44 protein-coding genes and 1 tRNA gene (1 of these 45 running past the window's edge) are annotated in these 57,671 nt (G+C 38.4%); 37 read left to right on the top strand and 8 right to left on the bottom strand.

All coding sequences use genetic code 11. The features are described from left to right. Positions 1-635: the beginning of a glycosyltransferase family 117 protein gene (locus tag EZL74_RS00225; protein WP_131474573.1), read on the bottom strand. 2,644 nt of this gene lie to the left of the window's left edge; the window shows 635 of its 3,279 coding nt (coding positions 1-635); its start codon is at positions 633-635; its stop codon lies beyond the left edge, outside the window. A 224-nt stretch (positions 636-859) separates the two neighbouring features. Here EZL74_RS00225 and EZL74_RS00220 point away from each other — a divergent pair. Continuing rightward, a tRNA-Gln gene (locus EZL74_RS00220) sits at positions 860-930 on the top strand. Between the two features lie 113 nt (positions 931-1,043). On the opposite strand, the gene EZL74_RS00215 is transcribed toward EZL74_RS00220, so the two are convergent. After that, positions 1,044-1,868 carry a universal stress protein gene (locus EZL74_RS00215; protein WP_131474572.1) on the bottom strand — a complete coding sequence of 275 codons (825 nt, stop codon included), beginning with the start codon at positions 1,866-1,868 and terminating at the stop codon, positions 1,044-1,046. 169 nt (positions 1,869-2,037) lie between these two features. Here EZL74_RS00215 and rimP point away from each other — a divergent pair, with 169 nt between their 5' ends. The 3 genes from rimP to infB are packed head-to-tail and all read left to right on the top strand — an operon-like array spanning position 2,038 to position 6,551. Next, the gene (gene rimP / locus EZL74_RS00210) at positions 2,038-2,505 is read left to right on the top strand and encodes a ribosome assembly cofactor RimP (protein WP_131474571.1); all 468 of its coding nucleotides are present in this window, start codon (positions 2,038-2,040) and stop codon (positions 2,503-2,505) included. An 8-nt stretch (positions 2,506-2,513) separates the two neighbouring features. Next, positions 2,514-3,755, top strand: a complete 1,242-nt coding sequence (gene nusA / locus EZL74_RS00205; RefSeq protein WP_131474570.1) for a transcription termination factor NusA — start codon at positions 2,514-2,516, stop codon at positions 3,753-3,755. A gap of 36 nt (positions 3,756-3,791) precedes the next feature. Then, positions 3,792-6,551, top strand: a complete 2,760-nt coding sequence (gene infB / locus EZL74_RS00200; protein WP_131474569.1) for a translation initiation factor IF-2 — start codon at positions 3,792-3,794, stop codon at positions 6,549-6,551. 37 nt (positions 6,552-6,588) lie between these two features. Here infB and EZL74_RS00195 read toward each other — a convergent pair whose 3' ends face one another. Beyond that, complete coding sequence (locus EZL74_RS00195) at positions 6,589-6,978, bottom strand: SPOR domain-containing protein (protein ID WP_131474568.1); 390 nt, start codon at positions 6,976-6,978, stop codon at positions 6,589-6,591. A 219-nt stretch (positions 6,979-7,197) separates the two neighbouring features. On the opposite strand from EZL74_RS00195, the gene EZL74_RS00190 reads away from it, so the two are divergent. The 25 genes from EZL74_RS00190 (at position 7,198) to EZL74_RS00070 (ending at position 40,274) form a co-directional block, all read left to right on the top strand. Further along, positions 7,198-8,538 carry a c-type cytochrome gene (locus tag EZL74_RS00190; protein WP_131474567.1) on the top strand — a complete coding sequence of 447 codons (1,341 nt, stop codon included), beginning with the start codon at positions 7,198-7,200 and terminating at the stop codon, positions 8,536-8,538. Positions 8,539-8,570: 32 nt separating this feature from the next. Continuing rightward, positions 8,571-11,627 (top strand): TAT-variant-translocated molybdopterin oxidoreductase, encoded by a 3,057-nt coding sequence (locus EZL74_RS00185; RefSeq protein ID WP_131474566.1) that lies wholly within the window; start codon positions 8,571-8,573, stop codon positions 11,625-11,627. Positions 11,628-11,668: 41 nt separating this feature from the next. Further along, positions 11,669-13,078, top strand: a complete 1,410-nt coding sequence (gene nrfD, locus EZL74_RS00180) for an NrfD/PsrC family molybdoenzyme membrane anchor subunit (protein ID WP_131474565.1) — start codon at positions 11,669-11,671, stop codon at positions 13,076-13,078. Between the two features lie 8 nt (positions 13,079-13,086). Further along, positions 13,087-13,614 (top strand): DUF3341 domain-containing protein, encoded by a 528-nt coding sequence (locus EZL74_RS00175; RefSeq protein ID WP_131474564.1) that lies wholly within the window; start codon positions 13,087-13,089, stop codon positions 13,612-13,614. 8 nt (positions 13,615-13,622) lie between these two features. Next, a complete protein-coding gene (locus EZL74_RS00170; RefSeq protein ID WP_131474563.1) occupies positions 13,623-14,186 on the top strand; it encodes a c-type cytochrome in 564 nt (187 codons plus the stop codon). Between the two features lie 27 nt (positions 14,187-14,213). Then, positions 14,214-15,539 carry a quinol:cytochrome C oxidoreductase gene (locus EZL74_RS00165; RefSeq protein ID WP_131474562.1) on the top strand — a complete coding sequence of 442 codons (1,326 nt, stop codon included), beginning with the start codon at positions 14,214-14,216 and terminating at the stop codon, positions 15,537-15,539. A 19-nt stretch (positions 15,540-15,558) separates the two neighbouring features. After that, positions 15,559-16,740 carry a cytochrome c oxidase subunit II gene (locus tag EZL74_RS00160; protein WP_131474561.1) on the top strand — a complete coding sequence of 394 codons (1,182 nt, stop codon included), beginning with the start codon at positions 15,559-15,561 and terminating at the stop codon, positions 16,738-16,740. A gap of 27 nt (positions 16,741-16,767) precedes the next feature. Beyond that, complete coding sequence (locus EZL74_RS00155) at positions 16,768-18,567, top strand: cytochrome c oxidase subunit I (RefSeq protein ID WP_131474560.1); 1,800 nt, start codon at positions 16,768-16,770, stop codon at positions 18,565-18,567. 129 nt (positions 18,568-18,696) lie between these two features. Beyond that, a complete protein-coding gene (gene ruvB, locus EZL74_RS00150; RefSeq protein ID WP_131474559.1) occupies positions 18,697-19,719 on the top strand; it encodes a Holliday junction branch migration DNA helicase RuvB in 1,023 nt (340 codons plus the stop codon). Positions 19,720-19,781: 62 nt separating this feature from the next. Then, positions 19,782-20,711 carry a tRNA epoxyqueuosine(34) reductase QueG gene (gene queG, locus EZL74_RS00145; protein ID WP_131474558.1) on the top strand — a complete coding sequence of 310 codons (930 nt, stop codon included), beginning with the start codon at positions 19,782-19,784 and terminating at the stop codon, positions 20,709-20,711. A gap of 78 nt (positions 20,712-20,789) precedes the next feature. Continuing rightward, positions 20,790-23,081, top strand: coding sequence for an NADP-dependent malic enzyme (locus EZL74_RS00140; protein WP_131474557.1), 2,292 nt, complete (start codon positions 20,790-20,792; stop codon positions 23,079-23,081). Positions 23,082-23,164: 83 nt separating this feature from the next. Next, a complete protein-coding gene (gene ruvA / locus EZL74_RS00135; protein ID WP_131474556.1) occupies positions 23,165-23,746 on the top strand; it encodes a Holliday junction branch migration protein RuvA in 582 nt (193 codons plus the stop codon). Between the two features lie 3 nt (positions 23,747-23,749). Beyond that, complete coding sequence (gene sov / locus EZL74_RS00130; protein ID WP_131474555.1) at positions 23,750-31,054, top strand: T9SS outer membrane translocon Sov/SprA; 7,305 nt, start codon at positions 23,750-23,752, stop codon at positions 31,052-31,054. A 76-nt stretch (positions 31,055-31,130) separates the two neighbouring features. Continuing rightward, positions 31,131-31,511: a glycine cleavage system protein GcvH gene (gene gcvH / locus EZL74_RS00125; RefSeq protein ID WP_131474554.1), complete on the top strand. Its 381-nt coding sequence runs from the start codon at positions 31,131-31,133 to the stop codon at positions 31,509-31,511. Beyond that, entirely contained in the window at positions 31,504-31,878 is a 375-nt protein-coding gene (locus EZL74_RS00120; RefSeq protein ID WP_161971672.1) for a VanZ family protein, read from the top strand. Before gcvH ends, EZL74_RS00120 begins: the two co-directional genes overlap by 8 nt. Before the next feature lie 55 nt (positions 31,879-31,933). Further along, positions 31,934-32,677: a deoxyribose-phosphate aldolase gene (deoC, locus tag EZL74_RS00115; RefSeq protein ID WP_131474553.1), complete on the top strand. Its 744-nt coding sequence runs from the start codon at positions 31,934-31,936 to the stop codon at positions 32,675-32,677. A gap of 20 nt (positions 32,678-32,697) precedes the next feature. Next, entirely contained in the window at positions 32,698-34,815 is a 2,118-nt protein-coding gene (locus EZL74_RS00110; RefSeq protein ID WP_131474552.1) for a gliding motility protein RemB, read from the top strand. 240 nt (positions 34,816-35,055) lie between these two features. Further along, on the top strand, positions 35,056-35,958 hold the full coding sequence (gene cyoE / locus EZL74_RS00105) for a heme o synthase (RefSeq protein WP_131474551.1): 903 nt from the start codon (positions 35,056-35,058) through the stop codon (positions 35,956-35,958). Between the two features lies 1 nt (position 35,959). After that, complete coding sequence (locus EZL74_RS00100; RefSeq protein WP_131474550.1) at positions 35,960-36,550, top strand: cytochrome c oxidase subunit 3; 591 nt, start codon at positions 35,960-35,962, stop codon at positions 36,548-36,550. Between the two features lie 43 nt (positions 36,551-36,593). After that, on the top strand, positions 36,594-37,622 hold the full coding sequence (locus tag EZL74_RS00095; protein WP_131474549.1) for a cytochrome c oxidase subunit 3: 1,029 nt from the start codon (positions 36,594-36,596) through the stop codon (positions 37,620-37,622). A gap of 20 nt (positions 37,623-37,642) precedes the next feature. Then, positions 37,643-37,999 (top strand): cytochrome C oxidase subunit IV family protein, encoded by a 357-nt coding sequence (locus EZL74_RS00090; protein WP_131474548.1) that lies wholly within the window; start codon positions 37,643-37,645, stop codon positions 37,997-37,999. Positions 38,000-38,076: 77 nt separating this feature from the next. Continuing rightward, on the top strand, positions 38,077-38,733 hold the full coding sequence (locus tag EZL74_RS00085) for a TlpA family protein disulfide reductase (RefSeq protein WP_131474547.1): 657 nt from the start codon (positions 38,077-38,079) through the stop codon (positions 38,731-38,733). Between the two features lie 12 nt (positions 38,734-38,745). Then, positions 38,746-39,432 (top strand): SCO family protein, encoded by a 687-nt coding sequence (locus tag EZL74_RS00080; RefSeq protein ID WP_131474546.1) that lies wholly within the window; start codon positions 38,746-38,748, stop codon positions 39,430-39,432. Further along, complete coding sequence (locus EZL74_RS00075; RefSeq protein ID WP_131474545.1) at positions 39,425-40,027, top strand: DUF420 domain-containing protein; 603 nt, start codon at positions 39,425-39,427, stop codon at positions 40,025-40,027. The genes EZL74_RS00080 and EZL74_RS00075 overlap by 8 nt, the downstream gene beginning before the upstream one ends. Positions 40,028-40,043: 16 nt before the next feature. Further along, entirely contained in the window at positions 40,044-40,274 is a 231-nt protein-coding gene (locus tag EZL74_RS00070) for a hypothetical protein (RefSeq protein ID WP_131474544.1), read from the top strand. Between the two features lie 32 nt (positions 40,275-40,306). On the opposite strand, the gene EZL74_RS00065 is transcribed toward EZL74_RS00070, so the two are convergent. Next, positions 40,307-41,698 carry a DUF4403 family protein gene (locus tag EZL74_RS00065; protein ID WP_131474543.1) on the bottom strand — a complete coding sequence of 464 codons (1,392 nt, stop codon included), beginning with the start codon at positions 41,696-41,698 and terminating at the stop codon, positions 40,307-40,309. Positions 41,699-41,863: 165 nt separating this feature from the next. On the opposite strand from EZL74_RS00065, the gene EZL74_RS00060 reads away from it, so the two are divergent. The 7 genes from EZL74_RS00060 to EZL74_RS00030 all read left to right on the top strand — a co-directional run bounded on the left by EZL74_RS00060 (position 41,864) and on the right by EZL74_RS00030 (position 50,365). Beyond that, a complete protein-coding gene (locus EZL74_RS00060) occupies positions 41,864-43,309 on the top strand; it encodes a TolC family protein (protein ID WP_131474542.1) in 1,446 nt (481 codons plus the stop codon). A 3-nt stretch (positions 43,310-43,312) separates the two neighbouring features. Next, the gene (locus tag EZL74_RS00055) at positions 43,313-44,638 is read left to right on the top strand and encodes an efflux RND transporter periplasmic adaptor subunit (protein ID WP_131474541.1); all 1,326 of its coding nucleotides are present in this window, start codon (positions 43,313-43,315) and stop codon (positions 44,636-44,638) included. A 12-nt stretch (positions 44,639-44,650) separates the two neighbouring features. After that, positions 44,651-45,316: a tRNA (adenosine(37)-N6)-threonylcarbamoyltransferase complex dimerization subunit type 1 TsaB gene (gene tsaB, locus EZL74_RS00050; protein ID WP_131474540.1), complete on the top strand. Its 666-nt coding sequence runs from the start codon at positions 44,651-44,653 to the stop codon at positions 45,314-45,316. Between the two features lie 463 nt (positions 45,317-45,779). Next, positions 45,780-46,916, top strand: coding sequence for a hypothetical protein (locus tag EZL74_RS00045; RefSeq protein WP_131474539.1), 1,137 nt, complete (start codon positions 45,780-45,782; stop codon positions 46,914-46,916). A gap of 12 nt (positions 46,917-46,928) precedes the next feature. Then, positions 46,929-49,307, top strand: coding sequence for a DUF5686 and carboxypeptidase-like regulatory domain-containing protein (locus tag EZL74_RS00040; protein WP_131474538.1), 2,379 nt, complete (start codon positions 46,929-46,931; stop codon positions 49,305-49,307). Positions 49,308-49,313: 6 nt separating this feature from the next. Beyond that, positions 49,314-49,976: a YiiX/YebB-like N1pC/P60 family cysteine hydrolase gene (locus EZL74_RS00035; protein WP_131474537.1), complete on the top strand. Its 663-nt coding sequence runs from the start codon at positions 49,314-49,316 to the stop codon at positions 49,974-49,976. After that, entirely contained in the window at positions 49,973-50,365 is a 393-nt protein-coding gene (locus EZL74_RS00030; protein WP_131474536.1) for a hypothetical protein, read from the top strand. The genes EZL74_RS00035 and EZL74_RS00030 overlap by 4 nt, the downstream gene beginning before the upstream one ends. Before the next feature lie 36 nt (positions 50,366-50,401). Here EZL74_RS00030 and EZL74_RS00025 read toward each other — a convergent pair whose 3' ends face one another. The 4 genes from EZL74_RS00025 to EZL74_RS00010 form a co-directional block, all read right to left on the bottom strand. Continuing rightward, positions 50,402-51,235 (bottom strand): mechanosensitive ion channel family protein, encoded by an 834-nt coding sequence (locus tag EZL74_RS00025; protein WP_131474535.1) that lies wholly within the window; start codon positions 51,233-51,235, stop codon positions 50,402-50,404. 65 nt (positions 51,236-51,300) lie between these two features. Then, positions 51,301-51,660: a hypothetical protein gene (locus tag EZL74_RS00020; RefSeq protein ID WP_131474534.1), complete on the bottom strand. Its 360-nt coding sequence runs from the start codon at positions 51,658-51,660 to the stop codon at positions 51,301-51,303. 46 nt (positions 51,661-51,706) lie between these two features. Next, complete coding sequence (locus EZL74_RS00015; RefSeq protein ID WP_131474533.1) at positions 51,707-53,728, bottom strand: thioredoxin domain-containing protein; 2,022 nt, start codon at positions 53,726-53,728, stop codon at positions 51,707-51,709. 172 nt (positions 53,729-53,900) lie between these two features. Next, positions 53,901-54,797 carry a NifU family protein gene (locus EZL74_RS00010; RefSeq protein ID WP_131474532.1) on the bottom strand — a complete coding sequence of 299 codons (897 nt, stop codon included), beginning with the start codon at positions 54,795-54,797 and terminating at the stop codon, positions 53,901-53,903. Between the two features lie 130 nt (positions 54,798-54,927). On the opposite strand from EZL74_RS00010, the gene EZL74_RS00005 reads away from it, so the two are divergent. Continuing rightward, on the top strand, positions 54,928-57,671 hold a 2,744-nt coding region (locus tag EZL74_RS00005), incomplete at its 3' end, for a choice-of-anchor L domain-containing protein (protein ID WP_193553743.1).

The following is a 57,671-nucleotide window of genomic DNA, read 5'->3' as shown; positions in this document are numbered from 1 at the left end:
TTGTAGTTTTTAAAGAAATACAAAAAGCCAATGGCTGGTATAGTCAATAATGCCATAAAGTGAACTCCGAAGGAAAGGCCGACCAATAGCGAAATCAATAACAGCCATCGATTTCCTCTGGGGCTATGCATGTCTTGTTCCCAACGTAAACCCAACCAAAATAACAATGCAATAAATAAAGAAGCCATGGCATAAACTTCGGCCTCAACCGCGTTGAACCAAAAACTGTCCGAGAAAGTAAAAGTTAAAGCTCCTACAAAAGAACTTCCCAAGATTACTATGGCTTTGTTCTCGTCAACTTCAGTGTATGAGGCGACTATCTTTTTTAATATGATAGATGAAGACCAAAACATAAACAAAATGGTGAAGGCACTTGAGAATACCGACATCATGTTTACCATCAAAGCTATCGTTTCTTTGCTGGTAGCAAACATAGCGAAGAAAGCGCCTAGAATTTGAAACAACGGAGCTCCTGGTGGGTGTCCAACTTCCAGTTTGGCAGCGGTAGCAATGTATTCGCCACAATCCCAAAAACTCATGGTAGGCTCAACCGTTAAAGAATATGTGATTAAAGCAATGGTAAATGCAACCCATCCCATGATGGTGTTCCATTTATTGAAGTTGAAATTCATCATATACGTATGAAATGAAAGGGTTTTGTTTTGATGCTACAAAGAAACTATTTTTTTTGACGCAAGTAAACGCGCATTAACAAATTTTTCTCAAATTGATAACGGATTAACTACAAGTTTCTTATGTGTCTTGGCGAAGAAAAATTGAGGAGAGTTTTTAATTTTTTTCTTTATTTGTTTGTGTAAATTAAATTTTGTTCTAAATTTGCACTCGCATTCAGCAAAATTGGTCTATGGTGTAATGGTAACACTACGGTTTTTGGTGCCGTCTTTCTAGGTTCGAGTCCTAGTAGACCAACAACGAGTCCCGCTTAAAGCGGGATTTTTTGTTTTTAGGTGTTTCCTGATAAAAAAAACAATGCACAAAAAAGCCTCTCCATTGGAGAGGCTTTTTTATTAATATGGCTGTATTTAAATTTTGAAAGTCACAACCGGTCTTACTGCGTGGTTTACCAAATCTTCGCTCACACTTCCGTTGAAGAAATGAGAAAGTCCTTTTCTGCCATGTGTGCACATTCCTATTAAGTCAGCATCTATGGTGTTGGTAAAGTTCAACACTCCGCTTTCTACATTAACATCATTGTAAATGTGAGTAGAATACTTGTTTATGGCAAATCCAGAAATAAAATTCTTCATGATTTCTTGTGCAATGTGAGTGGGTTTGAAGCTGCTGGGAGTATTAATCATTACTAAATGCAATTCGGCTTCAAATTTATTGGCAAACTCTACTACTTTAGCAAACGGTTTTTTTATTTCATCTGCAAAATCAGAGGCGAATACAAATTTGTTTACTTCAAAATCACCGGCTTCTTTTTTGATAATCAGCACCGGTATGTCGGAATTGCGAACCACTTTTTCTGCGTTAGAACCAATAAACATTTCTTTGAAACCACTAGCGCCGTGAGATCCCATTACAATCAGGTCAACATCATTTTTTTTGCTGATATTCATGATTCCGTCAAAGGCTAATTCGAATTGTATGATTTCGGAAACTTTTAAGTCGGCCAAACTTTCATCATCCATTAAATCTTCCAGCTTGTTGATGGCAGCGTTTTTGAAAAGCATGATTTCCGGCAAATCGTGACCAGTACCTACGGCGTCACTCGCTTGATGAGGTAATTCTAACATATGAAGAAGGAAAATTTCTCCGCCGTTTTTTCTGGCGATTTGTGCGGCAACTTTTAAAGCGTACCCTGCATGTTCTGAAAAGTCTGTTGGGACTAAGATTTTTTTCATAATATAAAAAGTGAATTTTGGGTTGTAATTTTAACACAATAAAGGTATTATTTTTTTTTGATACCGCAATGAATTTTTGATTTATAAAAAAATCACTATATTTGCCCCGTTATTTACCATTCAAATTAAATAATGAGGGAAGCTGTGCTTCCCTCTTTTTATACAAACTATGATATTTAAAGAAAAAGTCGCTCATTTATTAGAAGAAGGATTAAAAAATAACCCTTCATTGTTTTTGGTAGATTTAAGTATTTCAGATAGTTACAAAATTACCGTAACTTTGGACGGTGATGCAGGTGTGAATTTGCAGGATTGTATCGATATCAGTCGTTTTATCGAAAACAATTTGGATCGTGAAGAACAGGATTATTCTTTAGAAGTGGCTTCAGCCGGCGTGTCGACTCCGCTTAAATTAATCCGACAATACAAAAAAAATATTGGCAGAACCCTTAGGGTAAAAACAGCTGTTGAAACTATAGAAGCGACATTGGAATCGGCTTCAGACGATGGTATAGTGCTTTTCTGGACAACCAGAGAGCCTAAAAAAATAGGAAAAGGGAAAGAAACCGTAGAACACCGACGAGAGATTCCTTATTCGGAAATAAAAGAAGCAATTGTTATTATAATATTTAATTAAAATTTGGCATGGAAAATATTGCATTAATCGAATCATTTTCAGAGTTTAAAGACGATAAACTTATTGATCGAGTAACGCTTATGGCGATTTTGGAGGATGTTTTTAGAAACGCATTAAAAAAGAAATACGGTTCTGATGATAATTTTGACATCATTATCAATCCTGATAAAGGTGATATGGAGATTTGGAGAAGAAGAATCGTTGTTGCCGATGATGATTTAGATTTAGAAAACGAAGAGATTACCCTTACTGAAGCCCGAAAAATTGAGCCCGATTTCGAAATCGGTGAAGAAGTTTCAGAAGAAGTAAAACTTATAGATTTAGGTAGAAGAGCTATTTTGGCCTTGCGTCAAAATCTGATTTCTAAAATTCACGAACATGATAACACCAATCTTTACAAACAATTTAAAGATTTAATCGGTGAAATTTATACAGCCGAGGTACATCATGTTCGCCCAAGAGTTGTAATTTTGGTGGATGATGAAGGAAACGAAATCGTGTTGCCGAAAGAAAAACAAATTCCGTCTGACTTTTTTCGTAAAGGAGACAATGTTCGCGGAATCATCGAGAGCGTAGAATTGAAAGGAAATAAGCCGCAAATCATCATGTCGAGAACGGCAGATAAATTCCTGGAAAAATTGTTCGAACAAGAGATTCCGGAAGTGTTTGACGGTTTGATTATGATTAAAAAAGTAGTACGTATTCCGGGTGAAAAAGCAAAAGTAGCCGTAGATTCGTATGATGACAGAATTGATCCGGTTGGAGCTTGTGTTGGTATGAAAGGTTCCCGTATTCACGGAATCGTTCGCGAGTTAGGGAATGAAAATATTGATGTAATCAATTATACCAATAACATCCAACTGTACATCACCAGAGCCTTAAGCCCTGCCAAAGTATCTTCGGTAAAAATTGACGAGGAGAAAAAAAGAGCCGAAGTGTTCCTGAAATTAGAAGAAGTTTCCAAGGCCATCGGTCGAGGCGGACACAATATTAAATTGGCCGGTTTGTTGACAGGGTATGAATTGGACGTAATCAGAGAAGGAAGTGCTGTTGAGGAAGATGATGTTGAATTAACAGAGTTCTCAGATGAAATCGACGGATGGGTAATTGATGAATTTGCCAAAATCGGTTTAGATACCGCCAGAAGCGTCCTGAATCAAGATGTGGCCGATTTAGTGAGAAGAACAGACTTGGAAGAGGAAACAATTTTAGAAGTAATAAAAATATTGAAAGAAGAGTTTGAAGACTAAGCTTTCGCCAAAATTAGATAACATTAAAAAGATTTTATGTCTGAAGGAAATATTAGAATTAATAAAGTTTTAAGGGAATTAAATATTTCTTTGGAAAGAGCTGTGGATTATCTTAAAGATAGAGGGATTGCTATTGAGGCAAGTCCTAACACAAAAATTTCCGATGATGTGTATACTATTCTTTGTGGTCAATTTGCCGGTGACAAAGGCAACAAAGAAGCTTCTAAAGGCGTAAGTGAAGAAATCAGAAAAGAAAAAGAAGCGCTTCGATTAGAAAGAGAAAAAGAAATTGAAGACAAGCGTAAAGCAGAGGAAGAGCGTCAGCGATTAGAGGTGGTCAAAGCCAAAGCTGTGGTTGTTGGTCCTAAACAGGTTGGTAAAATCGACTTAGAACCGAAAACCACTCCTGCAGCTATACCTCCGGCAGAAACACCTAAAGTTGTTGAGAAACAAGAAGAAGCTCCTGCGGTAGCAAGCGTTCCTAAAGAAAAAACTCCGACAGTTAAAGAAACTCCGGCTGTTGAAACCTCTCAGGATGAAACCATCACAACACAATACCAAAAATTATCAGGTGCTACTTTGACCGGTCAAGTTATAGATTTGTCTCAGTTCAACAAGCCTAAAAAGAAAAAAGAAGAGTTTAAGAAAGACGCCAATAAATCGGCTACTCCGGGTGCCGGAGCAAATGCCGGAGCAAATGCCGGACAAGGAGCCAATAACGCGAACAAAAACAAACGAAAAAGAATTCCGGGTAAACCAGGTGAAGGCGGAAAACCGGCCATCAGCGGTGGTGGTGGAGGGGCTAATGCTTTCGGACCTACCAAATCTGGAGGAAACAAGGGAGGGTTCCAAAAAGGAGCACGTCCTGCTATAGTTCAAAAAGTTGAGCCTACAGAAGAAGAGGTTAAAAATCAAATCAAAGAAACTTTAGAAAGACTTCAAGGAAAAGGAAACAAATCTAAAGCAGCCAAATACAGAAGAGATAAGCGTGATTCGCACCGTCAAAGAACGGAAGAAGAAATGCAGGCTTTGGAAGAAGGAAGCAAAGTATTGAAAGTAACCGAATTTGTTACCGTAGGTGAAATTGCTACCATGATGGATGTGCCTATTACCAAAGTAATCGGAACTTGTATGTCTCTTGGTATCATGGTTACCATGAATCAAAGGTTAGATGCAGAAACCCTTTCTATTGTTGCTGATGAATTTGGTTATGAAGTAGAATTTATTACTACCGATATAGAAGAGAATCTGGAGGTGGTTGAAGACCGTCCGGAAGATATGGTAACCCGAGCGCCAATTGTAACTGTAATGGGTCACGTTGATCACGGTAAGACATCCTTGTTAGATTACATTCGTAAGGAAAACGTAATAGCCGGTGAATCGGGAGGAATTACACAGCACATTGGAGCTTACGCAGTAACCTTGGACAATGGTCAAAAAATAACCTTCCTTGATACACCAGGTCACGAAGCGTTTACCGCTATGCGTGCTCGTGGGGCTCAGGTTACCGATATTGCCATTATTGTGGTTGCGGCCGACGATGATATCATGCCTCAAACCAAAGAGGCCATCAGTCACGCTCAAGCTGCTGGTGTTCCTATGATTTTTGCTATCAATAAAATTGACAAGCAAGGTGCTAATCCGGAAAAAATCAAGGAAAAATTAGCCGGTATGAATTTATTGGTAGAAGACTGGGGTGGTAAATACCAATCACACGATATCTCTGCCAAAAAAGGAACCGGAGTTAAAGAATTATTAGAAAAAGTATTGCTTGAAGCTGAAATATTAGACTTAAAAGCCAATCCAAATAAACCTGCTGTCGGAACGGTTGTAGAAGCACAATTAGACAAAGGTAGAGGATATGTGTCAACAATTTTGGTCCAATCAGGAACGTTGCGCGTTGGAGATTACGTATTAGCGGGTAAAAACCACGGTAAGGTAAAAGCAATGCACGATGAAAGAGGACATAATGTGAAAGAGGCTGGACCATCAACTCCAATTTCAATATTAGGTTTAGATGGTGCGCCAACAGCTGGTGATAAATTCAATGTATTTGAAGACGAAAGAGAGGCGAAACAAATTGCTGCTAAACGTACACAGTTGTTGCGTGAACAATCGGTGAGAACACAACGCCACATTACTTTGGCCGAGATTGGACGCCGTATTGCTTTAGGTCAGTTTAAAGAATTGAACATTATCCTTAAAGGTGACGTAGATGGTTCGGTTGAAGCATTATCAAGTGAGTTTTCTAAATTGTCAACTGAAGAAATTCAAATCAATATTATTCACAAAGGAGTAGGTGCAATTACCGAAACGGATGTTATGCTAGCATCAGCTTCTGATGCCATCATCATTGGATTTAATGTTCGTCCTGCCGGTAATGCCCGTCAATTGGCCATGAAAGAAGAAATTGATATCAGAAGTTACTCGATTATTTACGATGCTATCAATGATTTGAAAGATGCGATGGAAGGTATGTTGTCTCCGGAAATGAAAGAGGAAATTACCGGAACTGCAGAGATTCGCGAAATTTTCAAAGTGTCTAAAGTGGGGACGATTGCCGGATGTATGGTTACTGACGGTAAAATTTTCAGAAACTCTAAAATCCGCTTAATTCGTGAAGGAGTGGTGATTTACACGGGTGAATTGGCTACGCTGAAACGATTCAAAGATGATGTTAAAGAAGTTTCCAAAGGTTACGATTGTGGTATGCAGATTAAGAACTACAATGACATTGAACAATTAGATATCATAGAAGCTTTCCAAGAAGTAGAAGTGAAGAAAAAATTAAAATAATACCAACAAAAAAGTCCCGAATCATTCGGGACTTTTTTTATTTATTGGGTTTAATTAAAAAGGCATTGGGATATTTCTTTTTCAAGTCGCTTAAGTTCTTCTCGGCTTCGATTCTCGTTTTAAAATTCCCTACCCAAACCTTATACATCGGAGTGCTGAAAACGATGGTGGCATCCATGTCTTTGTTGGCTTTTTTAAAATCCATCAGTGTTTTTTTGGAATTTTCACTATCTCCATTGAAAATCTGAATTTTATACCGGTCATTAATGGTAATTGAACTGTTGATTTTTCTTTTTTCGTTGAGCAACTGTTCAAACTTAGGGTCTTGAGAAATGTTAATTTTTCCGTCTTGTGCAACCAATTTTTGCGATAAAAAAAGGAGTAAAAATAGGGTTGTAAAGAGCCTGATTTGGGATAAATGGTTCATAAGAGTTTGATTTTTATACAAATGTAAAACTTAATAAATTAAACAAAAGCCTAAACGCTATTTAGAATTAATATAAATTGGTCTTTAAGATATATTTAAGGTTTTGAGAATAGTTCATAAGTCGTATTTTTGTGCAAGTTTTTAACAAAGAGCGGGTTTTTAATTGATTTTTAACTCATGAAAAACCGTGCCAACATTAGTCGATAATCATTTTATTATATGAAAAAGGTGGGTAACCATAATTCGATTTCAAGGAAAATATTCTTCAGCTTAGCTCTAGCGCTAACATTCTCCTTAACTTCATTATCTCAAAATGCTACTCCAGCTGCTCCGGCAGCTGATTCTGCATCAGCTCCTGCTGCCCCGGCTGCAACTGGTGGAGGCGATGCAGTAGCGGGAAAAGCTTTGTTTAATGCAAACTGTGCGGCTTGTCACGCTTTGGATAAAAAAATGACCGGTCCGGCCTTGAGAGGTGTGTCTGCGCGTCATACCAAGGAATGGCTTTATAGTTGGGTTGCGAACAGTTCAGCTATGATCAAAGCTGGTGATGCGACAGCTGTTAAGTTGTTTAATGAAAACAACAAAGCAGTGATGACGGCGTTTCCTCAATTGTCTAAGCAAGATATTGATAACATCATAGCTTACACCGATGAGAAAAAACCTGAGCCGGTGGCGGCAGTAGGTGTTACTCCTGATGGGAAAGGTGGGCAGGTAAAAGAGGATGGAATTTCTAATAATGTGATTTTAGGAGCTTTATCATTAGTGATGTTGATGTTGGTTATCATGTTGTTCTTTGTGAATAATGTGTTGACTAAAGTCGCTAAAGCTAATGGGATTGAAGTGGCTGATAAGGAGCCTGGATTGCCAATTTGGAAAGCGTTTGCCAAGAATCAATTTTTGGTATTGGTAACTTCAATTTTCTTGTTGTTGGCAAGTGGTTACTTTGTATACGGATGGATGATGCAGGTAGGGGTGGATCAGGATTATGAGCCAATTCAGCCAATTCATTATTCGCACAGAATTCACGCCGGAAGTAACGGTATCGATTGTAAATACTGTCACTCTGCAGCAAGAGTAAGTAAAAATGCAGGTATTCCTTCGTTGAATGTTTGTATGAACTGTCACAAAAACATTTCAGAGGTATCAGATACTACTGCTACTCCTGAGCATTCAAAAGCATTTTATGATGGAGAAATCAAAAAATTATATGATGCTGTAGGCTGGGATGGTACTAAATATACCGGAAAAACTAAACCGGTAAAATGGGTTCGTATCCACAACTTGCCTGACTTTGCTTATTTCAACCACTCGCAACACGTAACGGTTGCCGGTATAGAGTGTCAAAAATGTCACGGTCCGGTTCAGACTTACGAAATTCAAAAACAATTTGCTCCTTTAACTATGGGTTGGTGTATTAAATGTCACCGTGAGACCGATGTTAAAATGGAAGGCAATGCATACTATACTAAAATTCACGAAGAACTTTCTAAAAAATACGGTGTAGACAAGTTGACTGCTGCGCAAATGGGAGGTTTAGAATGTGGTAAGTGTCACTACTAATAAAATTATTAAGAAGCTAATATTTATATACGATGTCATCGAACAAAAAATACTGGAAAAGTGTTGAGGAGCTAAACGAAAATAGCTCTATTGTTGAGACGCTTAGAAATAATGAATTCGTGGAACCTATTCCGACTGAGGATTTCTTATCCGATAAAGAATCATTATCTTCTTCTTCAACAACTCGTCGTGATTTCTTGAAATACGTTGGATTCAGTACAGCTGCTGCTACTTTAGCTGCCTGTGAAGGTCCGGTACATAAATCAATTCCTTACGTTTTACAACCGGAACAAATCATTCCGGGCGTTGCTGATTATTATGCAACTACTATGTTTGACGGTTTTGATTTTGCCAACCTGTTGGTAAAAACACGTGAAGGACGTCCGATTAAAATTGAAAACAATACTATAGCCGGTGCTAAGTTTGCGGCCAATGCCAGAGTTCACGCTTCGGTATTGTCGTTGTATGACAGCATGCGTTTGAAAGTAACTAAGATTGCTCAGAAAGACGCCAATTGGCAGGAAGCTGATTTGAAAATCAAAGCCAGTTTAGCCGATGCAAAAGCTAAAGGAGGTCAGGTTGTTTTGCTTACCGGAACTTTGGCCAGTCCTTCAACTGAAAAATTGATTGCTGAGTTCATCGCGAAAAATCCAACCGCTAAGCATATAGTGTATGATTCGGTTTCTGAGTCAGCGGCTTTAGATGCGTTCGAAGCAGTTTATGGTGAAAGAGCTTTAGTTGATTATGATTTTTCAAAAGCGAATACTATAGTTTCATTGGATGCTGATTTCTTAGGAGATTGGCAAGGTGGTGGTTTCGACTCGGGTTATGCTCAGGGAAGAATTCCACAAGCCGGAAAAATGTCAAAACACTATCAGTTTGAGGCGAATATGACATTGTCTGGTGCAGCAGCTGATAAGCGTGTGCCAATGACAGTTGCCAATCAAAAACAAGCTTTGATTAAAATATACAGTATCATTACAGGTGCTTCGGTAGCTTCGGGTAAAGTAGCTAACGAAGATGTAGTGGTAAAGGCAGCACAACAATTGAAAGCAGCCGGTTCAAAAGGTCTTTTGGTTTCCGGTATCCAGGATAAAAATGCGCAGCTATTGGTTTTGGCCATCAATCAGGCTCTAGGTAGTGAGGCATTTTCTACTATCGGTACCCGTCAAATCAGAAAAGGGTCTAATGAAAAAGTGGCTCAGTTGATTGCTGATATGAACGCAGGAAGTGTTCACACGTTAATCATGAGCGGTGTAAATCCGGTTTACACTTTGGCAGACAGTGCTAAGTTTGTGAGCGGATTGAAGAAAGTAAAATTATCGGTGGCGTTCTCTTTGAGAGAAGATGAAACGGCTTCGATTACTAATATAGCCGTTCCGGCTCCTCATTATTTAGAGTCATGGAACGATTTAATGTTGACTAAAGGGACTTATTCTGTAGTACAACCAACCATCCGTCCGTTGTTTAGTTCAAAACAGTTCCAAGAGGCCTTACTGTCTTGGAATGGAAACGGAGTTTCTTTCTATGATTATATCAAAGCTAATGCTGCTGCATATACTGCCGGAACAACTTGGAATAAAGCGGTTCACGATGGTGTTGTAGTAGGTACTCCTTCGGGAGCTTCTGCCGGTTCAGTTGATTATTCGGCTGCCGCTAATGCTTTGGCTTCATCTAAAGGAGCAAACGGTTTTGAATTAGTGTTGTATACCAAAACTGGTTTAGGTGATGGTCAGCAAGCTAATAACCCTTGGTTGCAAGAGTTTCCGGATCCGATTACCAGAGTCTCTTGGGATAACTATGTAACCGTTGCCCCTGCTGATGCTAAAAAATTAGGATTAGAAAATAAAATAGTTGCTAATGGTGGTCTTAACGGAAGTATAGCTACTCTTACTGTAAACGGAACCAAAATGGATGTGCCTGTTATTGTTCAACCAGGACAAGCAGTTGGGACACTTGGTTTGGCTTTAGGTTATGGTAAAAAAGCAGCCTTAAAAGAAGAAATGCAAGTAGGTGTTAACGCCTACGCCTTCTATACAAACTTTAATAATGTTCAATCAGCATCTATCGCTAAAGCCAACGGTGAATATGAGTTTGCTTGTGTGCAATCACAAAAAACCTTAATGGGTAGAGGTGATATTATTAAAGAAACTACTTTAACAATATTCAATACAAAAGACAGCAAAGAGTGGAATGAAGTGCCAATGGTATCTTTAGACCATAAAGAAGTTGAAGCAACTAAAGTTGATTTATGGGAATCGTTCGATCGTTCGGTTGGTCACCACTTCAACTTGTCAATCGACTTGAATGCATGTACCGGATGTGGTGCTTGTGTGATTGCCTGTCATGCTGAAAATAACGTTCCGGTTGTTGGTAAATCAGAAGTAAGAAGAAGTCGCGATATGCACTGGTTGCGTATCGACAGATACTATTCTTCTCAAGACACTTTTGCTGAAGACAACGAGAAAAAAGAAAGCTTCAATGGTTTGTTTGGTGACAAAGGTTCATTAGGCGGATTCGGACAAATGGAGAACCCAGCTGACAATCCTCAGGTGGCTTTCCAACCGGTAATGTGTCAACACTGTAACCACGCACCATGTGAAACCGTTTGTCCTGTGGCAGCAACATCTCACGGTCGTCAAGGTCAAAACCAAATGGCTTATAACCGTTGTGTAGGTACTCGTTACTGTGCTAACAACTGTCCTTATAAAGTGCGTCGTTTCAACTGGTTCTTGTACAACAATAACGATGAGTTTGATTTCCACATGAATGACGATTTAGGTCGTATGGTGGTTAATCCAGATGTAAATGTTCGTTCTCGCGGAGTTATGGAGAAATGTTCTATGTGTATTCAAAAAACACAATTAACCATCTTAACGGCTAAACGTGAAGGAAGAGAAGTTAATGTGGATGAATTCCAAACAGCTTGTTCTTCTGCTTGTACAACAGGCGCTATGGTTTTCGGTGACGTAAACAACAAAGAAAGCAAAGTAGCCAAATTGGCCGAAGATAAGAGAATGTATCATTTGTTGGAGCACGTTGGTACTAAACCAAATGTATTCTACCACGTTAAAGTTAGAAATACCTAGTATTTAAATAAGTAATTAATTAAGAAACAATATAAAGGATTATGTCGTCTCATTACGAAGCACCCATTAGAAAACCCTTAGTTATAGGTGATAAAACATATCACGATGTAACTGTAGATGTAGCTGCTCCAGTAGAAGGAAGAGCCAATAAACAGTGGTGGACTGTATTTTCTATCGCATTAATAGCTTTCCTTTGGGGAATTGGATGTATAGTGTATACTATATCTACCGGTATCGGATCTTGGGGATTAAACAAAACTGTTGGTTGGGCTTGGGATATCACTAACTTCGTTTGGTGGGTAGGTATCGGGCACGCCGGAACACTAATCTCAGCGGTATTATTATTATTCCGTCAACGATGGAGAATGGCCATCAACCGTTCTGCGGAAGCCATGACTATTTTCTCGGTAGTTCAGGCAGGTTTATTCCCAATCATTCACATGGGTCGTCCTTGGTTGGCGTACTGGGTAGTACCTATTCCAAACCAGTTTGGTTCATTGTGGGTGAACTTTAACTCACCATTGCTTTGGGACGTGTTTGCAATTTCGACGTATCTTTCAGTTTCCCTTGTTTTCTGGTGGACTGGTTTATTGCCGGATTTCGCAATGCTAAGAGACCGTGCCGTAACTCCTTTTACTAAAAGAATTTATTCTATTCTGTCTTTCGGATGGAGTGGAAGAGCTAAAGACTGGCAACGTTTCGAAGAGGTATCTCTTGTATTAGCCGGTTTAGCAACACCTCTTGTACTTTCTGTACACACTATTGTATCCTTCGACTTTGCTACTTCCGTAATTCCGGGATGGCATACTACGATTTTCCCTCCATACTTCGTTGCCGGAGCGGTATTCTCTGGATTTGCCATGGTAAACACACTTTTAATCATCATGAGAAAAGTGTCCAACCTGGAAGCATACATTACCATTCAACACATTGAATTGATGAACATCATTATCATGATTACCGGTTCAATTGTAGGGGTAGCTTACATCACCGAGTTGTTTGTGGCTTGGTACTCAGGAGTAGAATATGAGCAATACGCTTTCTTGAACAGAGCGACTGGTCCTTACTGGTGGGCTTACTGGTCAATGATGACTTGCAATGTGTTCTCTCCTCAATTCATGTGGTTCAAAAAATTGAGAACCAGTATTATGTTCTCTTTCGTTATATCAATTGTGGTAAATATCGGTATGTGGTTTGAGCGTTTCGTAATCATCGTGACTTCATTGCACAGAGATTATCTTCCGTCATCATGGACGATGTTCCAACCTACTTTCATTGATATCGGAATCTTCATCGGTACCATTGGTTTCTTCTTTGTATTATTCCTTTTATACGCCAGAACATTCCCGGTAATTGCTCAGGCAGAGGTTAAAACAATCTTGAAATCTTCGGGAGAAAACTACAAAAGACAAAGAGAATTAGAAGGTCATAATCATTCAGATAAACATTAATAATTGCTATGAGTAGTAATAAAGTTATACACGCTATATACAATGATGATGATGTATTGATGGATGCAGTTCACAAAACCAGAGCCGCTCATCATCACATTGAAGAAGTCTTTACTCCATTCCCGGTTCACGGTTTGGATAAAGCTATGGGTATTGCACCGACACGTTTAGCCATTTGTGCATTCATTTACGGATGTATAGGTTTATCCGTTGCCACTACCATGATGAATTATATCATGATTCAGGATTGGCCACAGGATATAGGTGGAAAACCCAGTTTTGCCTACTATCAAAATATGCCGGCATTTATTCCGGTAATGTTTGAGATGACGGTATTTTTTGCAGCGCACTTAATGGTAATTACTTTTTACATGAGAAGTAAATTATGGCCATTCAAACAAGCTGAAAACCCGGATGTAAGAACTACTGATGACCATTTCTTAATGGAAGTTTCTGTTAATGATAATGAAGCCGAATTAGTGAAATTTTTCGAGGCTACAGGTGCAGTAGAAGTTAAAGTAATTGATAAGCATTAATAACAGATATGAAAAGTTTACTTAAAATAGCAGTAGTAACAGGTATCATTGTTTCCTTTTCATCTTGCAAAGATAATTCGAAACCCAATTACCAGTACATGCCCAACATGTATGAATCTGTGGCTTATGAAACCTATTCAGAATCTGATGCTTTCAACTCGCCAACAGGATTAAAAGGAAAAGAAGGTCAGTTGCCACCAAACGGTTCAATAAAAAGAGGTTTCGTGCCTTATGAATATCCGGATACACCGGAAGCTTTGCTAGCTGTTAAAGCTGCCAATTTAAAATCTCCTTTGGATTCAACTAAAGTAGACATGAAAAAAGCTCAGGAGCTTTTTGATATCTATTGTGCTATTTGTCACGGGACTGCCGGTGATGGTCAAGGTAAGTTGGTTAAACAACAAAAATTCTTGGGTGTACCTAGTTACAAAGACAGACAAATTAATGAAGGAAGTGTTTTCCATGTGCAAACTTACGGTTTGAATTCAATGGGTTCATATGCTAATCAATTGAGCCAAGAAGAAAGATGGATGGTTGCTTCTTACGTTATGGAACTTAAGAGCAAATTATAATTGTAAAACAAACTGATTGTTATAGATATGTATACCTTTTCAAGTAAATTAAAAACTTTTTCTTTCGTCTTAATGCTCGTTGGAGTATTGGGAATTGGTTATGGTTTTCTAACCGCTCCAAAATCTATTCAGGACGTAGAAACAATACTTGCTTCAGAAAGCCATGGGCATGAAGGCGGGCACAATGCTCATGCAGTTGAAAAACACGACGCCAAAGCCGATGCAGAACATAAAGAACATGTTGAACACGTTTTTCATCAATTACAAAATAAGCCATGGGCTGCTTTATATGTAGCTTGTATCTTCTTCATGTTGATTGCTTTGGGTGCTCTTGCATTTTATGCTATTCAACAAGTGTCACAGGCAGGATGGTCTCCGGTATTGTTCAGAGTCATGCAGGGCGTAACTTCTTATTTACTTCCGGGGTCTATAATTTTCTTCATCATTTTGGTTTTATCCGGATTGCATTTTAATCATTTATTTGTTTGGATGGCCGATGGGGTTACAACCAAAGGAAGTGCCAATTATGATCACATGATTGCCGGAAAATCTGGATATTTGAATTTCCCGTTTTGGATTATCAGAGCCGCAGTATTTATTGCCGGATGGAATTTATACAGACATTTATCCAGAAAAAATTGTTTGGCACAAGATGACGCTAGTGACAACTCATTCTACAAAAAGAACTTCAAAATGTCAGCGGCATTTTTAGTATTCTTTATTGTTTCAGAATCTATCATGTCTTGGGATTGGATTATGTCATTCGATCCACACTGGTTCAGTACACTTTTTGGTTGGTATGTATTCGCCAGCTTCTTTGTAAGTGGTATAACAGTTATTCAATTGGTAACAATCTACTTGAAATCGAAAGGCTATTTAGAAGTAGTAAATTCAAGTCATATTCACGATTTATCAAAATTCATGTTTGGTATCAGCGTATTCTGGACTTACCTTTGGTTCTCTCAATTTATGTTGATCTGGTATTCTAACATTCCGGAAGAAGTTACATATTTCAAAACGAGAATTGATATGTATCCTATAACATTCTGGGGAGCTTTTGTCATGAACTTCATCCTTCCGATTTTGTTGTTAATCAATACCGATTTCAAACGTATATTCTGGATTATTGTGATGGCAGGTATCATCATATTATTCGGTCACTATGTTGATTTCTTCAACATGATTATGCCGGCAACGGTTGGTGACCAATGGTTCATAGGTGTTCCGGAAATCGCATCAGTATTATTCTTCTTAGGGTTATTCATTTTTGTAGTATTCACAGCTTTAACTAAAGCACCGTTGGTACCAAAACGCAATCCGTTTATCGAAGAAAGTAAACATTTTCATTATTAATATTTAAAGTAAAAAACAAATGACAACTCTTTTGGTACTTATAGTTGTAGTTTTATTGGCAGTTGCCTTATGGCAGTTAACTAAAATATTCGACTTAACTCAAGTTGGTGGAAATGTGAATAACACGCAGATTGCTAATGATAACGACAATAAAGTGAATGGTTACCTGATGTTTGGTTTCCTGGGCTTTATTTATCTTACTACTATTTACTGTCTATTAAATTACAGCAAGTTCCCTTTAATCGGTGATTCTGCTTCGGCACACGGACCGCAAATCGATAATTTGATGGTCATCACTTTGGTTCTAATCTTTTTTGTTCAAACCGTTACACAAGCTTTGTTACACTATTTTGCCTTCAAATACAGAGGTAAAGAAGGGCAAAAAGCACTATACTTTGCTGACAACAACCGTTTGGAATTTATCTGGAGTATTATTCCGGCAATTGTTTTGGCAGGTTTAATCCTTTACGGATTGTACGCTTGGACTAACATCATGTTTGTAAGCGAAAAAGATAAAGAAGATGCAATTGTAATCGAACTTTATGCACAACAATTCAAATGGGAAGCCAGATATTCAGGTGCCGATGATGTTTTAGGAAAAGCCAATGTGAGATACATTGACGGGGCTAACAACCTAGGAGTTGATTTATCTGACCCAAATGCTCAGGATGATTTCACTTCTTCTGAATTACACATCCCCAAAGGAAAAAGAGTGATTTTTAAAATGCGTTCTCAAGACGTATTGCACTCTGCTTACATGCCTCACTTCAGAGCTCAAATGAACTGTGTGCCGGGTATGGTAACTCAGTTTTCATTTATCCCAACAATGACTACTGCTGAGATGAGAGAAAAACCGGCTATGGTTGAAAAAGTAGCTCGCATTAATGCTATCAGAGCTAAAAAGAGTGAAGCTTTAGTTGCCAGCGGTCAACCGGCTCTTGATCCTTATACCTTTGATTATTTGTTATTGTGTAACAAAATCTGTGGAGCTTCCCACTACAACATGCAAATGAAAGTAGTAGTAGATACTCCAGAAGAATACCAAGCATGGTTGAAAGAGAATTCTCCAAAGACCATCGTTCAGGCTGTCAAAACAGCTGCAGCTGAAGCCAAAGCTGCTGAAAAACCAGCCACTTCAAAAGACACAACTTCAGCAAAAGGTACCGATAGTACAGTAGTTGCTCAAGCAGAAACGAAATAATATTAAAAAACTTAAAAGTTAACCTATATGTCAGCAGAAGCTCACAACCACGATCACGGTCACGACGCACACGAACACCACCATAAAGACACATTCATTACTAAGTACATTTTTAGTATTGACCACAAAATGATATCAAAACAATATTTGATTACCGGTATCATTATGGGAGTTATTGGTGTTGGGATGTCAATGCTTTTCAGAATGCAATTGGCTTGGCCTGAAGAATCTTTCAAAATTTTCAGCTTTTTCCTTGGTGAAAGAATGGCTCCGGGCGGAGTTATGAATAACGAAACCTATTTGGCGTTAGTTACCATCCACGGAACCATCATGGTATTCTTCGTATTGACAGCAGGATTGAGTGGAACCTTTAGTAACTTGTTGATTCCGTTGCAGATTGGAGCACGCGATATGGCTTCCGGTTTTCTGAATATGGTTTCTTATTGGTTATTCTTCCTATCGAGTGTGGTTATGGTTATTTCACTATTTGTAGAATCAGGGCCCGCTTCAGCTGGTTGGACTATTTATCCGCCTTTAAGTGCCTTGCCACAAGCTATTTCAGGTTCTGGTACCGGTATGACTTTGTGGTTGGTGTCTATGGCTATCTTTATCGCTTCGTCATTATTAGGTTCATTGAACTACATTGTTACGGTAATCAACTTAAGAACTAAAGGTATGTCGATGACGAGATTGCCGCTTACTATTTGGGCTTTCTTCATTACGGCTATTATCGGGGTAATTTCCTTCCCGGTATTATTATCAGCTGCATTGATGTTGATTATGGATAGAAGTTTCGGAACATCGTTCTTCCTGTCTGATATTTATATTGCTGGAGAGGTTTTACATTACCAAGGCGGTTCACCGGTATTGTTTGAACACTTGTTTTGGTTCTTGGGTCACCCTGAAGTTTACATCGTATTATTACCGGCTTTAGGTATTACCTCCGAAATTATTGCTACTAACTCTCGTAAACCAATCTTTGGATACAGAGCGATGATTATGTCAATTATTGCTATTGCATTCTTATCTACTATAGTTTGGGGTCACCATATGTTTATCTCTGGTATGAACCCGTTCTTAGGATCGGTATTTACTTTCACTACTTTGTTGATTGCGATTCCATCAGCGGTGAAAGCCTTCAACTATATAACGACTTTGTGGAAAGGTAACTTGCAGTTAAATCCTGCCATGTTATTCTCTATCGGATTGGTTTCTACTTTCATCACCGGTGGTTTGACAGGTCTTATTTTAGGAGACAGTACTCTGGATATTAATGTTCACGATACTTACTTCGTTGTAGCACACTTCCACTTAGTAATGGGTATCTCAGCACTTTACGGAATGTTTGCCGGAATCTACCACTGGTTCCCTAGAATGTTCGGAAGAATGTTGAACAAAAACTTAGGATATGTTCACTTCTGGGTGACTGCAGTTTGTGCTTACGGGGTATTCTTCCCAATGCACTTTATCGGTATGGCCGGTTTACCAAGAAGATATTACACCAATACAAACTTCCCGTTATTTGACGAATTACAAAATGTAAATGTTATTATTACTACATTTGCTTTAGTAGGAGGTGCATTCCAATTGGTGTTCTTATACAACTTCTTCAGCAGCATTTTCTACGGGAAAAGAACAGTTCAAAATCCATGGAAATCAAATACATTAGAATGGACTGCTCCAATTGAACACATCCACGGAAACTGGCCTGGAGAAATCCCTGAAGTACACAGATGGCCTTATGATTACAGCAAACCAGGTCATGATGAAGATTTTGTTCCTCAAAACGTACCAATGAAAGAAGGTGAAGAAGTTTTACATCACTAATCCTTTTTTTTAAACAATATAAAAAAGCCTTTCCTCACAGAAGGGCTTTTTTATTTGCGATACCTCACCCGTTTTCTTTTTTTGTATATTTCGAAAAACTCACGCAAAACTTTATCATATATTTGTGGTATGAATGAAAATCTTAATCCCACCAATTCCAGTTATAATCCGGATGAGCTCGACTTAGAAAAAAAGCTAAGACCCTTGTCTTTTGACGATTTTACGGGTCAGGATCAGGTCTTGGAAAATCTCAAAGTTTTTGTGGAGGCGGCTAATCTTCGCAACGAGGCTCTAGACCATACGTTGTTTCACGGCCCACCAGGATTGGGTAAAACTACTTTGGCTAATATTTTGGCTAATGAATTGGGTGTTGGTATTAAAATTACTTCCGGTCCGGTTTTGGATAAGCCCGGTGATTTGGCCGGTTTACTAACCAACTTAGAAGAAAGAGATGTTTTATTTATAGATGAGATTCATCGCTTGAGTCCAGTAGTAGAGGAGTATTTGTACTCGGCAATGGAGGACTTTAAAATTGATATTATGATTGAATCCGGACCCAATGCGCGTTCGGTTCAAATAAATCTTAATCCGTTTACCTTGGTAGGAGCCACGACACGCTCGGGCTTGCTAACAGCTCCCATGCGTGCTCGTTTCGGTATTCAAAGTCGATTACAGTATTACAATACCGAACTTTTGACTACTATAGTACAACGCAGTTCCGGCATTTTAAAAATGCCCATCAGTATGGAAGCTGCTATTGAAATTGCAGGAAGAAGTCGGGGTACACCGCGCATCGCCAATGCATTGTTGCGTCGAGTGCGAGATTTTGCCCAAATAAAAGGAAACGGTAGAATCGATATCGAGATTGCTCGTTTTTCACTAAAGGCCTTGCATGTTGATGCACATGGCTTAGATGAAATGGATAACAAAATTTTGAATACCATTATTGATAAATTCAAAGGAGGACCGGTCGGATTATCAACTTTAGCAACAGCAGTTTCCGAAAGCGGAGAAACCATTGAGGAAGTATATGAGCCGTTTTTGATACAAGAGGGTTTTATCATAAGAACTCCGCGTGGTCGCGAAGTCACCGAAAAAGCTTATAATCATTTGGGTAAAATCAGAGCCAATATTCAAGGCGGACTGTTCTAAGATTAAAGAATCAAGGAATTACCCAAAGTGTTTGCTGCTGATTAAAGATATCCCATTTTAGCATGAATTCTAATAAAGAAAAATATTCGAAACTCATCAAAACCGAAGCCAAACGCCTCGGTTTTTTGTCTTGTGGTATTTCCAAAGCCGGATTTTTGGAGGAGGAAGCTCCACGATTAGAATATTGGTTAAACCAAAATTTTCAGGGAGAAATGAGTTTTATGGAAGAGTATTTCGATAAGCGATTGGATCCGACACTCTTGGTCGAAGGCTCTAAAAGCGTGATCTCTTTATTACTCAATTACTATCCGCCTCAAGAGCAAATCAAAGACAGTTACAAAATTTCTAAATACGCCTACGGGAAAGATTACCATAACGTCATCAAGAAGAAAGTAAAAAAACTGCTCAATTACATCAAAGCTGAAATTGGAGACGTATACGGAAGAGCTTTTGTAGATTTTGCTCCGGTAATGGATAAAGCCTGGGCTGCTAAAAGCGGTTTGGGTTGGATAGGGAAGAACAGTAACTTACTGACCCAACAGGTAGGCTCTTTTTACTTCATCGCCGAGTTGATTGTTGATTTGGATTTAGAATATGACCATCCCACTACCAATCATTGTGGTTCCTGTACCGCTTGTATTGATGCGTGCCCAACCCAAGCCATAGTTGCACCCTATGTGGTTGACGGCAGTAAATGTATCTCCTATTTTACGATAGAACTGCAGGATAATCTGCCTCAGGAAATGAAAGACAAACTTGATGATTGGATGTTTGGTTGCGATGTTTGCCAAGATGTATGCCCTTGGAATAAATTTTCAAAAGCGCACAGTGAACCTCTTTTCAGCCCTTATCCCGAGTTGCTTTCCTACACCAAAAAGGATTGGGAAGAAATTACTCAGGAAACTTTTGATAAAGTATTTACTAACTCACCACTCAAACGAACAAAATTGTCTGGACTGAAACGAAATATCGATTTTTTGAAACCCATCTGATGTTTAAAAAGAAATCATTAAATATTTCAATATTACAGCCAGTCTTCTACCTTTGTAAGTCAGAATAAAAAAAGCAAAATGAACAAATACAGTAAACGAAGAGAAGCACTTTTATACCACGCCAAACCAACCCCCGGCAAAATTAAAGTGGTGCCTACCAAAAAATATGCAACGCAACGCGATTTGTCATTGGCATATTCACCCGGAGTGGCAGAGCCTTGTTTGGAAATTGCCAAAGATGTAAATAACGTTTATAAATATACGTCCAAAGGAAATTTGGTTGCTGTAATTACTAACGGAACGGCTGTCTTGGGGTTAGGAGATATAGGTCCGGAGGCTTCAAAACCGGTAATGGAAGGGAAAGCGCTGCTTTTTAAAATTTTTGCAGATATCGATGTGTTTGACATTGAAGTTGATGCTAAAGACATAGAAACGTTTATCCAAACAGTAAAAAATATTGCTCCAACATTTGGCGGAATTAACTTAGAAGATATCAAAGCTCCCGAGTCTTTTGAAATAGAAAGACGTCTTGTAGAAGAATTGAATATTCCGGTGATGCATGACGACCAACACGGAACAGCAATCATTTCTTCGGCAGCCTTGCTGAATGCTTTAGAGTTGGCCAAGAAAAAAACAATAGATGTTAAGGTTGTGGTTTCCGGTGCCGGTTCAGCCGCTTTGGCATGTGCCAATTTATACATGTTATTGGGAGTAAAAGCCGAAAATATCATCATGTTTGATAAAGACGGGGTTCTTTCAAAAGACCGCACTGATTTATCCGATCTCCAAAAAAAATACACTTACGGTAAACCCGGAATTTCACTTCAGGAAGCACTACTTGGTGCCGATGTTTTTCTCGGGCTGTCAGCGGGTAACATACTAACCCCCGAAATGCTCTTAGGGATGGCCCAAAACCCCATTGTTTTTGCTATGGCTAATCCCATACCCGAGATAGATTATGATTTAGCCATAAATACCCGTGAAGATATTATCATGGCTACCGGCCGTTCGGATCATCCTAATCAGGTGAATAATGTACTTGGGTTTCCTTATATTTTCCGTGGAGCTCTTGATGTCAGAGCCACAAAAATCAATGAAGAAATGAAAATGGCCGCAGTGCATGCGCTGGCCGAATTGGCAAAAGCACCGGTTCCCGAACAAGTAAATATTGCTTACGGGGAAACCCGCTTGAATTTCGGAAAAGATTATATCATTCCCAAACCATTTGATCCGAGATTGATTGCTGTGGTTGCTCCTGCCGTAGCCAAAGCCGCTATGAATTCGGGCGTAGCATTAAACCCAATAACCGATTGGGATAAATATGAAGAAGAATTACTGGAACGTTTAGGTTCCGATAATAAAATGGTGCGTTTGCTTACCAATCGTGCCAAAACCGATCCAAAACGAGTGGTTTTTGCGGAAGCAGACCATTTAGACGTATTGAAAGCGGCTCAAATTGCATACGAAGAAGGCATTGCCCGACCAATTCTTCTTGGAAACAGAGAGTTGATTTTAGAACTCAAAGAAGAATTAGGGTTTGATGCCGAAGTTCCAATTATAGATCCGAAAACAAAAGAAGAAGATGAGCGCCGATTGAAATACGGAGAAATTTATTGGACAGCTCGTCAGCGCAGAGGAATTTCTCAGTTAGATGCACAACGTTGGATGCGCGAGCGTAACTATTTTGCTGCTATGATGGTAAATGAGGGCGATGCGGATGCTATGGTTTCGGGCTACTCCAGAAGCTATCCTTCAACGGTAAAACCTTTGATGCAACTGATTGGAAAAGCTCCGGGAGTTACCCTGATTGCTACTACCAATATGATGATGACTAATCGCGGTCCTATGTTTTTATCTGACACCGCAATTAATCCGAACCCAACCGCCGATGAACTGGCAAAAATTGCATTGATGACGGCCAAAACAACCCGAATGTTCGGTATTGAGCCGGTGATTGCCATGGTTTCTTTTTCTAATTTTGGATCTTCTTCTTATGAGAGTGCTTCCAAAGTGCGTCAGGCGGTTTCGTATTTGCATGAACACTACCCTGATTTAATCGTTGATGGAGAAATCCAAACCGATTTTGCCCTGAATCCTGAAATGCTTAAAGCGAAGTTTCCATTTTCTAAATTAGCAGGAAAAAAAGTTAATACTTTAATCTTCCCGAATTTGGAAGCTGCGAATATTACCTATAAACTTTTGAAAGAGCTCTATAAAGTTGATTCGGTAGGGCCAATTATGCTCGGAATGGAGAAGGCCGTACACATATTTCAATTGGGTGCAAGTGTTGAAGAAATGGTCAATATGGTAGCCGTGGCAGTGGTTGATGCACAAGAAAAAGAGAAAAGGAAAAAAATGATGAACTCCTAGTTGGGGTAATATTGAACAGATATGGCACACAGACTTTGTCAGTTAAAGAATTTTGCTATATTTGGAATTAGATTTCGGATAAAATGATAGCACATATTCAAGGAAAATTAGTTGAAAAATCGCCTACAGAGGTAGTTATTGACTGCAATGGTGTTGGCTATCATATCAATATATCACTGCACACGTTTTCCTTACTTCCCAGTACCGATTTTGTAAAGTTGTTTACACATCTTCAAATCAAAGAAGATGCTCATTCGCTGTTTGGTTTTGCCGAAAAATCAGAACGGGAGTTGTTCAGACTTTTGTTATCAGTGTCAGGAATAGGAGCCGGTATTGCCAGAACCATGTTGTCTTCTTTAGATCCGAAACAAATCATACAAGCTATAGGCAGTGGTGATGTAGGAACTATACAATCCATCAAAGGTATCGGAGGGAAAACAGCACAACGCGTCATACTTGACTTGAAAGACAAAGTGTTAAAAATCTATGATTTAGACGAAATATCCCTCTCACAACACAATATTAATCGAGAAGAATCGTTATCTGCTTTGGAGGTTTTGGGTTATATCAGAAAAAATGCAGAAAAGGTGGTGGATAAGATTATTAAAGACAATCCAGAAGCAACAGTTGAAACTATTATCAAACAGGCATTAAAAAACTTATAATTCTTGGAAACACTATACGCGAAAAAATTATTTTTAAACTTCAGAAGAGCACTATTTGTTTTAGTGTTATTGCTTGGTGCGTCGGTTTCTGCACAGGTAAATACAACAGTTGTTGACAGTACAGGATATTCAAAAGGGAAGGTTGAAATCAAAAATCCAAACAGCATCGTCAATGCCTACACCTACGACCCGGCAACAAACCGTTATATTTATTCGAGCACTTTTGAAGGATTTAATATTAATTACCCCATAATTTTAACGCCAAAAGAATACGAAGAGTTGGTTTTGCGCGAGTCAATGCGCGAGTATTTCAAGAAAAAATCAGATGCCATTGACGGAAAAAAGGATGGAAGTGAAGCTGCGAAAAAAGATTTATTGCCGAGATATTATGTGAATTCCGGTTTCTTTGAAACTATTTTTGGAGGAAATACTATAGATGTGAAACCCACAGGTTCGGTAGAAATGGATTTAGGATTGCGATACACCAAGCAAGACAATCCGGCTTTTTCACCAAGAAACAGAGCGCAGACTACCTTCGATTTTAACCAAAGAATCAGCATGAGCTTGATGGGAAAAGTTGGAACCCGACTCAGCGTAAATGCTAATTATGATACGCAGTCTACTTTCGCTTTTCAAAACCTTATCAAATTAGAATACGCTCCCACCGAAGACGATATCATTCAAAAAATCGAGGTCGGGAATGTCAGCATGCCTCTGACCAATTCATTAATTCGTGGTGCTCAGAGTTTATTTGGGGTCAAAGCCCAATTGCAGTTTGGAAAAACTACCGTTACCGGAGTATTTTCGGAACAAAAATCACAAACAAAATCGGTTACCGCTCAAGGTGGAGGTACCATACAAGACTTTGAATTGTTTGCTTTGGATTATGATAATGACCGACACTTTTTCTTATCACAATACTTCAGAAATAAATACGACGAAGCTTTAAGAAGATACCCGTTTATCGACAGCAGGGTACAAATTACCCGAATAGAGGTTTGGGTGACCAACAAACAAAACAGAGTTACCAATACCAATAACAATTTAAGAAATGTTATTGCCCTTCAGGATTTGGGAGAAGCACAATTAACGGGCTTGACCGATCAACAAGTAGTTGCCGTGAATCCGACCGAGATAACAGCCAATAACTTTTTCCTGGGAACTCCTGTTGATACCCCTACTAATAACAGCAACAATAAATACGATCCGGGTCTAATCACAACCGGCGGAGGATTGTTGAAACCAGAGGTGAGAGATATTGTTACTTCAAGTATAGGATTCAACAACGTAGTTGACGAGGGTACCGATTATTCAAAATTGGAAAACGCCCGAAAATTATCTCCTAATGAGTTTACTTTTCATCCGCAATTGGGATACATCTCATTGCAGCAACGATTGGCAAATGATGAAGTGTTAGCTGTGGCGTATCAATATACCATTGGAGAAAAAGTGTATCAGGTAGGAGAATTTGGAACAGACGGTGTAGATGCTACGGTAGTAGACAATACTAATCCGTCAAATCAGACCGTGTCGTCACAAAGTTTGATTTTAAAGATGTTGAAAAGTAATCTGACCAACGTAAAAAAACCGGTTTGGAACTTGATGATGAAAAATATTTATCAAATTCCGGGAGCGTTTCAGTTGCAAAAAGAAGATTTTAAATTCAATATTCTTTATACCGACCCATCTCCGTTAAATTACATTACCCCATACAAAGATCCATCCGGAAATATACCGTTACAACTTCCTGCCAACGTAGCAGAAACAGCTTTGTTGAAAGTATTTGGTATTGATAAGTTGAATTACAACAACGACCCGCAAGAAGGCGGAGACGGTTTTTTTGATTTCATACCCGGATTGACAGTTGATCAACAAAACGGAAGAATAATCTTTACAACGGTAGAACCTTTTGGTAAATATTTATTCGATAAATTAAAAAATACTCCGACTGAAGATTATTATGAAAATTACGATGCCGATCAAATAGCTACTACGGCAACCTTCAACCCTAACCAAGCCAAGTATGTGTTCCGCGAAATGTACCGAAGAACGCAAGCTGCCGCCTTACAAGATGCCTCAAGAAATAAATTCCAATTAAAAGGTCGATTCAAATCGATGGGTGGTGATGGGATTCCTATCGGAGCTTACAATGTGCCTCGAGGATCAGTTGTGGTTACTGCCGGAGGGAGAGTGCTACAGGAAGGAATCGATTACAGCGTCAATTATCAGGCCGGTAGAGTACAGATTTTGGATCCGTCTTTGCAGGCATCCAACACCCCGATTCAGGTTTCGGTAGAAAACAACTCAGCTTTTGGTCAACAAACCAGAAGATTTATGGGAGTTAACGTTGAACACAAATTCTCAGATAAATTCTTATTAGGGGCTACATTAATAAAAATGACCGAGAGACCTTTTACCAGTAAATCAAACTACGGGCAAGAATCGGTTAACAATACTATTTTTGGTTTCAACGGAGCTTATTCGACCGAAGTTCCTTTCTTGACAAGATTGGTAAACAAATTACCAAATGTTGATACCGACGTACCTTCGAACTTCTCTTTACGCGGTGAAATAGCATTCTTAAAACCCGATACGCCAAAACAAGACCGATTCAAAGGGGAATCTACAGTTTACGTAGACGATTTTGAAGGCTCACAAACAACAATTGATATGCGTTCTGCGCTATCCTGGAGTTTATCCAGTGTTCCAAAATGGCAGTCGGGATTGGATTACAATGATTTCGGAGCTACAGCTGCCGACAGAACGTATGGGTACAAACGTGCCAAACTGAGTTGGTACAGTATTGATCCAACCATTTATGTACAAACACCGGGAGACATATCCGATGATGATTTGTCGTTGAACAGCACCCGTAGGGTTTTCAGCAAAGAGTTATTCCCGAATTTGGACGTACCTATCGGTCAGTCACAAGTTATCAATACGCTCGATTTGACTTATTATCCAAACGAAAGAGGACCTTATAACTTCAATCCTGAAGGATTAAATCCATCCGGATTTGCTTCACCTCAGGATAATTTTGGTGGAATAACACGACCAATTAATTCGACCAACTTTGAGCAAAGCAATGTAGAATACATTCAGTTTTGGATATTAGATCCTTACACCGACCCTGATCCAAACGGACAGGCTGATCCAACCAATACCGGAAAAATTTATTTTGATCTGGGGGAAATATCTGAGGACATATTAAAAGACGAACGCAAACAATACGAAAACGGACTGCCTAAAGATGTTACCTCACAAACCCTAACCAGTCCAACAGTTTGGGGTAAAGTGCCTTCATCACAATCACTGATTTATGCGTTTGATGCGGATGGCGCCAACAGAACTGCCCAGGACGTTGGTTTTGATGGAGTAAATGATGACGGAGAACGAGCATTACTGTCGGGTCCTGAAGCGGGTTATGCTGCTTTGAGCGATCCAGCAGGAGATAATTACCAATATTTTTTAAACACCTCAGGGAGTGTGTTTGATCGTTACAAAAATTACAATGGTGTTGAAGGCAACTCACCCATTGGCGTTTCAGATACCAATCGCGGTTCAACAACGCTTCCGGATGTAGAAGATATAAACCGAGACAATACCATGAATACGGTCAATGCTTATTATGAATACGGTATTGATATTAAACCAAACATGGCTGCAGGAACCAACTTTATTACGGATGTGGTTCCGGTAGATAAAATTCCGTTGAAGAATGGAAACGAAGGTTCTGCAAAATGGATCCAGTTCAAAATTCCGGTAACAACTCCGCTGAAAAAAACGATAGGTAGTATTTCTGATTTTCGTTCTATCCGTTTCATGAGAGTCTTTATGACCGGATTTACGAAGCCTATCACCGTACGTTTCGGAGCTTTAGATTTAGTGCGCGGCGAGTGGAGACGTTACGACAATAGTTTGCAAGCCAGTGACCCTAATCCTGCCGATGACGATACTAATTTAGATGTGCTTTCGGTTAACATTCAGGAAAATTCTAAAAGAGACCCTATTCCTTATGTGACACCGCCGGGTGTGGTTCGTGAACAAATAGCGAACGGACAACAAATCATCAATCAAAATGAGCAATCGTTATCATTGAGAATTTCTCAAGGCGGATTGGAAAAAGGAGATTCAAGAGCTGTGTTCAAAAACGTAAGTGTAGATATGCGTCAGTACAACAAACTAAAAATGTTTTTACACGCTGAAGCATTAAAAGGAGACGCAAATCCGTTGACCGATAATCAAATGTCAGCCTTTATCCGTTTCGGGAATGACTTCACAAGTAACTATTACGAAGTTGAGATTCCATTGAAAGTATCTCCTTTCTCTTCAAAAACAGATACCGAAATTTGGCCGGAAATTAACGAAATAGATTTGCCTACTTCTTTGTTGACGCAATTAAAGGTAATAGCCATGAGTGCGCCTTCAACGGATTTTGTTGACGGGGTACTTTACAAAGATGATTTTGAGTTGGATCCGTCATTGGCATCAAATACTTCAAGAGGGCCATTGCGTTTAGCCATAAAAGGAACTCCTAATTTCGGATTGGTAAGAACTTTAATGGTAGGGGTAAGAAACAGAAACAACAACGATCCCATAAGAGGAGAAGTTTGGTTTAACGAATTGCGTTTGGCCGATATGAATAACAAAGGCGGGATGGCAGCGGTGTTGAACATGGATACCAATTTAGCCGACTTAGCCAATATCTCGGCAACGGGAAGAAAGAGCACTATTGGATTTGGAGCTTTAGAACAAGGTCCTCAGGAAAGAAGTCGAGAAGACACTCAGCAGTACAATATAGTAACCAATATCAGTTTGGGTAAATTATTGCCTAAAAAATGGGGAATCAATTTGCCGTTTAACTATGCTATTGGTGAAGAAACCATTACGCCTGAGTATGATCCTTTTAATCAGGATATCAGACTGCAACAATTATTGGATAATACACCTAACAGTGCTGAAAGAGCAAATATTAAAGACAGAGCGATTGATTACACCAAAAGAAAGAGTATCAATTTTATCGGCGTTAAAAAAGAAAGAGCACAAGATCAAAAACAGCATGTTTATGATCCTGAGAACTTAACCTTGTCGTATTCTTACAACCAGGTTGAAAAGCATAATTACGAAATCGAAAGCTATTTGGATCAACAGGTAAGTACAGGGGTTGATTACGCCTTTGCATTCCAGCCAAAAGCAGTCGAGCCGTTTAAAAACACCAAGTATTTCAAGAAAAGCAGTTATTGGAAAATGTTGAGTGATTTTAATTTTAATTACCTGCCAAGTAATATTTCATTCAGTACCAACATCATCAGACAGTACAACAGACAGCAGTTTAGGCAGGTTGATGTAGTAGGGTTGCCGCTCGATCCGTTGTTCAGAAGAAACTATATGTTTAACTATCAGTATGGATTTAATTATAATTTGACAAAATCGTTGAAAATAAACTATACGGCCGCTACCCATAATATTGTCAGAAGCTATTTGAACGATCAAAATATTCCGGATGACAGTTATACTTTGTGGACAGATTTTTGGAACATCGGAACGCCAAATCAACACAACCAACAAATTGTGGTAAATTATGATTTGCCGATTAATAAAATTCCGGTTTTGTCTTTTGTAAAGTCGACTTATACTTATACCGGTGATTACAACTGGCAAAGTGCCTCGTTGCAGTTCAGAACAATCACGACTACTGACGGTACTGAATACAATTTGGGGAATACTATACAAAACTCCAGTTCCCACAAGTTGAATGCCACTTTCAACATGGAAACATTCTACAAATACGTTGGGTTAGGTAAAAAACCAAAAACGGCTCCGGCAAAACCGGCAGCATTGCCAAAACCGGGAGAAAAAATTACTACAACAAGAGTACAGCCTGCAACCAACTCGAATGTTTTTCTGGACGGATTAAAAGGAGTGTTGACCAGTGTTAAAAATATTCAGGTAAATTATACTCAAAATGAAGGTACGGTATTGCCCGGATTCCTTCCCGGCTTAGGGTTCTTCGGTTCAACAAAACCATCTTTAGGGTTTGTATTCGGTGCTCAGGATGATGTTCGTTTCGAAGCAGCTAAAAGAGGTTGGTTGACTAAATACCCGAATTTCAACCAAAACTATACACAAGTTGTAACCAAAACATTGGATTTTACGGCCAATATGGATTTGTTCCCCGACTTTAAAATTGATTTTACAGCCAACAGAACTTATGCCAGCAACTATTCGGAACAATACGACGTAGACCCAATAACCTCTGATTATAATTCAAGATCGCCATATACTACCGGTAATTTTGCAATATCTACCATCATGTTAAAATCGTCGTTTAAGCGAAGTGACGAAAATGGTTCTTCAACTTTTGATGAGTTCAGAAACAACCGTATCATCATTGCCAACCGATTGGCAACTCAATATTACGGTGGTTCGGGATATCCTACTGATGCTGATGGTTTTCCTGTCGGATTTGGTAAAACGAGTCAGGCTGTTTTGATTCCGTCATTATTAGCAGCTTATACCGGTAGCGGTATAGGAATGTTCGATGCATCCGGATTCAAGCTGGACGAGGCTGCGGGCGAGAGAGCTAAAAGTATTTCGTTAGACGCTTTTAGAAATATTCCTATTCCGAACTGGAATGTAAAATACAGCGGATTGATGCGTTATAAGTTCTTTAAAGATACTTTTAAACGTTTCTCAATTCAGCATGCTTATCGCGCTTCGTATACCATTAACTCTTTCCGATCTAATTTTGATTATGACAAAAATCCGGGAGGTATAGATCCGAATACCGGTAATGTTTATAACAAAATTGTCATTGGTAACATCAACTTGGTGGAGCAATTTAACCCGCTCATTCGATTTGATTTTGAGATGAAAAACTCGTTTAAGTTCCTGGCCGAAATGAAAAAAGACCGAAGCTTATCCATGAGTTTTGATAACAACTTATTGACCGAAGTACAAGGAAAAGAATTTATAGTCGGGTTAGGATATCGCTTCAAAGACGTTATTTTTTCTTCGAAATTGGCCGATAATCCAACCGGAATTATCAAGAGTGACTTGAATGTGAAAATTGATTTCTCACTCAGAAATAACAAAACCATAGTTAGATATCTTGATTACAACAACAATCAGTTGGGTGGCGGACAAAACATTTGGTCGGCTAAACTAACGGCTGATTATTCGTTGAGTAAAAACCTGACGGCTATCTTCTTCTATGATCATTCGTTCTCAAAACCGGTAATTTCAACCTCGTTCCCATTGACCAACATCAGAACCGGATTTACGATGCGATATAATTTTGGAAATTAACTAAAGTTTTAACCCAATCTTTTTAATAATCTCTGTAGATATTATACTTTTGGGGAAAATTAAATACAACAAACTAATGAACATACCAAGTAACTTAAAGTACACCAAAGACCACGAATGGGTTTCAATTGAAGGCGATATTGCAACAGTAGGAATTACTGATTTTGCACAAAAAGAATTAGGCGATATTGTATATGTAGAAGTAGAAACTCTTGATCAAACTTTGGATAAAGATTCAGTTTTCGGTACAGTAGAAGCTGTAAAAACAGTTTCTGATTTGTTCTTGCCATTGTCCGGTGAAATCATCGAGTTTAATGATGAATTAGAAAGAACACCTGAAGCTGTAAATTCAGATCCTTACGGAAAAGGCTGGATGATTAAAGTGAAAATCAGCAATACTGCCGAGGTTGACGAATTGCTGTCGAGTGATGCTTACAAACAACTTATTGGTGCTTAAAAAAACAATCTTCGTTTTAGCCTTGAGCTGGACGGTTTTGATTGCTTTTTTGTGTTTGGTCAAATTCGGAAAATTACCTAATATTCCGGTCTCTGAAGCTGATAAATACGTTCATTTTACCTTTCATTTTGTTTTCACTTTTCTTTGGGGGCATTATGTTTGGGCCAAGAATACATCAACTGAGCTAAAACCAATAATTAAGGTGTTTCTGGTTTCATTCGGTTACGGAATCCTAATCGAATTTTTGCAGGAAACTTTCACCACCACACGCCATGCTGATGTCTTGGATGTGTTGGCCAACACCGCAGGAGCCGCCACTGCTTTAGGAATCTTTTTTTGGATGAAAAAACTAAAGAAACGCCGATAATCAACGAATCATAAATGTCCCGATTTTAATCGGGATTTTTTTTTACTTTTATGGCATGAATATAAAGCAATACCTCGATTCCACTTATCTGAAAACAGCCGAACAAAGCGGCCTGTCAGAAAATGATAATACTACAGTTGTCAAAGGATTTATTCAGGAAGCCATTGATGAAGGTTTCAAACTAATCATGATTAGACCGGACAAAGTGCGTTTAGCCAAAGAGATGATAACAAAGGCTAATTCAAAAGTGCTTATAGGGACTGTGATTTCTTTCCCTGAAGGAACCGATTCACTCGATCAAAAATTGGCCGAAGCTACCCAAGCTATTGAAGACGGTGCTGATGAATTGGATTTTGTATGCAATTATGAAGCATTCAAAAGAGGCGATATTGATTTGGTTAAAAATGAAATCTACAGCGGAACTCTTTTGGCTCTTGAAAACCACAAAATTGTCAAATGGATAATTGAAGTTGCAGCATTGACCGATGCGCAAATCATTCAGATTTCGGCCTTAATTAAAAATGTAATCATTTCCAATTTCAAAGAAGATTGCTTCCAAAATGTATTTGTCAAATCATCTACCGGATTTTACAAAACCGAAAACGGGTTGCCAAACGGAGCCACTTTTCCATCAATTATTATGATGCTTGAAAATGCTTCTCCGCTTCCGGTAAAAGCTGCCGGCGGTGTCAGAACTTATGAAGAAGCTCAGGAAATGATTCGCTTGGGCGTGAAAAGAATAGGTACATCGGCTGCTAAAACAATTGCCAACGGAGAAACCGCCACAGGCAGTTATTAATTTTTACTTTTTCAAAAAAAATGAAAAAAACTACCTTTTTTTTATTGTTGCTGTTTGCAGGATGGATGGGTAATGCCCAAGTGTTGAAAGAAACGGAAAAGTTTCCGGTGTTTCCGACTTGCGAGGGGTTGCAACATCATGTGCTTGAGACTTGTTTTTACAATGAAGTACAGGATTTTGTGTACAACAATTTCAAAGTGCCTGATCATTTGAAGCAGAATAATTACAAAGGCAGTGTTATAGTGCTTTTTGAAGTAACCGATACAGGGAACTTTAAAGTAATCTATGTTGATGCTATTGAAGAATCCTTAGTTGCTGAGAGTAAAAGAGTCTTCGGACAATTGCCCAAAATAAAACCGGCAACCTATAACGGCAATGCTACTTATGCCAAATATACTTTGAAAATTGCGATTCCGTTACAAAGCGCTGCCGAAATGCAGGCGCAAAAAGAAGCAGAAGAAAAAGCAGATCAAGAGTCCAAAAACTATAAACCTAACAACAAACAATTATCTGAGTTAGAAAATATTGCCTATAAAAAGTTTGAAAACCCGCAATTTGAAAGTCATTTGAACATTCCGTTTTCACACAGCTATTATTCGCAATTTGATGACGAAATGAATCAATTGGGGGCTAATAATCATACAGCATCTAAGCCTTATGCCTATGCAGATGTTGCCAAATACTACAACCTCAAAGAAGAAAATCAAAAACTGGCCAAAAACAAACAAGGCTGGTGGGGCAGAAAATTTTGGAATGAGAATTTAGTCGAAATTCAAGGCGAAGACTATTGGTTTACACTCAATCCGATTGTTGATTTGCAATTTGGGAAAAGTGATCCGAGTGTTGCCAAGTATACATACATCAATACCCGTGGCGTTCAGTTCAACGGAGGTTTAGGCAAAGACCTGAATTTTACAACTACTATTTACGAAAGCCAAGGAAGATTTGCCGACTATTTCAATCGCTATGCCGAGTCAATTAAACCCGATGGCGGTAACCCGGCCATTATTCCGGGAATTGGTATTGCCAAAGATTTCAAATCGGATGCTTATGATTTCCCTATGGCCGAAGCCAATTTAGCGTATACTCCCAGTAAGTTCATTAACATCAATTTGGGTTACGGTAAAAATTTCATAGGCGATGGATACCGTTCTTTATTGCTGGGTGATGGTGCCAGCCCGTATCCTTATTTTAAATTGAATACCACTTTTTGGAAAATAAAATACACCAATATTTACACCTGGCTCAAAGATGTTCGTCCTGAAGTTACGGTTGACCGAACGTATGCAACCAAGTTTGCAGCCAGTCATTACCTGAGTTTGAATGTAACCAATCGCTGGAATTTAGGTTTCTTTGAGTCGGTGATTTGGACCAATAAGAACAACCGCGGCTTTGACATGAGTTTTGTGAATCCGATTATTTTCTACCGTTCGGTTGAGTTTGAATCGTCGGCACGAACCGGAAATGCTATGTTGGGATTAACGACCAAGTACAAGTTTAGCAATCAGGTTAATTTTTACGGGCAGTTTTTGCTCGATGAATTCTCTTTGAGTGATATGAAGGGCGGTAAAAAAAGCTGGAAAAATAAATACGGCTATCAGTTAGGGGCCAAATACTACAATGCATTTAACATTAAAAATCTATTGTTGCAGGCCGAATACAATCATGTGCGTCCTTATGTTTATGCGCACAGCGAACCCATCACCAACTACGGACATAACAATCAGAGTTTAGGGCACCAGTGGGGCGGTAATTTTAAAGAGTTTGTCGCAATAGCCCGATATCACCAAGGACGTTATTTTGCCGACGCCAAAATTACAGTAGGAGAGCGGGGTTTGGATTTTAACAATGCCACTGATACTTTTAATTATGGTAGCGATATTTACAGAGATTACGATTTAGGACGTCCGTATGATGAGGGTGTGACAACAGGACAGGGTAACAAAACCAAAGTTTTCATAGCCGATATTCAGGCCGGGTATTTGATTAATCCGGCGACTAACATGAAATTGTTCGGGAGTTTTATTTACCGCAATTTCAATCCTGCTGTTGAGACGGCTACAGCCATTAAAGAAAGTACAACTTGGTTTGCTATTGGTTTGCGTTGTGATATTTTTAATTGGTATTTTGACTATTAAAAAAAGTAAAAGTCAGTTGTTGGGGTTTTGTTTTTTGTTTGTAAACAAAGGAGCAGAAAGGATTTTCACTAGCCCCGACAGCAGCGGCACCGTGTAGAGCGGATGGCGGGAAAACGGTTGGCCGGGAAGCCTGAACCATTCGCTTCAAAAATTCAAAAAGATAATCGTTTTTTTTCTCTTTTGTTTTTTGTCAAATCGTTTTCTATAAAGTACCTTTGCGGCAGTTTTTAAAAACCACGCATGGGCGCTACCGCAACTACATTTTCATTAAAACAAATTGCCTTCGATTTTAAAGAAATCACCAAAGCGGGATTGGCGATTAGTGTAGTGTTTTCATCTATTGCCGGGTATTTGTTGGGGGTGCTTGATTTTCATGATTTGAAAGTAACCACTTTGCTCATGTTGGCTGTGGGAGGGTACTGTATGGTTGGTGCTTCAAATGCTTTCAATCAGGTTATTGAGAAAGACTTTGATGCTTTGATGGACAGAACCAAAAACCGTCCGGTGGCATCGGGGAGAATGTCTCCCAATCATGCTTTGTTTGTGGCCAGTTTGCTCACTATAGTCGGGCTGATTTTATTGTATCTGATTAATCCTAAATCGGCCATGTTTGGTGCGATTTCCATTTTTTTATACACTAGTGTTTATACGCCTTTAAAATCGGTAACACCGCTTTCTGTTTTTGTGGGGGCTTTTCCGGGAGCGATTCCTTTTATGTTGGGTTGGGTAGCGGCTACTAATGATTTTGGCATAGAAGCGGGGACGCTTTTTTTAATTCAGTTTTTTTGGCAGTTTCCACATTTTTGGGCTATCGGTTGGTTTTTGTATGAAGATTACAAAAAGGCAGGGTTTTTTATGCTGCCTACCGGTAAAAAAGATACTTCAACAGCTTTGCAAACCATTTTGTATTCTGTATGGTTGTTGGTAGCTTCTTTGTTGCCTTGTTTGGGTTATACGGGGAGATTGTATCTTTCGCCTATAGCGGCAGGAATTGTGTTTTTACTCGGAATTTGGATGATTTTTTATGCTGTAAAGTTATACCAATTGAGAACCACCAAAGCAGCCAGAACCTTAATGTTGGTTAGTGTTTCTTATATTAGTTTGTTACAGCTGGTATACATAATAGATAAATTTTTAAGATAATATGGCAACAACTATGATGACCGCCGAAGAACACCAAGCCAGAACGGCACGTTCTTATAAATTGCTTTTGTGGTTTGCTATGATGAGCATGACCATGATGTTTGCAGGAATTACCAGTGCTTTTGTGGTGAGTAAATCAAGAGAAGACTGGATGAAGGATTTTCAATTGCCGATGGCGTTTTATTTCAGTTCATTGGCAATAATTTTATGCAGTGTTACGTTTCATTTGGCAAAAAAAGCCATTCAGAAAGACAACAGAACGGCAACTACTAATTTTCTTTTGCTGACTCTAGGTCTCGGAATTGCCTTTGTGGTATTGCAATTTGTTGGCTTTGGACAGGTAGTAAAAGCCGGTTATTATTTCACCGGACCGGAGAGTAATATTGCGACCACATTTTTGTATGTAATCGCTGTGCTGCACTTGGCGCACCTTGCGGGAGGGTTGATTTCACTTTTAATCATAATTTATAATCATTTTAAACAAAAATACAATTCAGGTCAATTGCTTGGAATTGAACTAGGTGCGATGTACTGGCACTTTCTCGATTTCTTGTGGATTTGCTTGTTTTTATTTTTATATTTCTTTAAATAAGAAAAAAAATCTAAATTTGGGAACTTTTTAACTAATAACTTTTATGGGAGCGACAGTTACTACTGCAAATAAAACTGAAAACACTTGGGGCGGCGGAAATGAACCAATGGGCGCAAGTTACGGCAAATTGATGATGTGGTTTTTCATCGTATCGGATGCTTTGACTTTCTCCGGTTTCCTTGCTGCTTATGGATTTTCCAGATTTAAATTTATCGACAATTGGCCAATTGCTGACGAGGTGTTTACTCACTTTCCGTTTATGCATGGTGTCGAAGCACCAATGTACTATGTGGCATTGATGACTTTTATTTTGATTTTTTCTTCCGTAACTATGGTTTTGGCTGTTGATGCCGGACATCAAATGAAACAAAAGAAAGTAGCGTTTTACATGTTGCTTACCATTATTGGAGGTCTAGTATTCGTAGGTTCTCAGGCTTGGGAATGGAAAAACTTCATCAAAGGAGAGTTTGGTGCTCTTGAAACCAAAGGAGGAAGTATTATTCAATTCGTAAACAAAGAAGGCGAAAGAGTTAAATTGGAGGATTTTGTGGTTCAACTTCCGGAAGAGAGAGAACAGTTGACACGCAGCAAAGGAAAATGGTTTATGGAAGAAAAAGCCTTGCCTACATTCTCAGTTGCTGAAGTACAGGCAGCTTTCAAAGTACACCCTGAATTGTTAGTAAGAACTGAGAAAATCTACAGAGGGACTAAAGAAGATTTAGCCAATACCAAATTACAACCCGGATTAAATAAAAATAAACACAGAGAAGTTTTAAACAGAGCCGAATCAGAAGTAATGGTTGGTAATGCTCACTTGGTAGTAGAGGGAGCCAACTTGGAAAGAAACGAATACGGAAATAAATTGTTTGCAGATTTCTTCTTCTTCATTACCGGTTTCCACGGTTTCCACGTATTCTCAGGAGTGGTTATCAACTTTATTATTTTCTTGAATGTTCTTTTAGGAACTTATGAGAAAAGAAGAACTTATGAAATGGTAGAAAAAGTTGGACTTTATTGGCACTTTGTCGATTTAGTTTGGGTATTCGTATTTACATTCTTCTACTTAGTTTAATTTTTTAGAACGTTTACATTATGTCACACGCACACGAACACGTATCAAATACTAAAAGAATCTGGATGGTTTTTGGATTGCTTTCAGTAGTAACCACTGTTGAAGTATTTTTAGGAATCATAAGACCGGACTTTTTGTTCATGCACAATTTCATCAGCATGAATTTATTAAACTGGGTTTTCATCATTTTAACGTTGTATAAAGCTTACTACATTGTTTGGGCATTCATGCACATGGAAGGTGAAAAAAGCAGTTTGCGTTGGGCTGTAGTAGCCACCGTAATTTTCCTTGTATTATACATACTTTTTATATTATTGGTTGAAGCCGATTACATTTATGAGGTTTTTAAAAATTCTACCATTAAATGGAATTTTTAACACTATATTAATTCAAGAAAAAGTCCCGATTCAGTCGGGATTTTTTTATTTTTGTACGTACGTTTTTCGCAATTCCAATGAAAAAAAATATTGTCCTTTTTGTACTGTTCGTCCTGCCGATTGTTGCTTATCTTTTCTTTGCTTCGGGCGTAAACAGTTTTATTACCTTGCCCACCATCACCAAAACCATTCCGGACGTTAACCAGCAATGGAAATCGTTAAACGGCGAACCGGTAACTCTCAATAAAAAGATTACCATACTTGGGTTTGCCGGTGAAAACCTGATGGAAAACAGCGGGAACTTTTTTACTCTCAATCAAAAAATCTATAACAAATACCGAGAATTTAAAGATTTTCAATTTGTATTTATTGCGCCCGATGGTACCCAAGAACAAGCCAAGAGGCTGTTAAAAGCACTCAGCGGTTTAACCGATGTTTCGGGTTATCACTTTGTGTTTGCTCCCAAAGCCGAAATACAACCGTATTTTGCCAGTTTGAAGTTGTTGGGTAAACTCGATGCCAATTACGGAACACCGGTCGTATATATTATTGACAAAAAAAGAAATTTGCGCGGGCGAAAAGGCAAAAGTGAGCAAGGGGCTCCCGAATACAAAGAGGGTTACAATACCACTTCGGCAGCCGAGTTACACAACGATATGATGGATGATGTGAAAATTATTTTGGCAGAATACCGTTTGGCATTGAAAAGAAATAATGCCGACAGAAAAATTTAGAGAAGATAACAAATGAAAAAGTCCTATTCTTATATTGGTTTAGCGTTTATCGTTTTGGTTTTCGGAATCATTTTTATACCGAAAATCATTGACCGAATTTCTAATAATACAGTTGTGCAGGGAGACCGATTGGATGCTGTTTCTAATCATAAAAACCCTGAAACCGGTTTGATGAAAATTGGCCCTGCCCCCAAGTTTGTTCTGACCGATCAGAATAACGTTAAGATTTCGAATGAAACCTATTTAGGTAAAGTGTATGTAGTAGAGTTTTTCTTTACGACTTGCCCGTCTATTTGCCCCATTATGAATAAAAATATGGTGGACATTCAAAACGAGTTTTTCGGGAATCCTAACTTTGGTATTGCCTCTTTTTCAATCAATCCGGAACACGATACTTCAAAAATCCTGAAAGAACATGCAGAAAAGATTGGCGTGAAATCATCTAACTGGCATTTATTGACCGGTGATAAAAAGTATATTTTTGACATCGCTAACAAAGGATTCAACTTATACGCCGGCGAAAATGAAAAGGTAAACGGAGGTTTTGAACATTCGGGACTTTTTGCCCTGATTGATAAAAAGGGCAACATACGCTGCCGAAAAGATTCGTTCGGGAATCCTATTTTGTATTACGACGGATTGGAAAAAAAAGGGGTAAAAGCCATTATTGAAGACATTAAAAAATTGCTAAATGAATAATTCAGAAGTACAGCCAGCGCAAGAGTTAGAAAAGAAATTCAAAGGTGCTATTATAGCCGTGTCAATTATAATCCCCATAGCTGTGGCGATTTTGTTTTCGGTAAAGTTAAAAGATTTCGGTTTCCAGGTTGAGCCTTTGTCTTTTTTACCGCCCATTTACGCTACCATTAACGGTATTACTGCCATACTTTTGATTCTGGCTGTAATAGCTATTAAAAAAGGAAATAGAGCACTTCATGAAAAATTGATGACGACGGCTATAGCCTGTTCGGTTGTTTTTTTAGTTATGTACGTGGCCTACCATATGACCGCTACCGATACCAAATTTGGGGATATTAACAGAGACGGAATTCTGGATGCCGCCGAAAAAGCAAAAGTCGGAGCAATACGATTTGTGTATTACTTCATTTTGATTACTCACATTTTGTTGTCCATCATCATCATTCCTATGGTCTTATTTACCTATGTGAGAGCTTTAGCGGGACATTTTGACCGTCATAAAAAATTGGCCAAAAAGACATTCCCTATATGGTTGTATGTGGCAGTGACCGGAGTAATAGTGTATTTAATGATTTCGTCTTATTATGGTAATTAAATCAGAAAAACTCAAAATGAAAAAGAAAATTATTACCGGTGTATTACTGACGGTTTACAGTTTAATGCCTATTGCTGCAAAAGCACAATGCGCCATGTGCCGTGCCGCTTTAGAAAGTTCGGGCAATAAAACAAAAGTGGAAGCCGTGAATGACGGTATTGTTTTTTTAATGGCAATTCCTTATATACTGGTTGCGGTTATTGGTTTTGTCATCTATAAGATGTATTACAAGAGGAAAGCGGTTTAACCGAACTCTGACAATTGAGGATAGAATGCTTTTTACTCCATTCCGTCAATTTTCACACTCATTTTTCCCGAAGTTGTTATGAATGCAATAATGGCTTTGTTGGTGATTTCTACTTTTTCAAATTCAAAATCGTTTAGCATACCGTTTACAAACACTCCTTTCATGGGAGAATAATTATTGAGGTAAGGGCTCAAACTCTTCTTTCCTTCTTCCAAATTTGATTTGATAGAATAGCGGCAATTTTCCTGAATCTTTTTCAAAATAACTCCTTGTAGCAACCAATTAGCAGTCCGCGTCAATAAACCTCTGGTGTCCAGTACATAATCCATTTGATCAAAATAAATCTCTTTGGTAATCGCATTATAATTAGGGATTCCCGAAAGATAAATGGTTCCGTTAATACTTCCGGTCATGTCGAGTGCAATGATGATTTTGCTGTCTCTTTGCCACAAGCTTACGTTTTGAATAACAATTTTGCGACTGCCGGAGGTGAACTCTTTGCCTTTAAAATTGGAGGTGATTAATTGTCCTGCGCTTTCATAGGTTGAAATAGCAGCTACATTGGCCGTTACTTTATCCGGAACTTTAGTAACAGCTTTAAATTCAATGGTGTTTCGGTCGAAAGTGTTTTTGGGTTTTAAGCCTACCATAGTTTGCATGTTGCATTTCAGTCCCATATCCATTTTGATTGCAGTTTTATCCAAAACAGCATCGGTAACATATACTTCAACCGGAATTAATTTAAACCAGGTTTGGTACTGTTCGCTTGTTAAAAATGGAGTGCTCATTTTTTCGAGAACATTCAACACATAAGGCTTAAAATCACAAGAGTCTTCTATAGCTTGGTCAACTTTCTTAGCCATTTTTGACTTAAAAATGGTGAGCGTCGGATTGATGATATAGGTAATTGGTATATTCTTTCCGGCAACCAGTATTGTTGGACTTTCGGACCAGTTGAAATCTTCAATTTTAGAATTGGTAGTCAATTTCCAATTGGATAATCGCACATCACTCAGGACGGTAAAAACACCGTTTAAATTGATTTCACGCGTATCGTTTAATCCCATGAAATCAGTTCCGTATTTGAATTTTGCCCAAATTTTAAGCGCTATTACAGTTTGAATTTTACCGTTTTTCTCCACTAATTTGATCGGAGCTGTTTTCCAGATTTTCATCTCGGTTTTATCGTCTTCCAAATTAGAATCGTCGTAAATCTGCCCTGTCAACGTTTTATTCAATTGGTTTTCGATTTCTTTCAAACTAATTTCCAATGGCATATTGACAAAGGAAGTTTTGGTTTTATAAACCATCGGAGCATCATCTGTAGGAAGCGGTTTTAAAGCTTCAATTTTTTGAGTGGTTGAGCAACTGTTAAAGAGCAGAGCCAGAAAAAATGCGGAGAGTATAGATTTTAGAAATGACATATTGATGCTTAGATTTTTGGCAAAAATAAATGTAAAATAGCAATAAAGGTGTAACATAATCAAAAAAGTAAAGTCTAAGTTTTGTGCATCTTTGATTCAGGATTGAAAGACAAAAAGTATATCTTTGTTTGTCTGAAAAATGATGCCATTTCTAACCGAACTAGTATGAAAAAAATAAAAGTATACTCCTTTTTACTCTTTTTTATTTTGCTCTTTGGAACTTCGGTTTCAGCTCAAGTCAAGAAATGGACTCTGCAGGAATGTGTGGATTACGCACTCAAAAACAATATCTCTGTCAAACAATCAGAATTAGATACCAAAACTACGGCCATCGATAAAAAACTGGCTATTGGTAATTTTCTGCCCAGTTTGAACGGAGGAGCTTCACACTCTTGGAACATTGGATTGAATCAAAACATTACTACCGGTTTGTTGGAGAATCAAACCATTCAGTATACTTCTGCGAGTCTGACATCTGCTGTTTCCATTTATAACGGATTGCAAAATCAAAACCGTTTGAGAAGAACTAAACTAGCCGAATTGGCCGCCCAATACCATTTGACTAAAATGCAGGATGACGTATCTTTATATGTTGCCAATGCCTATTTGGATATTCTTTTCAACAAAGAAAACTTGAAAGTGCAAGAAGCCCAACTGATGAACGACGAAAAGCAACTTATTCGTTCACAGGAATTAGTAGACGCCGGTGTAGTGCCGCGGGGAGATTTATTAGACATGAAAGCTACAGTAGCAGCCGATAAACAAAAGAAAATTGCCGCCGAAAACAGTTTGTTGATTGCCCGTTTGAGTTTAGCTCAATTGCTGAATTTAGAAGATTTCAAAAACTTTGACATAGCCGATATGGAGATGGAGGCCAAACCCAGTGTGGTGATGGCTGAAAGCCCTGAAGCTATAGTGGAAAAAGCCAATCAGGTCAGAGTTGAAATGAAAATAGCGCAAAGCAATTTAGACATAGCCGAAAGAGATATTAAAATTGCAAAAGGAGCTATGCAGCCAAGTCTAACCGGTTTTTACAGTTTCAGCACCAGAGCAGGTTATTCAGAGCGAGTGACAGGTGTAACTCTTGACACGGCCAATCCAACATCGATAATTGGTCAAGTTGAAGGTACCGGACAAAATGTATTGCAGCCCAACTACCTGCCGGTTTTTAGTAAAGCAGCACCGGTATTTGAGCAATTCAGTGATAACAAAGGTCATAATTTCGGGTTGGAACTGAGAGTTCCAGTTTTCAACGGGTTTTCTGCCCGAGGGAATGTAGAGAAAAGTAAAGTCAATTTTGAAAAAACAAAAAATGCTTTTACTCAGGCCAAACTTGACTTAGAAACCAACGTGTACAAAGCTATTACGGATGCTAAAGGAGCGCTCAATACCTACGAAGCTTCATTGGCCACAGCTGAAGCCAGACAAGAGGCGTTTAATTATGCCAAAGAAAAATACGCAGTGGGAATAATGAATGCCTTCGATTTCAATCAGGCACAAACGCTTAACACCACAGCTCAATCTGATGTAATTCGAGCCAAATACGATTACATCTTTAAAATGAAAGTAGTTGAACTTTATTTTGGAATCCCAATCATTCAAAAACAATAAATCATGTCAAAAAAGAAAATATACTGGTTAGTAGGTATTTTGGTTGTAATAATTGCAGGATTGATAATTCTTAAAAAGACAGGAGTTATCGGATCTAATGATGAAGGAGTAACAGTAGAAACTGCTGCAGCAGATGAAATTACCATAGTCGAAACAGTTTCGGCTACCGGGAAAATTCAGCCCGAAATTGAAATTAAAATATCCTCTGAGGTTTCGGGCGAAATCATAGCCTTGCCTGTAAAAGAAGGACAAGTAGTCAAAAAAGGTGATTTATTGGTAAAAATTAACCCAATGCTCTACACTTCGGGATTGAATCGTTCGGTTTCCCAATTGTCAGGAAGCAAAGCCGGATTGAATCAGGCCGATGCAAGTTTTAAAGAAGCCAAAGCCAATTATGAAAGAAGCAAGACTTTGTTTGAAAAGGGAATAATTTCAAAATCAGATTGGGATAAGGCAATTGCCAGTTTTGAAGTTGCTAAGGCAACAAAAGAATCGGCTTATTTTAACGTTGAAAGTGCTTCGGCAACTGTAAAAGAGTCGAAAGATAATCTGGGAAGAACAACCATTTATTCGCCTGCAGACGGAACCATCTCTTCTTTGGGAGTTGAACTGGGAGAGCGCGTTTTAGGAACCCAACAAATGACCGGTACCGAGTTGTTGCGCGTAGCCAATTTGAATAATATGGAAGTTGAAGTGGATGTTAATGAGAATGACATTGTAAAAATAAGTGTGGGCGACAGTACCAAGATTCAGGTTGATGCCTATTTGAAAAAAGAATTTAAAGGCATTGTGACCAGTATTTCCAATTCGGCCAGCACCGCAACCAGTGCCGATCAGGTGACTAATTTTAAAGTTAAAGTCAGAATTTTGAAAGAATCCTATCAGTATTTACTGGAAGGCAAACCGGCCAGTTATTCGCCATTTAGACCGGGAATGACCGCTACCGTTGATATTATTACCAAAAGAAAGGAAAAAGTAATAGGAGTTCCCATCAGTTCAGTTGTGGTAAAATCGGATACGGCGGCTACCAAGAAGTATGAAATCAAAGATGAAAATAGTGACCAAAAAGTTAAAGCCAAAAACGATAAAAAATACGAATGTGTTTTTGTAAAAGTGGGCAATAAAGCTAAGATTCGAGTAATTAAAACCGGCATTCAGGACGATACTAATATTGAAGTAGTGTCGGGATTGAAAAAAGGTGATGTTGTAATCACGGGACCTTATACTACTGTTACCAAAGATTTGAATTCGGGCGATAAAGTAACCACCAAAAAAGGTTCTGACAAGAAAGACAAAAAAGACACTTCAATAACAGTTTCTGCAAATTAATCATAAATCGAGTTGGCTTACATTTTAAACATAGAAACGGCAACCAAAAATTGCTCAGTATCTTTGGCAAAAGACGGAATTACTGTTTTATTCAAAGAGGTTGCAGAACAGGGGTATTCTCATGCCGAAAAATTGCATGTTTTTATAGAAGAAGTTCTGAAAGAATCTCAGGTTAATTTTCAGGAAATTAAAGCTATCGCCGTTAGCAAAGGTCCCGGCTCTTATACTGGTTTGCGCATTGGTGTTTCGACTGCAAAAGGATTGTGTTATGCTCTGGGAATTCCATTGATTTCGGTCGATACCTTGCAGGTTTTAGCCAAGCAGGTTGCCATTGAAAAGGGCCTGATTGTTCCTATGCTCGATGCCCGAAGAATGGAAGTCTACAGTGCTGTTTTTGACAGTAATCATCATAAAATAATGGAGGTGCAAGCCGAAGTGTTAACTGATAACAGTTATGCCGACATTACCGAAAATATTTATTTTGTTGGCGATTGTCAGGAAAAATGCCAAACAGTGCTGACAGCCTCTAATTTTATGTTCCTTCCCGAAATTATTTTTCCTTCAGCCAAAGACATGAGCGCTTTGAGTTATGCAAAATTCATCCAAAATGATTTCGAAGACGTGGCTTATTTTGAGCCATTTTACCTGAAAGATTTTATGCTGCCCGGTAAAAACTAATCTTTTTTAATTTTTCTGTCATCATTAACTGCACTAATGTCGCTTTGCGCTTGTGGTGTGGGTGGTTTCTTAGTGTCTTACGATATGCTTCAAAATGCGTTCAGTAGGCTTTTTTTAATTTAGATATTTCGATTAAATTATTACTTATTCTAATTTAAAATCAAAAATTTAACACAATATATACTTTTTGTGTAGTAAAATTCTAAATATAAGTTGATACTTTTACTATGGAAACATTTAAAGTGATGTATTTGGTGTATGTGTGGTTCACCTCCACGCCGTGACACAAGACAAAAAGTTAATCTGTTTTTGTCGGGAATAGTGTTGATTCTGAGGTTTATTTTGAGGTTTGTTATTAAGCTTCAGCCGATTCAAACAAACTAAAAAAAAGCAGCCTTACCTTAAAGTGTTTTGGAAGACAAAAGATAAGACTGCAAATAATTAAAAAATTATAGACAAAAGTATGAAAAAATTAGTACTCGGCATTATTGCCACAGTTTCTTTTGCGTTTAATGCAGTTAGTCAGGAAAATAATCCCTACAATAAAGTAGGAGATGATTTTGTTGAAGCCTATAAAGTGGTAGCATCGGATTATGCTAACGGAAAAATTAAAGAAGTCAATCAAGAAATGTTGGATAATTATTCCCAAAAATTATCGTTTGGTTATTCAATTTCTACAACTGATTTTTACAAGATAGTAGAAGGTGTTAAAGATATCAATGCTGAAGAAGCTGTAAAAAGAACAGCACTGACAGACTTCTCAAAAGAAGTGTTATTGAAATCCTTAAAAACCGAAGATCTATCAAATCTTGTTGACGAAGTAAATAAGAGTGATATATCCAGAACAGAAAAGGAAAAAGTATTGTCTTCCCTGGCTATTTTAAATGCGGTAAATACACATCCGCAAGTTTTTACAAATACGGCTAACAGATGTTGGATATGTTGGGTAGCTATTGGAGTGATAACCGGGAATGTAATATGTGAACTCCCATGTGCGATTATAGGAGGAATAATAGGCGCTATATTTGGAGGTCATGAAAAAGACACGAAATCGGATAAGGTTAACCCATATAATTCTGTTGGTGTTGATTTTGTAGCATCCGCCAAGACACTGCAAAATGATTACAATGAAGGGAAAATAAAAGCAATAGACAAAGGAACGACAGACTACTATCAGAGTATTTTACCTTTGAAAACAGAAGTTACAGAAGAAGTTATTAGCGCTACAATTAATGCAATAAAAGCATCTAACTATAAAGAAGTGGTGATGAATTCAAAATTAAGTGATTTTTCAAAAAATATTTTGCTGGAATCTCAGACGAACTCTCCTGATTTTACTGTTTTAGTCGAAAAAGTGAATAATAACAATAAATTATCTGAATCGGAAAGAGAAATGGTTTTGACCTCATTAGCCCTAACTCAAAATCTGAATCAAACTTCCGCTTTAAGTCGTTGTACTATTAATGGACAAACCGGTCCAAATGCTTGTCAAGCAGCAGGAGCTTTATCGGGGTTCATCATTGGGGAAGCAATCTGCGGACCGCTTTGTGGTCTTGGGGGAGCAATTATTGGAGCAATTTTTGGTTCTACTAAAGATTAACAACATAGTTCTATGAAGCATAAATTCGCCTTTTTTGTTTGCTTAATCATGACTGTATCCTATGGTCAGGGTGTAATTCAGGGGACTGTGATTGATAAAGAATCAAGACAACCGCTGGCATTTGCTAATCTGAGTGTGAAAGACAGTAACCAACGAATGGTTTGTGATGTCAACGGGAAATTTTCACTAATTGGTGCGTCTAAAAATGCAGTTCTGGTTTGCAGTCATGTAGGTTATGAAAAAGGCGAATTTCATGTAGATGAAAAAAACAGCAAAGCTATTTTGATTGAATTGATGATGTCACATAATGAACTGGTAGAAGTGGTCGTAGGTGGAGACAATCCGGCAAACGCGATTATCAGCAAAGTCATAGCGAACAAAGAGTTGAACAATCCGGAGCGGTTACAGACGTTTCAGTATTCAAGTTATAACAAAATCATTTATGATTACAACTCACAAAATAAAAATGATTCTGTCAATATCCGACTCAAACTCAAAGGAAGTCATTTTTTCATGATGGAGTCAGTAACCCAAAGGAAATTCATGAAGCCCGATTTGAGTGAAGAAGTTGTTTTGGCAACAAAGGTATCAGGGTTTAAAAATCCATCCTTTGCCTCTGTCGCTACCGATTTTCAGCCTTTTTCATTTTATCAGGATAACATCAAATTTTTCAACGTCAATTATTTGAATCCCATTAGCAAAGGCAGCTTGAAGAAATATAAATTTCATCTGGAAGATACCTTGATTAATGAAAAAGACACGGTATTTATCATTTCGTACAAGCCTAAAAAGCACAAAAATTTTGATGGTTTGAAAGGCCTATTGTATATAAACTCTAATAAATACGCTGTACAAAATGTGATTGCAACCCCAGCCGAAAAAGGTAAAATTGACATTAAGATTCAACAAAAATATTCGCTGATTGAAGGCGTTTATTGGTTTCCGGAACAGTTAAACTTTGCCATACAGTTCAATGAGTTTCCCAAAAAAGAAATGCCTATGATTATTGATGGGAAAACCTATATCTCAGAAGTTAAAATTAATTTGCCTTTAGAGAAAAAGAAATTTTCCAGTCAGCTTGCACGATTGGAAGAAGATGCAACAACTAAAGATTCGGTATTTTGGAAAAAACACAGGATAGAAAGTTTGAGTAGTGTGGATGTTAAGACTTACAGAGTAATTGACAGCATTGGAGAAAAAATGAATTTTGACATTTATCTGACTTATTTTGAGAAGATTTTGCAAAAAAAGTGGCCGTTAAAATACGTCGATATTGATTTGTCAAAAACATTATTGTATAATAAATATGAAGGTTTGCGCATCGGATCAGGATTTTATACCAATGAGGCTGTTTCGAAAAAAATTACATTGGGAGGTTTTATGGGGTATGGAGTTAAAGACGAACTATTCAAGTACGGTGGCGAGTTTGTTGTTCACGTCTCCAAAAAAAATGAATTTGATTTAGGAGTGTACTATCAGGACGATTTGATGGAAACGGGGGGATATGGAAAAGATTTGAATAGAAAATTATTCTTTGATTACAGGAAATTTATAGGATACCAATATGACTATATAAAGCAGCTTGGTCTCTCGGTTCATTTTAGAAGTTTTGACTATTTCTTATGGGATATACGCCTTAATCAAACCGATACAGATCCTAAATACCTATACGAATTCAATGATAACGGCACAAGTTTCACCCAATACAAAAATACTTCTGTAAGGTTGAATCTAAGATTTGCTTACAAGGAAAAATTTATCAATTCCTTTAATCAAAATATCAGTACAGGAACCAAATATCCCATTCTGTATCTTTCTTACACAAGAGGGGTTAAAAATCTTTTGGGCGGAAATTTTGATTACAACAAAACCGAACTGGCACTTGAACACTCTTTTTATATCAAAAGCCTAGGGAATACCAGTTATAGGTTAGAAGGAGGTTATATCGATAATACATTGCCTTATGGGTTGTTGTTTACCGGGGAAGGGAGTTATGATAAGGGCGTGCCCTTTATAATGGAAAACACCTTCCAAACCATGGCTCCTTATGAATTCCTGTCTAATCGGTATGTAAACTTATTTTGGTCTCACAATTTCGGGGGATTGCTCTTCAAGCAGCAAAAGTTTCAACCGATTTTATCTTGGCATAATAACATGGGATGGGGAGCTCTTTCTCGGGTTGAAACCCACCAATTCATAGAGTTTAAAACAAAAAACAAACTCTTTTTAGAAACCGGACTTCAGTTGGATAACCTGATTAAATTGAATTACATGAATTTGGCGGATATCGGTTTCGGAGCCGGGGGCTATTACCGGTATGGGTATTACACTAATCCCGAATTTAAAGACAATGTAGCCTTTAAATTCACTTTAAATTTTTCAATAAAGTAATAAACAATGAAATCAGTTTTTTTGACGGCAAAGAAGAAGTTTCTTCTTCTGCCGATAGCCCTTTTATTCTTTACTTTCAACGGAAAAGCTCAAAGTCAGATTGCAAAGTTGAAATTTGAAAAAAACACCATTTATATTTTTAATCGAGGGACAAAGACTAAGTCAGGCCTGATAGCCGAAAAATTTAATTCAATTGATAGATTCAGTACCCACGTAGGAATAGGGTTTGTTGAAAATGATCAACTGAAAATTTACAATGTCATTGACTGTGATACAAGTAAAACGGCGTTAGTTGTCGATGATTTAAAATCGTTTATTTGCGATAAGGCTTATTATTTGAGTGTCTGGAAGTATCAAAACACACAGCAGGAATACTTCAAGCTGAAAAAAATATGTCATGATTACACCAATCGTAAGGTATATTTCGATTTTTCATTCCGACTAAATGAAAAAGACAATGTTTTGTATTGTTCCGAATTTTGTTCGAGAGTACTCAAAATGATTAATCCGAGAAAGTTCAGTTTTAAACCATGCAAAGTCAGATTGGAATCGTTTTATAAGGCGTTTTTAAGGCGAGATGAATTGCTCTATTTTCCGGTTGATTTTTTTCAGAAAAGCAAAAGTTTTTCTAAAATTTTTGAAACTAATTTTAATACAGAGAAATCATGAAAAAATACTTTTTATTGATCATTGGTATATTACCCTATTTTTCTTTTTCACAATCTGATTTCGAGAAAACCATTCAGGCCGGCAGTGTTTTGGTAAATGGTCTGAGTTTTTTAAAGGGAAACAAATTTGCAGACAATAAAACAAGTTTGATGTTGTGCATCAAAAACAAATTGTCTGATAAGATTACTTTTAAAATAACAGGGAAAGACAAGGATGATAATGACGTTAAAAAAGATATGGTGATACAAAATAACGGCAAAGAATGCCTCTTTGAAATACCAAAAGGAGTGTACACCTACGAGGTAATATTGGCAAACAAAGACATCTTTAAAAAAGGAGAATATAAGTTTGATGGAGACATTACCATAACCATTAAAAAAGATGAATGATAAAAAAAGCTCATTACCAGTAATGAGCTTTTAAATTTATTTTTTTGTTGTTTCTCTCACGTAGGGTTGAACTACTATCCCTGCTGCATCAAATGCTTCTTTACAGTTTTCGAGTATGTCAGAACACATATCGCTGAAATCCGGATTTTTTGACCAGGGTTTTATAGATAGCTGAATCGCAGAATCGCTCAAGCCTCTAATAGAAACCGTAGCGGCCGGATTTTTTAATACTTTAGGATGGTCCTGCATAACTTTCATTACAATATCTTTTGCTGTTTTGATGTTAGTGTCGTATGAAAGTGAAAACAGCAAATCTGCTCTGCGCATTCCCGCCATCGAATAGTTGATGATCGTTCCGTTGGATAAATTGCCGTTAGGAATGAAAATGGTTTGATTGTTTCCGTTGACTAATTTGGTCACAAAAATCTGGATTTCGCTAACCACCCCTACAACTCCTTGAGCTTCGATGGTATCGCCAACGCGAAACGGTTTGAACAAAATAATCAGCATGCCTCCGGCAAAATTAGATAGGGAACCTTGCAATGACAAACCGATGGCCAAACCGGCAGCACCAAGAATAGCAACAAATGAAGAGGTTTCGATTCCTAATTTTGAAATGAAAGTTACAAACAAAAGCACGCGCAATGCCCAAAGCAAACTATCGGCTAAAAATTTCGACAACGTTGGGTCGAGTTCCCTCTTGACCATGATTTTTTTAGCCAAACGATTGATGAACCGTATAGCATACAACCCCACAAAAAGGATGATAAATGCCGAAATCAATTTTGGTGAATAATCGATTAAGGCCTTTATGAATCGGTCAACATATTCAGCAAAGGAATGAATGTAATGCAGTTCTTTTTTTTCCATATAATGCTAAAAAAATCCCGAAGAATCGGGATAATTATACGGTGCAAAAGTAATACTTTTAAAAACTAATCGGCATCTTCTTCAACGCGATTTGTGACCTTTTTAACAGCTTCTTCTGCATTTTCAGAGGCGTCGTCAATAAAAGTACCTGCTTTTTCTTTTACGGTTTTCTGAGCATTATCGGTAAGTTCACTGATTTTGTCTTTGGCCTTTTCAACCACATTGTCTATGGTGTCTTTAGCTTGTGGCACATATTCGCCTACTTTTTCCTTGGCAGTTTCCACAAATTCCTCTACTTTGTCTATCATTGGCTCTGCGATTTCTTTGGCTTTATCAATAGCGTCATCAATAAAATGGTCTGCCGTTTCAGAGGCTTTTCCTTTAGCACCTCCAAACAAATTCTTGAAAAAATTTCCTAGTCCCATGATTGTTGTTTTTTATTGGTTATACTAACAATATTACAATTTTTTTCTAAGATTCTGAAGTGATTTTAAACATAATTTCTTCAAAATCAGTTGTTGGGATGTCACAGGTTTTGTTTTTACACAGGTAAAATAAAGTTTCTGTTTCTGAAAAACGATTTTCCAAAAAAGGAAGTTTAGACTTTTCAGTCCCTGCAGCGAGCAGGATGTTGGGCAAATACATGCTGTTGAGTTTTGTCAGATATTCAAAAGCATTGTGTCCGCAAATGGCCAGTTCTTTATTTTGTTCCGAAAAATTCAGAAATACATTCAACCAATTTGAAAATGCCGATGGATAATCAATCGTAGGTAAAATATTCCGGGTCATTTGTCGGCTTACCGATTCGTAGTATACATTGTTAAAATAGATGCTGAGTTTAAATAAATTTTCAGCCATAATCGAATTAGCCGCCGGTATTACATTGTCTTCCACTTCAAAGTAAGTTGTAATCAACGGGTCATCTTTTTTAGAAGTAAAGTAGAAAAATTGTGCTTTTTCATCATAAAAAAAGTCAAAACAATAATCCGTTAATTGTTTGGCATGATGCAACCAAGTTTCCTGCAGAGAGGCTTCGTATAAAGTGATGAAGGCTGAAATGACATGAGCATAATCTTCCAGGTATCCATTAATCGTGGCTTGGCCGTTTTTGTATGTTCGGTACAAATTGCCCTCGGGATTCCACATTTTTTTGATGATGAAATCAGCGTTTTGCAGTGCGATGTCGAGGTATTTTTTTTCTCCCAAAGCTTTAAAAGCATCTGCAAATCCTTTTAGAATCATCGCATTCCATGAAGTGAGGCATTTGTCATCCAGTCTGGGCTTGCTTCGTTGCTCTCTTTGGGCATAAAGTTGTTGTTCCCAATTTTGTTTCTTTTGAATCAATGTTTCCAAGGAGATATTTTGGTTTTGGGCAATTTCTTCTAAAGACTGATTTTGAATCAAAACGTAATTGCCATGCTCCCAATGGCTAAAGGAGTTGATGTTAAAAACAGTTGAAAACAAGTCAAAGTCTTCCGAAAGTAGTGCTTGTAATTCGGGTATCGTCCAAACGTAAAAGGCACCTTCTTCAAGTTTGTGTTCTGCATTTAAACTGTCGGCGTCCAAAGCCGAGTAAAAACTGCCTTCGGCTGTCAGCCACTCTTTTTCAATAAACAATAAGGTTTTTTCTATGACTTCCCGGTATAGCGGGTTACGGGATCTTTTATAGGCATTGGCATACAATGATACCAGCTGACCGTTGTCGTATCCCATTTTTTCAAAATGCGGAACATGCCATTTCATGTCAACAGCATAACGGGAAAAACCACCGCCAACGGTGTCAAATAATCCTCCGTGAGCCATTTTGGTCAGGGTTAAATCAACGAAATCAAGGAGTGTTTGGTTTCGAGTTTGGTGTCCGTAGCGCAGCAGGAATTCGTAGTTGGTAGGCATCATGAATTTTGGTGCTCTTGCCATTCCTCCAAATTCCCAATCAAAGCTTTTTTGCCATTTTTCTATCAGTTGCTCTAAATGGTTGTTGTTGAATGTTGGAGTTTCGTGGGTTTGAATAATGCTTAGCGATTGTAGTCCGTTGTGCAGTTTTTCGGCATATTCGAAAAGTGTGTTGGGGTTTTGGGTGTAAAGTTCCTGTAGCTTTTCGAGGGCGTTGATCCAGTCGTTTTTTCTGAAGTAAGTACCACCCCATACAGGTCTGCCGTCGGGAAGTGCTACGACATTCATGGGCCAGCCACCTTGTCCGGTCATAATCTGAACAGCTTTCATGTACACGGCATCAATATCCGGTCGTTCTTCACGATCGATTTTAATGTTAACGAAATGAGCATTCATGACTTCGGCTACTTCTTCGTTTTCAAAACTTTCATGTTCCATTACATGGCACCAGTGGCAGGCTGAGTACCCAATGCTGATGATGATGAGCTTTTGGGTTTGCTGAGCTTCGGCTAATGATTTTTCATTCCAAGCTTTCCAGTGTACGGGATTGTTGGCGTGTTGGAGCAGGTATGGGCTGGTTTCAAGATGTAGTTCATTCATGTTTGACGGATATTCTCTCAGTTACTGTTAATTAGCCCCGATTGCAATGGAAATCCTTTTTGCTTTTGGCAAAAAGATTGTAATGAAAAGCGGGAAACAGCTCCTGAAAATTATTAAAAAAAAAGCGCCCGATTTTGGACGCTTAAAGTTAGTTTTTTATTTCGAATTGCGGTTACCCGTTTAAGGCTTCTACCACAATGTCCTTGTCGTTGAGCATGTCTTTGAGCATGTTTTCGATACCGCTTTTTAGGGTAAAAGTTGAGGAAGGACAACCGTTGCAGGCTCCTTGCAGGACTACTTTTACGCGTTTGTCGGCTTCGTTATAGGAATCAAAAAGAATATTGCCGCCATCGGCTGCGACTGCCGGTTTTACGTACTCTTCGAGGATGTTGATGATTTGCTGGGAAGTGGTGTCGAGGTGGTCAAAATTTTTGATTTGTTGTTTTTCCTGCTTGATATCATTTGCCACTTGGGTTTCATCGATAACGGTGCCGCCATTTTCGATGAATTGTTTGATGAAAGTGCGCAGTTCCAGAGTGATTTCATCCCAGGAAGTACTGTCGTATTTAGTTACCGAAATGTAATTTTCGGCTATAAACAGTTCTTTTACGTAGTGAAATTTGAACAATTCCTGCGCTAACGGAGAGGCTTTTGCTTCATCAATGTTTTTGAATTCAAAGGCATTTTTAGTCAGGGCTTTGTTGACAACAAACTTTAGTGAAGCCGGATTGGGCGTGGTTTCGCCGTAAACGGATACGGGTTGTTTTTTCACCGGATTTTGATTGGCCAAAACGATAACGCCTCCGTTGTTGATGTAATTTTCTATCTGTTCGGCAACGGCTTCCTGTACATCAGACCATTCTACAATGCTGAAACGCTCAACGGCGATAAAATTCCCTGATATATATACGGTTTTTACAAATGGCAGGTAAAAAAGTTGTTGGGCCAAAGGAGAGTTTTTGGCTTCGTCAATGTTCTTGTATTCAAAGTTTTCATTTTGAGTTATGAAATCGGGAAATTCGAACTTTACGATGGTTGGATTTTGGGTTTCTTTTATCGTGATTTTCATTGGAATAGTATATTTTTTTGCAAATTTAACAAACTTATTTTCTATGAATACTTATATTTGGACATTTAAACAACAAATTAACATATTGAGGCTTTTCAGCAACGAAATACGGCCTGAAAAAAATGCACACATGAAGCGAATATTACTCCCACTTTTTTTGTTTTTGATAGGTTATAATGCCTTCGCTCAACCGATTACGACAAGCACAACCACATATACAGTTCCGCAACTTGTACAGGACGTTTTGTTTGCGGCTCCACCCGATGACGGAGGATCTGCCTGCGTTGGGACGGTGACTAACATTACTTGGAGAACAGATACTGGAACGAATTTGCCAAACAATAACAGTATTGGTTTTTTTCAGAATACTAATCCCAATTTTCCTATTTCTAAGGGAATAATTATGAGCACCGGAAATGTGGCCAATGCACCGGGACCAAATACAACGACACAAGGCTTTGGGGCTACAACTTGGAATGGAGATGCTCAGTTGTTGGCTTATTTGCAATCATTAGCTATAGCACCCGCCACTGATACTTCAAAAAATGCTACTATTTTGGAGTTTGATTTTACGCCTTTGACCAATCAAATGAGTTTTGATTTTCTTTTTGCCTCCGAGGAGTACGGAACCTTTCAGTGTGATTACTCTGATTCATTTGCTTTTTTTCTGAAAAATTTGACGACAGCTGGCCCAACAGTGAACTTAGCTTTAATCCCGTCTACCACTACTCCGGTTTCAGTAACCACCATCAGGGACAATGCCTACAATAGTAGTTGTGCTTCTAAAAATGTGACCTTTTTTGGTAATTATAACGGAGGGGCCAATGCAGCGACTGCGGCTACCAATTTTAATGGAGAAACGGTGTTGATGACAGCTACAGCTACTGTAATTCCTAACAATTTATATCACATTAAATTAGTTATAGCCGACAGGAATGATACCAATTATGATTCGGCTGTTTTTTTGGGTGGAGGAAGTTTTAATATTGGTTCTCCTACTATAGGTGGAGTTGGCGAATATGCCGGATTGACCAGTTTTTCAGGTCCGGATGCGGTTTGTGGTTCTGCGCAAGTGACTGTACAGGCAGGGGCTGTTCCTATATCAGGAGTTACATACAGCTGGACTTTGGACGGAGTGCCAATCGTGGGAGCTAATACATATAATTACACCATGACGGATCCAGGAAATTACTGCGTTACCATGACTTATCCTTCGGGGTGTACCCAAACAGATTGTACTCTCGTTGAACATATACCAAGTCTTCCGATAGGTCCGGCTAGTGATTTGTATGCATGTCCTTCTTTTCCTCATTTTAATTTAACACAAAATACAGCTCCGGTTTTAAATGGATTAAGCACGAATGTTTCTTACCATCATTCTTTAGTTGATGCACAAAATCTTGCAGCAGCTATTTCAAATCCTTCGAATTATGTAGGGTACGATGGTGAAATAATTTATGTTGCTGTCGAAGACGATTCTTCCATTTGTATCACTACAACTCAGTTTACATTACACTTAAATGCATGCTTTACGAATCCGACTCCGATAACTCCGCCGGATATGATTCAGTATGAAACCGTATTAAATTCGGGAGTTTCGTCTTTTAATTTAAGTTCTCAAACTGCTACCGTTTTAGGCTCGTACAGTGCTGCCAGTTATACAGTTTCGTATTATCTCACCCAGGCAGATGCTATAGCAGGAACTAACCCTATTGATCTTAGTACTGGTTATTTGAATATTTCTAATCCTCAGGTGATTTATGTAAGATTGCATGAAAATAGTGCGCCGGCTAACTTTTACGGACTTACTAGCTTCAATTTGATTGTAGTTTCACTACCTACAGCTTCTATCTCTGGAACTACAACAATTTGTTCCGGAGGTAATGCTACCATAACTTTCAATGGCACGCCTAATGCTGTAGTTACTTATACTGTTGATGGAGGCTCGAACCAAACCGTAACATTGGATGGTTCAGGAGTAGCCACACTTACTACTCCATTATTGACGGCCAGTAGTACTTATGATTTAGTGAGTGTTTCCCATACTACCATTGCAGGACCGACAACACAACCTTTAACAGGTTCGGCTGTTGTTACTGTAATTCCGCTCCCAACGGTAAGTATTTCAGGACCGGTGGCGGTTTGTTTAGGAGAAACGGCTACCATAACTTTTAACGGTACTCCAAATGCAGATGTTACTTATACTGTAGACGGAGGTCCAAATCAAACGATTAGTTTAGATGGGTCGGGTACAGCTTCAATCATCACTCCGGCATTATTTGTGGCTAGTACATATGCATTAGTAAGTGCTACAACTGCCGGAACACCAGTGTGTTCGCAACCGCAAAGCGGTTCGATTACGGTTTCGGTAAACATTCCCCCGGTTATTAATAACCCTACACCATATGAGGTTTGTGACGACAATGAAGACGGTATTTCTTGCTTGTTTGATTTGAGTACTAAGATTAACGAAATTACAGGAGGTACTCCAGGACTCATGGCTGATTTTTATGAAACTCCTACGAGTGGAATTGCTATAACCGCTAATCCTTACTGCAACATATCACCAAACACCCAGACGTTATATGTTAGGGTATATGATATTAGTTCACCGAGTTGTTATTCGACTACTACCTTACAGTTGATAGTAAATCCTCATCCTGTTCCGAAGCCGAACATTTCGGATTATGTACAGTGTGATTACAACAGCCCTGGAGATGGAGTGGAGCAGTTTATCCTTAACAGTAAAGACGTAGAGATTGCCAATGGTCAATCAGGTGTTGCCATAGGATACTACCTTACTCAGGCAGATGCCTTGAGCCAGACCAATCCGTTACCAAATGTATACACTTCGGGAACACAACAGATTTGGAT

It is taken from the genome of Flavobacterium silvisoli, assembly GCF_004329815.1.
Classification (GTDB): domain Bacteria; phylum Bacteroidota; class Bacteroidia; order Flavobacteriales; family Flavobacteriaceae; genus Flavobacterium; species Flavobacterium silvisoli.
This window is presented reverse-complemented; position numbering and strand designations above follow the sequence as displayed.

Bases quoted from the DNA above. Each gene is read 5' to 3' on its own strand.
- EZL74_RS00060 (WP_131474542.1), top strand. From the start codon at position 41,864: ATGAAAAAAATAAAAGTATACTCCTTTTTACTCTTTTTTATTTTGCTC.
- EZL74_RS00030 (WP_131474536.1), top strand. From the start codon at position 49,973: ATGAAAAAATACTTTTTATTGATCATTGGTATATTACCCTATTTTTCT.
- EZL74_RS00140 (WP_131474557.1), top strand. From the start codon at position 20,790: ATGAACAAATACAGTAAACGAAGAGAAGCACTTTTATACCACGCCAAA.
- EZL74_RS00185 (WP_131474566.1), top strand. From the start codon at position 8,571: ATGTCATCGAACAAAAAATACTGGAAAAGTGTTGAGGAGCTAAACGAA.
- EZL74_RS00085 (WP_131474547.1), top strand. From the start codon at position 38,077: ATGAAAAAAAATATTGTCCTTTTTGTACTGTTCGTCCTGCCGATTGTT.
- EZL74_RS00010 (WP_131474532.1), bottom strand. From the start codon at position 54,797: ATGAAAATCACGATAAAAGAAACCCAAAATCCAACCATCGTAAAGTTC.
- EZL74_RS00015 (WP_131474533.1), bottom strand. From the start codon at position 53,728: ATGAATGAACTACATCTTGAAACCAGCCCATACCTGCTCCAACACGCC.
- ruvA (WP_131474556.1), top strand. From the start codon at position 23,165: ATGATAGCACATATTCAAGGAAAATTAGTTGAAAAATCGCCTACAGAG.
- queG (WP_131474558.1), top strand. From the start codon at position 19,782: ATGAATTCTAATAAAGAAAAATATTCGAAACTCATCAAAACCGAAGCC.
- deoC (WP_131474553.1), top strand. From the start codon at position 31,934: ATGAATATAAAGCAATACCTCGATTCCACTTATCTGAAAACAGCCGAA.
- EZL74_RS00070 (WP_131474544.1), top strand. From the start codon at position 40,044: ATGAAAAAGAAAATTATTACCGGTGTATTACTGACGGTTTACAGTTTA.
- nusA (WP_131474570.1), top strand. From the start codon at position 2,514: ATGGAAAATATTGCATTAATCGAATCATTTTCAGAGTTTAAAGACGAT.
- EZL74_RS00080 (WP_131474546.1), top strand. From the start codon at position 38,746: ATGAAAAAGTCCTATTCTTATATTGGTTTAGCGTTTATCGTTTTGGTT.
- EZL74_RS00025 (WP_131474535.1), bottom strand. From the start codon at position 51,235: ATGGAAAAAAAAGAACTGCATTACATTCATTCCTTTGCTGAATATGTT.
- EZL74_RS00055 (WP_131474541.1), top strand. From the start codon at position 43,313: ATGTCAAAAAAGAAAATATACTGGTTAGTAGGTATTTTGGTTGTAATA.
- EZL74_RS00100 (WP_131474550.1), top strand. From the start codon at position 35,960: ATGGCAACAACTATGATGACCGCCGAAGAACACCAAGCCAGAACGGCA.
- EZL74_RS00165 (WP_131474562.1), top strand. From the start codon at position 14,214: ATGTATACCTTTTCAAGTAAATTAAAAACTTTTTCTTTCGTCTTAATG.
- EZL74_RS00190 (WP_131474567.1), top strand. From the start codon at position 7,198: ATGAAAAAGGTGGGTAACCATAATTCGATTTCAAGGAAAATATTCTTC.
- nrfD (WP_131474565.1), top strand. From the start codon at position 11,669: ATGTCGTCTCATTACGAAGCACCCATTAGAAAACCCTTAGTTATAGGT.
- EZL74_RS00065 (WP_131474543.1), bottom strand. From the start codon at position 41,698: ATGTCATTTCTAAAATCTATACTCTCCGCATTTTTTCTGGCTCTGCTC.
- rimP (WP_131474571.1), top strand. From the start codon at position 2,038: ATGATATTTAAAGAAAAAGTCGCTCATTTATTAGAAGAAGGATTAAAA.
- EZL74_RS00040 (WP_131474538.1), top strand. From the start codon at position 46,929: ATGAAGCATAAATTCGCCTTTTTTGTTTGCTTAATCATGACTGTATCC.
- EZL74_RS00095 (WP_131474549.1), top strand. From the start codon at position 36,594: ATGGGAGCGACAGTTACTACTGCAAATAAAACTGAAAACACTTGGGGC.
- EZL74_RS00075 (WP_131474545.1), top strand. From the start codon at position 39,425: ATGAATAATTCAGAAGTACAGCCAGCGCAAGAGTTAGAAAAGAAATTC.
- EZL74_RS00195 (WP_131474568.1), bottom strand. From the start codon at position 6,978: ATGAACCATTTATCCCAAATCAGGCTCTTTACAACCCTATTTTTACTC.
- EZL74_RS00035 (WP_131474537.1), top strand. From the start codon at position 49,314: ATGAAATCAGTTTTTTTGACGGCAAAGAAGAAGTTTCTTCTTCTGCCG.
- cyoE (WP_131474551.1), top strand. From the start codon at position 35,056: ATGGGCGCTACCGCAACTACATTTTCATTAAAACAAATTGCCTTCGAT.
- EZL74_RS00045 (WP_131474539.1), top strand. From the start codon at position 45,780: ATGAAAAAATTAGTACTCGGCATTATTGCCACAGTTTCTTTTGCGTTT.
- EZL74_RS00175 (WP_131474564.1), top strand. From the start codon at position 13,087: ATGAGTAGTAATAAAGTTATACACGCTATATACAATGATGATGATGTA.
- gcvH (WP_131474554.1), top strand. From the start codon at position 31,131: ATGAACATACCAAGTAACTTAAAGTACACCAAAGACCACGAATGGGTT.
- EZL74_RS00020 (WP_131474534.1), bottom strand. From the start codon at position 51,660: ATGGGACTAGGAAATTTTTTCAAGAATTTGTTTGGAGGTGCTAAAGGA.
- EZL74_RS00215 (WP_131474572.1), bottom strand. From the start codon at position 1,868: ATGAAAAAAATCTTAGTCCCAACAGACTTTTCAGAACATGCAGGGTAC.
- EZL74_RS00110 (WP_131474552.1), top strand. From the start codon at position 32,698: ATGAAAAAAACTACCTTTTTTTTATTGTTGCTGTTTGCAGGATGGATG.
- infB (WP_131474569.1), top strand. From the start codon at position 3,792: ATGTCTGAAGGAAATATTAGAATTAATAAAGTTTTAAGGGAATTAAAT.
- EZL74_RS00090 (WP_131474548.1), top strand. From the start codon at position 37,643: ATGTCACACGCACACGAACACGTATCAAATACTAAAAGAATCTGGATG.
- ruvB (WP_131474559.1), top strand. From the start codon at position 18,697: ATGAATGAAAATCTTAATCCCACCAATTCCAGTTATAATCCGGATGAG.
- EZL74_RS00170 (WP_131474563.1), top strand. From the start codon at position 13,623: ATGAAAAGTTTACTTAAAATAGCAGTAGTAACAGGTATCATTGTTTCC.
- EZL74_RS00155 (WP_131474560.1), top strand. From the start codon at position 16,768: ATGTCAGCAGAAGCTCACAACCACGATCACGGTCACGACGCACACGAA.
- EZL74_RS00160 (WP_131474561.1), top strand. From the start codon at position 15,559: ATGACAACTCTTTTGGTACTTATAGTTGTAGTTTTATTGGCAGTTGCC.